This window comes from Geodermatophilus sp. SYSU D00525 (assembly GCF_054050475.1).
Genome location: NZ_JBJGZK010000030.1, coordinates 1 through 54,988 on the forward strand (window position 1 = coordinate 1; position 54,988 = coordinate 54,988).

At 76.4% G+C, this 54,988-nt stretch carries 57 protein-coding genes and 1 tRNA gene; 25 read left to right on the forward strand and 33 right to left on the reverse strand.

The window, feature by feature from the left end; translation table 11 throughout:
- Positions 1 to 147 precede the first annotated feature (147 nt).
- On the reverse strand, positions 148 to 855 hold the full coding sequence (locus ACI796_RS19725; protein ID WP_456942917.1) for a hypothetical protein: 708 nt from the start codon (positions 853 to 855) through the stop codon (positions 148 to 150).
- A gap of 185 nt (positions 856 to 1,040) precedes the next feature.
- Here ACI796_RS19725 and ACI796_RS19730 point away from each other — a divergent pair, with 185 nt between their 5' ends.
- The 8 genes from ACI796_RS19730 (at position 1,041) to mnhG (ending at position 9,242) form a co-directional block, all read left to right on the forward strand.
- A complete protein-coding gene (locus ACI796_RS19730) occupies positions 1,041 to 2,216 on the forward strand; it encodes a sensor histidine kinase (RefSeq protein ID WP_456942918.1) in 1,176 nt (391 codons plus the stop codon).
- Complete coding sequence (locus ACI796_RS19735; RefSeq protein ID WP_456942919.1) at positions 2,213 to 2,872, forward strand: response regulator; 660 nt, start codon at positions 2,213 to 2,215, stop codon at positions 2,870 to 2,872. The genes ACI796_RS19730 and ACI796_RS19735 overlap by 4 nt, the downstream gene beginning before the upstream one ends.
- A gap of 117 nt (positions 2,873 to 2,989) precedes the next feature.
- Positions 2,990 to 5,857, forward strand: coding sequence for a Na+/H+ antiporter subunit A (locus ACI796_RS19740; protein ID WP_456942920.1), 2,868 nt, complete (start codon positions 2,990 to 2,992; stop codon positions 5,855 to 5,857).
- Positions 5,854 to 6,372, forward strand: coding sequence for a Na(+)/H(+) antiporter subunit C (locus tag ACI796_RS19745; RefSeq protein WP_456942921.1), 519 nt, complete (start codon positions 5,854 to 5,856; stop codon positions 6,370 to 6,372). Before ACI796_RS19740 ends, ACI796_RS19745 begins: the two co-directional genes overlap by 4 nt.
- On the forward strand, positions 6,369 to 8,030 hold the full coding sequence (locus ACI796_RS19750; RefSeq protein WP_456942922.1) for a Na+/H+ antiporter subunit D: 1,662 nt from the start codon (positions 6,369 to 6,371) through the stop codon (positions 8,028 to 8,030). The genes ACI796_RS19745 and ACI796_RS19750 overlap by 4 nt, the downstream gene beginning before the upstream one ends.
- Positions 8,027 to 8,581, forward strand: a complete 555-nt coding sequence (locus ACI796_RS19755) for a Na+/H+ antiporter subunit E (protein WP_456942923.1) — start codon at positions 8,027 to 8,029, stop codon at positions 8,579 to 8,581. The genes ACI796_RS19750 and ACI796_RS19755 overlap by 4 nt, the downstream gene beginning before the upstream one ends.
- Positions 8,578 to 8,880, forward strand: a complete 303-nt coding sequence (locus ACI796_RS19760; RefSeq protein WP_456942924.1) for a monovalent cation/H+ antiporter complex subunit F — start codon at positions 8,578 to 8,580, stop codon at positions 8,878 to 8,880. The genes ACI796_RS19755 and ACI796_RS19760 overlap by 4 nt, the downstream gene beginning before the upstream one ends.
- Entirely contained in the window at positions 8,877 to 9,242 is a 366-nt protein-coding gene (mnhG, locus tag ACI796_RS19765; protein WP_456942925.1) for a monovalent cation/H(+) antiporter subunit G, read from the forward strand. Before ACI796_RS19760 ends, mnhG begins: the two co-directional genes overlap by 4 nt.
- Before the next feature lie 20 nt (positions 9,243 to 9,262).
- Here the strand turns inward: mnhG and leuA are convergent, their stop codons facing one another.
- From leuA to ACI796_RS19780, 3 genes are all read right to left on the reverse strand, one after another.
- The gene (gene leuA, locus ACI796_RS19770; RefSeq protein ID WP_456942926.1) at positions 9,263 to 10,999 is read right to left on the reverse strand and encodes a 2-isopropylmalate synthase; all 1,737 of its coding nucleotides are present in this window, start codon (positions 10,997 to 10,999) and stop codon (positions 9,263 to 9,265) included.
- A gap of 177 nt (positions 11,000 to 11,176) precedes the next feature.
- Positions 11,177 to 11,839 carry a helix-turn-helix domain-containing protein gene (locus ACI796_RS19775; RefSeq protein WP_456942927.1) on the reverse strand — a complete coding sequence of 221 codons (663 nt, stop codon included), beginning with the start codon at positions 11,837 to 11,839 and terminating at the stop codon, positions 11,177 to 11,179.
- 300 nt (positions 11,840 to 12,139) lie between these two features.
- Positions 12,140 to 13,732 (reverse strand): phospholipase D family protein, encoded by a 1,593-nt coding sequence (locus tag ACI796_RS19780; protein ID WP_456942928.1) that lies wholly within the window; start codon positions 13,730 to 13,732, stop codon positions 12,140 to 12,142.
- Positions 13,733 to 13,826: 94 nt separating this feature from the next.
- Between ACI796_RS19780 and ACI796_RS19785 the strand changes: the two genes are divergently transcribed.
- Genes ACI796_RS19785 through ACI796_RS19795 form a run of 3 tightly spaced genes read left to right on the forward strand, consistent with a single transcriptional unit; the run spans position 13,827 to position 17,420 of the window.
- Positions 13,827 to 15,095, forward strand: coding sequence for an aspartate kinase (locus ACI796_RS19785; protein WP_456942929.1), 1,269 nt, complete (start codon positions 13,827 to 13,829; stop codon positions 15,093 to 15,095).
- Complete coding sequence (locus ACI796_RS19790; protein ID WP_456942930.1) at positions 15,092 to 16,141, forward strand: aspartate-semialdehyde dehydrogenase; 1,050 nt, start codon at positions 15,092 to 15,094, stop codon at positions 16,139 to 16,141. Before ACI796_RS19785 ends, ACI796_RS19790 begins: the two co-directional genes overlap by 4 nt.
- A gap of 19 nt (positions 16,142 to 16,160) precedes the next feature.
- Entirely contained in the window at positions 16,161 to 17,420 is a 1,260-nt protein-coding gene (locus ACI796_RS19795) for a glycosyltransferase 87 family protein (RefSeq protein WP_456942931.1), read from the forward strand.
- 55 nt (positions 17,421 to 17,475) lie between these two features.
- Here the strand turns inward: ACI796_RS19795 and ACI796_RS19800 are convergent, their stop codons facing one another.
- The 5 genes from ACI796_RS19800 to ACI796_RS19820 all read right to left on the reverse strand — a co-directional run bounded on the left by ACI796_RS19800 (position 17,476) and on the right by ACI796_RS19820 (position 22,842).
- On the reverse strand, positions 17,476 to 19,257 hold the full coding sequence (locus tag ACI796_RS19800; protein WP_456942932.1) for a prolyl oligopeptidase family serine peptidase: 1,782 nt from the start codon (positions 19,255 to 19,257) through the stop codon (positions 17,476 to 17,478).
- A 4-nt stretch (positions 19,258 to 19,261) separates the two neighbouring features.
- Positions 19,262 to 20,380 (reverse strand): hemolysin family protein, encoded by a 1,119-nt coding sequence (locus ACI796_RS19805; RefSeq protein ID WP_456942933.1) that lies wholly within the window; start codon positions 20,378 to 20,380, stop codon positions 19,262 to 19,264.
- Positions 20,377 to 21,726 (reverse strand): hemolysin family protein, encoded by a 1,350-nt coding sequence (locus ACI796_RS19810; protein WP_456942934.1) that lies wholly within the window; start codon positions 21,724 to 21,726, stop codon positions 20,377 to 20,379. The genes ACI796_RS19805 and ACI796_RS19810 overlap by 4 nt, the downstream gene beginning before the upstream one ends.
- Before the next feature lie 83 nt (positions 21,727 to 21,809).
- A tRNA-Pro gene (locus tag ACI796_RS19815) sits at positions 21,810 to 21,883 on the reverse strand.
- A gap of 47 nt (positions 21,884 to 21,930) precedes the next feature.
- The gene (locus ACI796_RS19820; protein ID WP_456942935.1) at positions 21,931 to 22,842 is read right to left on the reverse strand and encodes a metallophosphoesterase; all 912 of its coding nucleotides are present in this window, start codon (positions 22,840 to 22,842) and stop codon (positions 21,931 to 21,933) included.
- 81 nt (positions 22,843 to 22,923) lie between these two features.
- Here ACI796_RS19820 and ACI796_RS19825 point away from each other — a divergent pair, with 81 nt between their 5' ends.
- Entirely contained in the window at positions 22,924 to 23,376 is a 453-nt protein-coding gene (locus ACI796_RS19825; RefSeq protein WP_456942936.1) for a GatB/YqeY domain-containing protein, read from the forward strand.
- Between the two features lie 17 nt (positions 23,377 to 23,393).
- Here ACI796_RS19825 and ACI796_RS19830 read toward each other — a convergent pair whose 3' ends face one another.
- Genes ACI796_RS19830 through ACI796_RS19840 form a run of 3 tightly spaced genes read right to left on the reverse strand, consistent with a single transcriptional unit; the run spans position 23,394 to position 27,887 of the window.
- A complete protein-coding gene (locus tag ACI796_RS19830) occupies positions 23,394 to 25,631 on the reverse strand; it encodes a transglycosylase domain-containing protein (RefSeq protein WP_456942937.1) in 2,238 nt (745 codons plus the stop codon).
- A gap of 40 nt (positions 25,632 to 25,671) precedes the next feature.
- Entirely contained in the window at positions 25,672 to 26,901 is a 1,230-nt protein-coding gene (locus ACI796_RS19835) for an ArsA family ATPase (RefSeq protein ID WP_456942938.1), read from the reverse strand.
- On the reverse strand, positions 26,898 to 27,887 hold the full coding sequence (locus ACI796_RS19840; protein WP_456942939.1) for an ArsA-related P-loop ATPase: 990 nt from the start codon (positions 27,885 to 27,887) through the stop codon (positions 26,898 to 26,900). The genes ACI796_RS19835 and ACI796_RS19840 overlap by 4 nt, the downstream gene beginning before the upstream one ends.
- 95 nt (positions 27,888 to 27,982) lie before the next feature.
- On the opposite strand from ACI796_RS19840, the gene ACI796_RS19845 reads away from it, so the two are divergent.
- From ACI796_RS19845 to ACI796_RS19855, 3 genes are read left to right on the forward strand one after another with little or no spacing between them, the layout of a single operon-like run.
- The gene (locus ACI796_RS19845) at positions 27,983 to 28,156 is read left to right on the forward strand and encodes a hypothetical protein (RefSeq protein ID WP_456942940.1); all 174 of its coding nucleotides are present in this window, start codon (positions 27,983 to 27,985) and stop codon (positions 28,154 to 28,156) included.
- Between the two features lie 10 nt (positions 28,157 to 28,166).
- Positions 28,167 to 28,646: a RidA family protein gene (locus ACI796_RS19850; protein ID WP_456942941.1), complete on the forward strand. Its 480-nt coding sequence runs from the start codon at positions 28,167 to 28,169 to the stop codon at positions 28,644 to 28,646.
- Complete coding sequence (locus tag ACI796_RS19855) at positions 28,643 to 29,434, forward strand: NUDIX hydrolase (RefSeq protein WP_456942942.1); 792 nt, start codon at positions 28,643 to 28,645, stop codon at positions 29,432 to 29,434. The genes ACI796_RS19850 and ACI796_RS19855 overlap by 4 nt, the downstream gene beginning before the upstream one ends.
- A 59-nt stretch (positions 29,435 to 29,493) precedes the next feature.
- On the opposite strand, the gene ACI796_RS19860 is transcribed toward ACI796_RS19855, so the two are convergent.
- On the reverse strand, positions 29,494 to 30,171 hold the full coding sequence (locus tag ACI796_RS19860; RefSeq protein ID WP_456903448.1) for a Crp/Fnr family transcriptional regulator: 678 nt from the start codon (positions 30,169 to 30,171) through the stop codon (positions 29,494 to 29,496).
- Between the two features lie 162 nt (positions 30,172 to 30,333).
- A complete protein-coding gene (locus tag ACI796_RS19865) occupies positions 30,334 to 30,573 on the reverse strand; it encodes a hypothetical protein (RefSeq protein ID WP_456942943.1) in 240 nt (79 codons plus the stop codon).
- Between the two features lie 94 nt (positions 30,574 to 30,667).
- Here ACI796_RS19865 and nth point away from each other — a divergent pair, with 94 nt between their 5' ends.
- From nth to ACI796_RS19890, 5 genes are read left to right on the forward strand one after another with little or no spacing between them, the layout of a single operon-like run.
- Complete coding sequence (nth, locus tag ACI796_RS19870) at positions 30,668 to 31,450, forward strand: endonuclease III (protein ID WP_456942944.1); 783 nt, start codon at positions 30,668 to 30,670, stop codon at positions 31,448 to 31,450.
- Positions 31,447 to 32,031: a TlpA family protein disulfide reductase gene (locus ACI796_RS19875; RefSeq protein ID WP_456942945.1), complete on the forward strand. Its 585-nt coding sequence runs from the start codon at positions 31,447 to 31,449 to the stop codon at positions 32,029 to 32,031. Before nth ends, ACI796_RS19875 begins: the two co-directional genes overlap by 4 nt.
- Entirely contained in the window at positions 32,028 to 32,792 is a 765-nt protein-coding gene (locus tag ACI796_RS19880; protein WP_456942946.1) for an NUDIX hydrolase, read from the forward strand. The genes ACI796_RS19875 and ACI796_RS19880 overlap by 4 nt, the downstream gene beginning before the upstream one ends.
- Positions 32,789 to 33,244: a cupredoxin domain-containing protein gene (locus tag ACI796_RS19885; RefSeq protein ID WP_456942947.1), complete on the forward strand. Its 456-nt coding sequence runs from the start codon at positions 32,789 to 32,791 to the stop codon at positions 33,242 to 33,244. Before ACI796_RS19880 ends, ACI796_RS19885 begins: the two co-directional genes overlap by 4 nt.
- 3 nt (positions 33,245 to 33,247) lie before the next feature.
- A complete protein-coding gene (locus tag ACI796_RS19890) occupies positions 33,248 to 34,429 on the forward strand; it encodes a MarP family serine protease (protein WP_456942948.1) in 1,182 nt (393 codons plus the stop codon).
- 72 nt (positions 34,430 to 34,501) lie between these two features.
- On the opposite strand, the gene ACI796_RS19895 is transcribed toward ACI796_RS19890, so the two are convergent.
- The 3 genes from ACI796_RS19895 to acs form a co-directional block, all read right to left on the reverse strand.
- Complete coding sequence (locus ACI796_RS19895; RefSeq protein ID WP_456942949.1) at positions 34,502 to 35,305, reverse strand: alpha/beta fold hydrolase; 804 nt, start codon at positions 35,303 to 35,305, stop codon at positions 34,502 to 34,504.
- A gap of 140 nt (positions 35,306 to 35,445) precedes the next feature.
- Positions 35,446 to 35,949 (reverse strand): phage holin family protein, encoded by a 504-nt coding sequence (locus tag ACI796_RS19900; RefSeq protein ID WP_456942950.1) that lies wholly within the window; start codon positions 35,947 to 35,949, stop codon positions 35,446 to 35,448.
- Between the two features lie 170 nt (positions 35,950 to 36,119).
- Entirely contained in the window at positions 36,120 to 38,072 is a 1,953-nt protein-coding gene (gene acs / locus ACI796_RS19905; RefSeq protein ID WP_456942951.1) for an acetate--CoA ligase, read from the reverse strand.
- A gap of 122 nt (positions 38,073 to 38,194) precedes the next feature.
- On the opposite strand from acs, the gene ACI796_RS19910 reads away from it, so the two are divergent.
- On the forward strand, positions 38,195 to 38,902 hold the full coding sequence (locus tag ACI796_RS19910; RefSeq protein WP_456942952.1) for a (2Fe-2S)-binding protein: 708 nt from the start codon (positions 38,195 to 38,197) through the stop codon (positions 38,900 to 38,902).
- 10 nt (positions 38,903 to 38,912) lie between these two features.
- Here the strand turns inward: ACI796_RS19910 and ACI796_RS19915 are convergent, their stop codons facing one another.
- The gene (locus ACI796_RS19915) at positions 38,913 to 39,938 is read right to left on the reverse strand and encodes an S-adenosylmethionine:tRNA ribosyltransferase-isomerase (RefSeq protein ID WP_456942953.1); all 1,026 of its coding nucleotides are present in this window, start codon (positions 39,936 to 39,938) and stop codon (positions 38,913 to 38,915) included.
- Positions 39,935 to 40,630 (reverse strand): SDR family NAD(P)-dependent oxidoreductase, encoded by a 696-nt coding sequence (locus tag ACI796_RS19920; RefSeq protein WP_456942954.1) that lies wholly within the window; start codon positions 40,628 to 40,630, stop codon positions 39,935 to 39,937. The genes ACI796_RS19915 and ACI796_RS19920 overlap by 4 nt, the downstream gene beginning before the upstream one ends.
- A gap of 46 nt (positions 40,631 to 40,676) precedes the next feature.
- Between ACI796_RS19920 and soxR the strand changes: the two genes are divergently transcribed.
- The 4 genes from soxR to ACI796_RS19940 all read left to right on the forward strand — a co-directional run bounded on the left by soxR (position 40,677) and on the right by ACI796_RS19940 (position 43,729).
- Positions 40,677 to 41,144 (forward strand): redox-sensitive transcriptional activator SoxR, encoded by a 468-nt coding sequence (soxR, locus tag ACI796_RS19925; RefSeq protein WP_456942955.1) that lies wholly within the window; start codon positions 40,677 to 40,679, stop codon positions 41,142 to 41,144.
- 88 nt (positions 41,145 to 41,232) lie between these two features.
- Complete coding sequence (ygiD, locus tag ACI796_RS19930) at positions 41,233 to 42,084, forward strand: 4,5-DOPA-extradiol-dioxygenase (RefSeq protein WP_456942956.1); 852 nt, start codon at positions 41,233 to 41,235, stop codon at positions 42,082 to 42,084.
- Between the two features lie 219 nt (positions 42,085 to 42,303).
- Complete coding sequence (locus tag ACI796_RS19935; RefSeq protein WP_456942957.1) at positions 42,304 to 43,065, forward strand: hypothetical protein; 762 nt, start codon at positions 42,304 to 42,306, stop codon at positions 43,063 to 43,065.
- The gene (locus ACI796_RS19940) at positions 43,049 to 43,729 is read left to right on the forward strand and encodes a class F sortase (RefSeq protein ID WP_456942958.1); all 681 of its coding nucleotides are present in this window, start codon (positions 43,049 to 43,051) and stop codon (positions 43,727 to 43,729) included. Before ACI796_RS19935 ends, ACI796_RS19940 begins: the two co-directional genes overlap by 17 nt.
- Here ACI796_RS19940 and ACI796_RS19945 read toward each other — a convergent pair.
- From ACI796_RS19945 to ACI796_RS20010, 14 genes are read right to left on the reverse strand one after another with little or no spacing between them, the layout of a single operon-like run.
- The gene (locus tag ACI796_RS19945; protein ID WP_456942959.1) at positions 43,726 to 44,007 is read right to left on the reverse strand and encodes a helix-turn-helix transcriptional regulator; all 282 of its coding nucleotides are present in this window, start codon (positions 44,005 to 44,007) and stop codon (positions 43,726 to 43,728) included. The two genes, ACI796_RS19940 and ACI796_RS19945, sit on opposite strands and share 4 nt — an antisense overlap.
- Positions 44,004 to 44,858 carry an ABC transporter permease gene (locus tag ACI796_RS19950; RefSeq protein ID WP_456942960.1) on the reverse strand — a complete coding sequence of 285 codons (855 nt, stop codon included), beginning with the start codon at positions 44,856 to 44,858 and terminating at the stop codon, positions 44,004 to 44,006. Before ACI796_RS19950 ends, ACI796_RS19945 begins: the two co-directional genes overlap by 4 nt.
- Positions 44,855 to 45,787, reverse strand: coding sequence for an ABC transporter ATP-binding protein (locus ACI796_RS19955; RefSeq protein WP_456942961.1), 933 nt, complete (start codon positions 45,785 to 45,787; stop codon positions 44,855 to 44,857). Before ACI796_RS19955 ends, ACI796_RS19950 begins: the two co-directional genes overlap by 4 nt.
- A 49-nt stretch (positions 45,788 to 45,836) precedes the next feature.
- Positions 45,837 to 46,544, reverse strand: a complete 708-nt coding sequence (locus tag ACI796_RS19960) for an SGNH/GDSL hydrolase family protein (protein ID WP_456942962.1) — start codon at positions 46,542 to 46,544, stop codon at positions 45,837 to 45,839.
- A gap of 3 nt (positions 46,545 to 46,547) precedes the next feature.
- Positions 46,548 to 47,795 (reverse strand): uroporphyrinogen-III C-methyltransferase, encoded by a 1,248-nt coding sequence (gene cobA / locus ACI796_RS19965; protein WP_456942963.1) that lies wholly within the window; start codon positions 47,793 to 47,795, stop codon positions 46,548 to 46,550.
- Positions 47,792 to 48,937 carry an Rv2231c family pyridoxal phosphate-dependent protein CobC gene (cobC, locus tag ACI796_RS19970; RefSeq protein ID WP_456942964.1) on the reverse strand — a complete coding sequence of 382 codons (1,146 nt, stop codon included), beginning with the start codon at positions 48,935 to 48,937 and terminating at the stop codon, positions 47,792 to 47,794. The genes cobA and cobC overlap by 4 nt, the downstream gene beginning before the upstream one ends.
- Positions 48,938 to 49,357 carry a cobalamin biosynthesis protein gene (locus ACI796_RS19975; protein WP_456942965.1) on the reverse strand — a complete coding sequence of 140 codons (420 nt, stop codon included), beginning with the start codon at positions 49,355 to 49,357 and terminating at the stop codon, positions 48,938 to 48,940.
- A complete protein-coding gene (locus ACI796_RS19980; RefSeq protein WP_456942966.1) occupies positions 49,348 to 50,199 on the reverse strand; it encodes an energy-coupling factor ABC transporter ATP-binding protein in 852 nt (283 codons plus the stop codon). The genes ACI796_RS19975 and ACI796_RS19980 overlap by 10 nt, the downstream gene beginning before the upstream one ends.
- Complete coding sequence (gene cbiQ / locus ACI796_RS19985; RefSeq protein WP_456942967.1) at positions 50,196 to 50,930, reverse strand: cobalt ECF transporter T component CbiQ; 735 nt, start codon at positions 50,928 to 50,930, stop codon at positions 50,196 to 50,198. The genes ACI796_RS19980 and cbiQ overlap by 4 nt, the downstream gene beginning before the upstream one ends.
- The gene (locus ACI796_RS19990) at positions 50,927 to 51,241 is read right to left on the reverse strand and encodes an energy-coupling factor ABC transporter substrate-binding protein (RefSeq protein WP_456942968.1); all 315 of its coding nucleotides are present in this window, start codon (positions 51,239 to 51,241) and stop codon (positions 50,927 to 50,929) included. The genes cbiQ and ACI796_RS19990 overlap by 4 nt, the downstream gene beginning before the upstream one ends.
- Positions 51,238 to 51,921, reverse strand: coding sequence for an energy-coupling factor ABC transporter permease (locus ACI796_RS19995; RefSeq protein ID WP_456942969.1), 684 nt, complete (start codon positions 51,919 to 51,921; stop codon positions 51,238 to 51,240). The genes ACI796_RS19990 and ACI796_RS19995 overlap by 4 nt, the downstream gene beginning before the upstream one ends.
- Positions 51,908 to 53,302 carry a cobyrinate a,c-diamide synthase gene (locus tag ACI796_RS20000; RefSeq protein WP_456942970.1) on the reverse strand — a complete coding sequence of 465 codons (1,395 nt, stop codon included), beginning with the start codon at positions 53,300 to 53,302 and terminating at the stop codon, positions 51,908 to 51,910. Before ACI796_RS20000 ends, ACI796_RS19995 begins: the two co-directional genes overlap by 14 nt.
- Entirely contained in the window at positions 53,299 to 53,913 is a 615-nt protein-coding gene (cobO, locus tag ACI796_RS20005; RefSeq protein ID WP_456942971.1) for a cob(I)yrinic acid a,c-diamide adenosyltransferase, read from the reverse strand. The genes ACI796_RS20000 and cobO overlap by 4 nt, the downstream gene beginning before the upstream one ends.
- Positions 53,914 to 53,915: 2 nt before the next feature.
- The gene (locus tag ACI796_RS20010) at positions 53,916 to 54,698 is read right to left on the reverse strand and encodes a vWA domain-containing protein (protein ID WP_456942972.1); all 783 of its coding nucleotides are present in this window, start codon (positions 54,696 to 54,698) and stop codon (positions 53,916 to 53,918) included.
- Between the last annotated feature and the right edge of the window lie 290 nt (positions 54,699 to 54,988).

The window sequence follows — 54,988 nt, forward strand, 5'->3', positions numbered from 1 at the left end:
AGGCCCTCGCGAGCGCGGCGGCCGCCCGGCCCCCCCCCCCGCCGCCGCGCCCCCCCCCCCCCCCCCCCCCCCCCCCCCCCCCCCCCCCCCCCCCCCCCCCCCCCCCCCCCCCCCCCCCCCCAGCACGATCAGCTGACCTGATCGTGCTCACGCGGCGACGGCGGCCTCGGCGCGGCGGCGCTGCACCATCCGCGCCCCGACGACGAACGCGGGGACGGCGCCGACCAGCGCGAAGCCGGCGTACAGCAGCGGGGTGAAGGTGAGCGCCGCCGACGCGACCAGGCAGGCCACGGCCGGGACCAGCAGCCACCAGCTGATCACGCCGGCCCGCGCGAGGCCGGCGTAGCCGACCAGCGGGCCGAGCAGGCCGAACAGCGTCACGGTGCCGACGACGCCCACGGCCGCCTGACCCTGCACCGACTCGAACAGCGCGAGCGCGGTGTCGGCGGGCAGCTCCTGGCCGATGCCGCCGGTCCAGAAGTCGTAGAGCACCATGCCCGTCACGGTGACCAGGCCGATCGCGGACAGCAGGGCGCCGACGATCGTCGGGATCCGGCCGCGGCGGCCGCGGACCAGCGCCGGGGCGGCCAGCCAGGCCAGTGCGAGGGCCATGTTGCCGTAGTGCAGCAGCAGCGCCGACAGCGCCGTCTGCCCCTCGTCGGCGGCCAGGGAGGCGATGTAGTCGGCGTCGGCCGGGGAGGCCTGCGGCGGGGAGGTGGCCAGGCCGGCGACGTAGAGCAGCGAGCCGCCGACCAGGGCGGCGCCGGCGATCGGCAGCATCAGCGAGCCGGCGCTGCGGGCCGGGCGCGCCTCGGAGGTGGTGGTGGTGCGGGTGGGGAGCGCGGAGGTGGTCATCGGTCCTCGTCGGTCGGGGCACCGCTCGCTGCGGTGCGTCGGCGAGGACTCTCCGGCCGCGGGGCCCTCCGGCACGTCCGTCCCGGCGGACCGACCGTCCTCCGCCGCGAGGAGGAGGGACGGCGGGTGTCCATCGGCCGCGCGGGGGATCCCGGGCGCCCCCGCGGGCCCCTACCGTGCTCGCCGTGCCCCGCTGGTCCGCCTCCCCGTCCCTCCGCCGCCTGGTCTGGCCGGCCCTCGGGCTGCTGCTCGCGGTGCTGGCGGTCGTGGAGACGGCGATCGACGAGACCCACCGCTTCCCGCTGGTCACCGCGGTGCCCGGCGTCGTCGTCGGCGCGGTGGTGGCCCTGGGCACCCGGTGGCCCGAGGCGGCCGCGGTGGCCGGCGGGCTCAGCGTGCTCGGCAACTACGCGCTCGGGACGCCCGGTCCCGGCGGCGCCCAGCTGATCGCCATGGCGGTGCTCGTCGGGCACGCCGCCGCGGTGCTGCCGGTGCGGCGGGGGCTGCGCGCGGCCGCCGTCGCGACGCTGGTCGTGGTGGTCAGCGGGATCGTGTTCGGCCCGTCGACCTGGGAGAGCGTCTTCTACCTCGTCGTCACCGGCACCGCCTGGGCCGTCGGGGTCCTCGTGCGGCAGTCGCACCAGCGCTCGCTGGCGCTGCAGGCGCTCGCCGCGCGGCTGGCCGAGCAGCAGGAGGCGGTGGCCGGCGCCGCGGTGGTGGCCGAGCGGGCGCGCATCGCCCGGGAGGTGCACGACTCGGTGGCGCACGCGGTGAGCGTGATGGTGCTGCAGATGGGCGGCCTGCGCCGGCTGCTGCCCGACCACCCCGAGGCGCAGGAGGTGCTGCTCGGCCTCGAGCGGCTCGGCCGCGAGTCGGTCGACGAGATGCGCCGGGTGGTCGGCATCCTCCGCGAGTCCGGCAGCGGGGACCCGGCGCCGCAGCCGTCGCTGTCCCGCCTCGACGCCGTGCTCGCCGAGCTGCGCGCCGGCGGGATGCCCGTGCAGCACGTCGTCACCGGTGAGCCGGCCGAGCTGCCGCCGCTGGTCGACGTCGCGGCCGTCCGCGTGGTCCAGGAGGCGCTGTCCAACGTCGTCCGGCACGCCGGTGCCGCGGCCACGCGGGTCGAGGTCGCCTGGACGCCGGGCCGGGTCACCGTGACCGTCACCGACGACGGCCGGCCGCGGGTCCCCGTGCCACCGCCGGCCCCCCGCACCGGCGGCCACGGCCAGGTGCACATGCGCGAGCGGGTGGCCGTGGCCGGCGGCGACCTCTCGGTGGGGCCGGTCCGCGGCGGCTACCGGGTCCGGGCCGGCTTCCCGGTGCCCGCGCCGGCGACCGCGCCCGCGGCGGTGGGCGCGTGACGATCCGGGTGGTGCTGGTCGACGACCAGTCGATGATCCGCACCGGCCTGCGGATGGTCCTCGCCGCCGAGCCCGACATCGAGGTGGTCGGGGAGGCCGGCGACGGCGCCGGCGGCGTCCGGGTGGTCACCGAGCTCGCGCCCGACGTGGTGCTGCTCGACGTCCGGATGCCCGGCATGGACGGGCTGGAGGCCGCGCGGCGGATCGCCGAGGCCGGCCTGCCCACGCGCGTCGTCGTCCTCACCACCTTCGACGAGGACGAGTACGTGGCCGCCGCGCTGCGCGCCGGGGTCAGCGGGTTCCTGCTCAAGGTGGCCCCGCCCGAGGACCTGGTCGCCGCGGTGCGCACCGTGGCCGCCGGGCAGGGGCTGCTCGACCCGGCAGTGACGCTGCGGGTGATCCGGTCCTTCGCCGCCGCGCCCGCGCCCGACCCCGGCCGCGCCGCCGAGCTCGCCCGGCTGACCGAGCGGGAGACCGACGTCCTGGCGCTGGTCGCGGCCGGGCTGTCCAACGCCGAGATCGCCGCGCGGCTGTACCTCGGCGAGGCGACGGTGAAGACGCACGTCAGCCGGGTGCTGCTGAAGCTGGGCCTGCGCGACCGGGTGCAGGCGGTGGCCTTCGCCTACGAGTCGGGGCTGGTGACGCCGGGTAGGTGACCCGGTCCTCCCCGCCGTCGGTTTCCCGGCGCGGGAGCGGCGGTACCCCCATGAGGGGGCGACGCCGCCGCACCGCCGTCGTCGCGTGCTCCCCTCCGCCGCCGACCCGGGAGCCCCGTGATCGCACTGCTGCTCGCGCACCTGGTGGCCGCCCTGGCGGCGCCGGTGCTGGTGCGGTGGTGGGGACGCAACGCCTTCCTCGCCCTCGCGCTGGTGCCCGCGGCCGGGCTGGCCTGGACGCTCGCGCAGCTGTCGGCGGTCGCGTCCGGCGGCGACGTCCGCGAGACCGTGCCCTGGGTGCCGGAGCTCGACCTGTCGGTCGCGCTGCGGCTGGACCCGCTCGCCCTCGTGTTCGCCGGGCTGGTCACCGGCGTCGGGGCGCTGGTGCTCCTCTACTGCAGCCGCTACGTGGAGCCGGACGACGAGGGCACCGGTCGGCTGGCCGGCTGCCTGACCGCCTTCGCCGGCTCCATGCTGGCGCTGGTCCTCGCCGACGACGTCTACCTGCTCTACGTCGCCTGGGAGCTGACGACGGTCTTCTCCTTCCTGCTCATCGGCGGGTCGGGGAGGTCGCTGGCGGCGCGGCGGGCGGCCAGCCAGGCGCTGGTGCTCACCACCGCCGGCGGCCTGGCGATGCTGGCCGGGCTGGTCGTGCTGGCGCACGCCACGGGCACGTCGCGGCTGTCGGCGATCGTCGCCGACCCCGGCGGCGGGCCGGCCGTCGTCGCCGGGGTGCTGCTCGTGCTGGCCGGCGCGGTGACCAAGTCCGCGCTGGTGCCGTTCCACTTCTGGCTGCCGGCGGCCATGGAGGCGCCGACGCCGGTGAGCGCCTACCTGCACGCGGCGGCCATGGTGAAGGCCGGCGTCTACCTGGTCGCGCGCCTGGCGCCCGGCGTCGCGGACCTGCCCGGCTGGCGGCCGCTGGTGCTCGGCCTGGGTGTGGCCACGATGCTGGTCGGCGGCTACCGGGCGCTGCGCCAGTCCGACCTCAAGCTGCTGCTCGCCTTCGGCACGGTCAGCCAGCTCGGGTTCCTCACCACGCTGGTCGGCGCCGGCAGCGCTGAGCTCGCCCGCGCCGGGCTGGCCATGGTGCTCGCCCACGGGCTGTTCAAGTCCACGCTGTTCCTCACCGTCGGCGTCGTCGACCACGCCACCGGCACCCGCGACCTGCGGGAGTTGTCCGGCCTCGGCCGCCGGATGCCGGTGGTCGCCGCCGTCGCCGGCCTGGCCGCGGCGTCGATGGCCGGGCTGCCGCCGCTGCTCGGCTTCGTCGGCAAGGAGGCGGCGTTCACCGCGCTGCTCGACGGCGGCCTGCCCGGCCGCACCGCCGCGCTGCTGGTCCTCGCCGGGCTGGTGCTCGGGTCGGTGCTCACCGTCGGCTACACGCTGCGCTTCCTGTGGGGCGCGTTCGCGGCGAAGCCCGGCCGCCCGGCCACCGAGGTGGCGCACCCGCCGGGGCCGCTGTTCCTCGCCGCCCCGGTCGTCCTCGCCGTCCTCGGCCTCGCGGGTGGCGTCCTCGCCAAGGGCCTCGAGCCGGTCGTCGGCCGCTACGCCGACGAGCTGCCCACCTACGCCCCGGAGGTGGAGGAGCTCGCGCTGTGGCACGGGCTCCAGCCGGCCCTGGCCCTGTCGGCGCTCACCCTGCTCGGCGGTGCGGCGCTGTTCGCCGGGCGCGCGGCGGTGGCCCGGGTGCAGCGGCGGCTCACGGTCCGGGCGTCGGCCGACGAGGGTTACTGGAACGTGCTGCAGGGCGTCGACCGGCTCGCCGTCCTCGTCACCGGGACGACGCAGCGCGGGTCGCTGCCGGCCTACCTCGGCACCATCCTCACCGCGGTCGTCCTGCTGCCGGGCGCGCTGCTCACCACCGTCGCGGAGCGGCCGGCGCAGTGGCGGGCCTGGGACACCCCCGTCCAGGTGCTGGTCGGCGTCGTCGTGCTGCTCGCCGCGGCGATGGCGGTGCGGGTGCGCCAGCGGCTCTCGGCGGCGCTGGTCGTCGGCGTCACCGGCTACGGGCTGGCGGTGTTCTTCGTGATCGCCGGTGCGCCGGACCTCGCGCTCACCCAGTTCCTCGTCGAGACGGTCACGATCGTGGTGTTCGTCCTGGTGCTGCGGAAGCTGCCCAAGGACGTGTCCGAGCGGCACCGCCGCCGGGAGCGCACCGGCCGCGGCCTGCTCGCCGTCGGCGTCGGCCTGCTGATGGGCGCGGTCTCCGCCGTAGCGCTGGCCGCCCGCGACGCGCCGCCGGTGTCCGACGAGTACGCCCGGCTCGCCGAGGAGGCGGAGGGGGACAACGTCGTCAACGTGACCCTGGTCGACATCCGCGCCTGGGACACCTTCGGGGAGATCTCGGTGCTCATCGTCGCCGCCACCGGCGTGGCCAGCCTGGTCTTCCTGCGGCGGCGCAGCGGGGCGATCGAGCGGGCCGAGCGCGAGGACCAGGCCGCCGGGCCGTCCCGGCGGGCGCCGGTCGGGGAGTGGCTGGCCGCCGGCGCCACGCTCGACCCGCGGCGCCGGTCGGTGGTGCTCGAGGTCGTCGTCCGGATGCTGTTCCACACCGTCCTGGTCTTCTCGCTGTACCTGCTGTTCGCCGGCCACAACCAGCCCGGCGGAGGGTTCGCCGGCGGCCTGGTCGCGGGGCTCGCGCTGGTGCTGCGCTACCTGGCCGGCGGCCGCTACGAGCTCGGCGAGGCGGCTCCCCTGGACCCCGGCCGGCTGCTCGGCGCGGGCCTGCTGCTGGCCGGCGGCACCGGCGTCGCCGCGCTCCTGCTGGGCGGGCAGGAGCTGGAGTCCACCTACTGGGAGTGGACGCTGCCCGTCCTCGGCGACGTCAAGCTCGTCTCGCCCCTGTTCTTCGACGTCGGCGTCTACCTGGTCGTCGTCGGCCTGGTGCTCGACGTGCTGCGCAGCCTCGGCGCCGAGCTCGACCGCCAGGAGGACGAGGACGACCCGGTCGAGATCGCGCCGGGGGAGGTGGTGGCCCGGTGACGCCGACCGTCGTCCTGCCTGTGGTCATCGGCGGCCTGTACGCCGCCGGGGTCTTCCTGCTGCTCGACCGCAGCCTCACCCGGGTGCTGCTCGGCTTCCTGCTGCTGGGCAACGCCACCAACCTGCTGCTGATCAGCGCCGCGGGCCCGGCCGGGAGCGCGCCGCTGCTCGGCCGCGGCGACGGCGACACCGCCGACCCGCTGCCGCAGGCGTTCGTGCTCACCTCGATCGTCATCACCTTCGGCGTCTCGGCGTTCCTGCTCGCGGTGATCCACCGCTCGTGGCGGCTGGCCCGCCAGGAGGCGGTGGAGGCCGACGAGGAGGACCGCCGGCTGGCCACCCGCGAGGGCCGCCGCTCCGGCCGCGAGGACCCCGACGAGATCGACCCGGACCGGCTCGCCGCCGAGGACCGGCGGCCCTTCCACGCCGAGCCGCCCCGGCGCCGCGGGCAGCTGCCGCCGGGCACCCCCGCGGACGACGTCGACCTGCCCCCGGCGCGACGGCGGTCGCGGTGATCCGGGTCCTCGCGCCGCTGCCGGTGGTCCTGCCGCTGCTGGGCGCCGCCGTCTCGCTGCTGCTCAGCCGCCACACGCGGACCCAGCGGACGCTCAGCGTCGCGGTGCTCGCCGCGGTCCTGGGCGTGTCCGCGACCCTGCTGGTCCTCGCCGACCGGTCGGGGGCGGTCGCGGTGGCGGTCGGCGACTGGCCGGTGCCGCAGGCGATCTCTCTGGTCGTCGACCGGCTGTCGGCGCTGATGCTGGTGGTGGCGCACACCGTGGGCCTCGGGGTGCTGCTGTTCGCCGTCGGCCAGGGCGCCGCCGACGGCGGGGAGCAGGCGCCGGTGTCGATCTTCCACCCGACGTTCCTCGTGCTCATGGCCGGCGTCGGGTTCGCGTTCCTCTCCGGCGACCTGTTCAACCTCTACGTCGGCTTCGAGGTGCTGCTGACCGCCAGCTACGTGCTCATCACCCTCGGCGGGTCGGCGCCGCGGGTGCGCGGCGGGATCACCTACGTCGTGGTCAGCCTGGTCGGGTCGCTGCTGTTCCTCGCCGCGATCGGCCTGGTGTACGCGGCCACCGGCACCGTGGACATGGCCGACCTGTCGGTGCGGCTGGCCGAGGTCCCCGAGGGCACCCGCACGCTGCTGCACGCGCTGCTGCTCATCGCCTTCGGCATCAAGGCCGCCGTCTTCCCGCTCTCGGCGTGGCTGCCCGACAGCTACCCGACCGCGCCGGCGCCGGTGACCGCGGTGTTCGCCGGGCTGCTCACCAAGGTCGGCGTCTACGCGATCATCCGCACGCAGACGCTGCTGTTCCCCGACGGCGCGCTGGACACCCTGCTGATGGCGGCGGCGCTGGCCACGCTGGTCGTCGGCATCCTCGGTGCGGTCGCGCAGACCGACCTGCGCCGGATCCTGTCCTTCACGCTGGTCAGCCACATCGGCTACCTGGTGTTCGGCATCGCGCTGGGCAGCGTCGCCGGGCTGACCGCCGCGGTCTTCTACGTCGTCCACCACATCGTCGTCCAGACCACGCTGTTCCTCGTCGCCGGGCTGGTCGAGCGCACCGGCGGGTCGACGTCGATCCGCCGGCTCGGCGGCCTGGCCGCCGCCTCCCCGCTGCTCGCGGTGCTGTACCTGCTGCCGGCGCTGAACCTGGCCGGCATCCCGCCGCTGTCGGGGTTCCTCGGCAAGCTGGGGCTGGTGCAGGCGGGGGTCGCCGACGGCCGCCCCCTGGCGCTGGTGCTGGTCGGCGCCGGGCTGGTGACCAGCCTGCTCACCCTGCTGGCGGTGGCCCGGGTGTGGACCCGCGCCTTCTGGCGGCCGCGGGCGCAGGAGCCCGGCGCCGACACCGCGGCCGCCGCGGCGGCGGACGCGGGGCCGCGCCCGGCCGGGGCCCGCCCCTCGGGGAACGGCGTCGCCCGGCCGTCGTCGGCGTGGCAGCGCCAGGTGGCCGTGGCGACGGCGTCCGAGGGGCCCGAGGAGCCCGACGAGCACCCGGGCGAGCCCGCGGAGCGGCTGCCGCGCCTGCTGGTCGGCGCGACGACGGCGCTGGTGGCGCTGACCGTCGCCCTCACCGTGCTGGCCGGCCCGCTCTACGGCCTGGCCGACCGCGCCGCCACCGACCTGCTCGACCGCGGGCCCTACCGCTCGGCCGTCGAGGGGGAGCGGTGACCGACCGCGCCCGCCACCTGCTGCGCCAGCTGCCCGCGCTGGTCTGGCTGGTCCTGGTCTGGGTGCTGCTGTGGGGCACCTGGTCGTGGGCGAACGTGCTGGGCGGCGTGCTGGTCGCCGTCCTGGTCACCCGGGTGGTGCCGCTGCCGGCGGTGGTGGAGAACGTCCGGATCCGTCCGCTCGCGCTGCTGCGCTTCCTCGCGGTGTTCGCCGTCGACCTCGCCGTCTCCAGCGCGCAGGTGGCCTGGCGCGCGCTGCGGCCGGGCCCGCCGCTGCGCAGTGCCGTCATCCGGGTGCAGCTGCGCACCGACTCCGACCTGCTGCTCGCGGTCACCAGCGAGGCGCTCAGCCTGGTGCCCGGGTCGGTGGTGCTCGACCTGGACCGCGAGCACCGGGTGCTCGCCGTCCACCTGCTCGAGGTCCGCGACCGCGACGACCTCGAGCGCCAGCGCGCGGGCGTGCTGGCCATGGAGGACCGGGTGGTGCGGGCGTTCGGCCGGTCCCGCGAGCGCGCCGCGCTGGACGCGGAGCCTGCGGAGGTGGCGCGGTGAGCTGGGTGGCCGTCGTGGCGTTCGCCTTCCTCGGGGCGGGGGCGCTGCTCGCGCTGGTGCGGCTGGTCCGCGGCCCGTCGCTGCTGGACCGGGTCGTGGCCGGCGACGCGATGCTGGTGATCGTGGCCGGCGGGCTCGGCGTGCACGTGGCGCTGTCCCGCGACGCGTCGGTGGTGCCGGTACTCGTCGTCGTGGCGCTGCTGGGCTACATCGGCGCGATCGCGGTGGTCCGCTACGTCGGCGGCATGGTGCTCGACCGGCCCCCGGGCGAGGACCCGGTGGGGGAGGAGCGGCCGTGAACGCCGTCCTCGACGTCGTCGCGACCGTCTGCCTGCTGCTCGGGTCGTTCCTCGCCTTCACCGCGGGGCTCGGGCTGCTGCACTTCCCGGACGTGCTGACCCGCCTGCACGCGGCCACGAAGCCGCAGGTCACCGGGCTGCTGCTGGTGCTGGTCGGCGGGGCGATCAGGCTGGCCGGGACGCCCGCGATGTGGGCCCTGCTGCTGGTGGCGATGCTGCAGGTGCTGACCGCGCCGCTGTCGGCGCACATGGTCAGCCGGATCGCCTACCGCCGCCGGCACGTGCGCCGGGACCTGCTGGTGGTCGACGAGGTGGCCGAGCACGCCGGCCGGGACGCGGACCCGGGGCTCCGCGGCGACTGACGCCACGGAGCCCCGGGTCCTCAGCGCAGGGCCCGGTTGACCGCCGAGACGACGGCGCGCAGCGAGGCGCTGACGATGTTCGGGTCGATGCCCACGCCCCACAGCACGCGCTCGCCGACGGCGCACTCGACGTAGGCGGCGGCGCGGGCGTCGCCACCGGCGGACAGCGCGTGCTCGGCGTAGTCCAGGACCCGGACGTCGACGTCGAGGGTCTTCAGCGCGTCGACGAACGCGGCGATCGGACCGTTGCCGCGGCCCTGCACGGTGACCGGTACGCCGTCGGCGGTCAGCTCGACCACCATCTCGTCGAGCTGCTCGCCGTGGGCGGTGTGCCGGTGGCCGGTGAGGGCGAACCGGCCCCACGGGGCGTCGGGGTCGGGCAGGTACTCGCTGGTGAACGCGGCCCACATCTGCTGGGCGGTGACCTCCCCGCCCTCGTCGTCCGTGTGCCGCTGGACGACGCCGCTGAACTCGATCTGCAGCCGCCGGGGCAGGTCGAGGTGGTTCTCGGTCTTCATGACATAGGCCACGCCGCCCTTGCCGGACTGGCTGTTGACCCGGATGACCGCCTCGTAGCTGCGGCCGACGTCCTTGGGGTCGATCGGCAGGTACGGCACCGCCCACGGCATCTGCTCGACCGGCGTCCCGGCGGCGGCCGCGTCGGCCTCGAGGGCCTTGAAGCCCTTGTTGATGGCGTCCTGGTGGGAGCCGGAGAAGGCGGTGTAGACCAGGTCGCCGCCGTAGGGGTGCCGCTCGTGCACGCCGAGCTGGTTGCAGTACTCGACGGTGCGGCGGATGTCGTCGATGTCGGAGAAGTCGATCTGCGGGTCGATGCCCTGGCTGAACAGGTTCAGGCCCAGGGTGACCAGGTCGACGTTGCCGGTGCGCTCGCCGTTGCCGAACAGGCAGCCCTCGATGCGGTCGGCGCCGGCGCGGTAGCCCAGCTCGGCGGCGGCGACGGCGGTCCCGCGGTCGTTGTGCGGGTGCAGGCTCAGCACGACGGCGTCGCGGCGGCCCAGGTTGCGGTGCATCCACTCGACCTGGTCGGCGTAGACGGTCGGCTCGGCCATCTCGACGGTCGCCGGGAGGTTGAGGATGGTCGGCCGGTCGGGGGTCGGCTCCCAGACGTCGGTGACGGCGTTGCAGATCTCGAGGGCGAAGTCCAGCTCGGTGCCGGTGAAGGACTCGGGGCTGTACTCGAAGCGGATCTCGGTGTCGCCGGCCTGCTCGGCCAGCTTGCGCACCAGCTGGGCGCCGTGGACGGCGATGTCGACGATGCCGGCGCGGTCGCTGTCGAAGACGACGCGGCGCTGCAGCGTGCTGGTCGAGTTGTAGAGGTGGACGATCGCCTGCTCGGCGCCGCGCAGCGACTCGAAGGTGCGCTCGATCAGCTCGTCCCGGGCCTGCGTGAGGACCTGGATCGTGACGTCGTCGGGTACCAGGTCGTCCTCGACGAGCTGGCGGACGAAGTCGTAGTCGGTCTGGCTGGCCGCCGGGAAGCCGACCTCGATCTCCTTGTAGCCCATCCGCACCAGCAACTCGAACATCCGGCGCTTGCGGTCGGGGCTCATCGGGTCGATCAGGGCCTGGTTGCCGTCACGCAGGTCGACGGCGCACCAGCGCGGGGCCACCGTGGTGACCTTCTCCGGCCAGGTGCGGTCGGGCAGGTCGACCGGCTGGAACGGGGCGTAGCGGGAGATCGGCATCCCCGAGGGGCGCTGGGGGTTGCGGGCGTGCGGGTGCTGCGGGCTGGTCACGGTGGGATGACTCCTCTGGCGCGGGCTGGACTGTCGCTCCTGGGGGGCGGTCAGCGGGCACCGGGACGTCATCGACCACGGCAGGATCTCCGCGGCGAGGGAGCCGACCTAGGAGGAGGCCTCGCCGCGGCGGGTAAGCAGGAGGCTGCCGCGCACGGAGCCCACGGTAGCAGCGGGTCAGCCGAGGTCGCAGCCACACGCGCAGTCCGGCGCGTGCGGTGCAGGCGGCGCCGGCCGTCCCGGTGCCGGCGGGAGCTCGTCGAGCAGCAGGTCGTCGCAGGCCGGAGGGCAGACGCAGCGGAACTCCGGCGGGGGCGGCGGGAGCAGCCCGGCGGCCCGCCGGCGTTCCAGGTCCTCCGCGCGGGCCCTCTCCGCGGCCGCCCGCCGGGCTGCGGCCCGGTCGGCCAGGCCGTCCCCGGGCCGGGGGAGCTGGTGGTCCTCCGGCGTCCCGCGTCTCCGGCGGCGTTCGTCCCTGCTCCACCGGTCGCGGGTGAACGTGTAGGTGACCGGCGTGCGGTCGTACCGGTGCGGCCCGTGCCACCAGCCGTCGTCGCCGTGCCGGGTGTCGAGGTGCGCCGGGAAGTGCCGGTCGCCCTCGTCCCGGACCGCCGCGCCGTCCATCGGCGCCACCTCCCGCCCCTCGGCGTCCAGCAGCGCCAGCCGCAGCCCCGCGACGGCCGCCAGCCGGGCCAGCACGCGGGCGTCGAGCCCGCGCGTCCCGGCCTCGATCGCCGCGATGGTCGACTTGGACAGCCCGACCGTCCCCGCCAGCTCACGCTGCGACAGGTCCGCGGTCCTGCGGATGCGTCGCAGGACGCCGGTGAGGTCGAAGTCGGCCACGCGCCGAGCTTGGGCCCGTGCGTCGGACGCGGGGGTCGGCAGGTGCACCTGGGGAAGCTCGTGCTCTGCCCACAGACGCGGGCAGAGCACGAGATCCTGTGGTGTACACGTGCCCGTCTCCCTTCGTGCTCTGCCCCGTGTGCGGGGGCAGAGCACGAGCTCGCTCGGGAGGAGGTGCTGCCCGGGTCGGCACGGGCGAGTGGGGTGCGCCGGGAGCGGCCGGTCGGACTCGTGGGGCAGGGCGTGCCGGGACCGGGCGGCTGGGCCGCTGGGGCGTCCGGGTGCTCAGGACCCGGGTGCTCAGAACTCGCGGCGGCGGCGGAGGCGGAGCGGGCGGCCGTCGGGGTCGTCGACGAGGCGGTACAGCGGCGTCGCCCACAGCCGGGTGGTCAGCGACAGCCGCTCGGGGCGGTGGTGGCGCAGCCGGCCGCGCGGGCGGGGGCCGTGGCGGCCGCCGTCGTACCAGGCGTCGAGCGCGTCGGCCGAGGCGTCGAGGGTCGCGACGAACGTGGCCGGGTCGAGCAGGTCGGCGTCCTCGCTGCCGTCCTCGGCCCGGTCGGTGTGCTCGCGGGCGAGCACCAGCCGCAGGTCGCGGGCGAAGGTCCGGGCGCCGTCGCCGGTGCCGGCCGGGTCGCGCGGCTCGCGGGGGTCGAGCGTGGTGTCGAGGACGGCCGAGGACAGCTCGCTGTCGTGGGTCCAGGAGCGGCGGTTGAAGTTGTCGCTGCCCACGCTGGCCCACACGTCGTCGACCACGCAGACCTTCGCGTGCACGTAGACCGGCGTCCCCTCGTGGTTCTCGACGTCGTACACGTGCACCCGGTCCCGGCCGGCCCGGCGGCACATCTCGATCGCCTGCCAGCGCCCCACGTACTGCGGCCGCTGGGCGATCGCGCCGTCCTGGTCGGGCACCCGCGGCACGACGACGACCAGGTGCAGGTCGGAGTGCTGGCGCAACGCGTCGGCGAACAGCTCGGCCACCTCGGCCGACCACATGTACTGGTCCTCGAGGTAGATCAGCCGCCGCGCCCGCCGGATCGCCTTCGAGTAGCCGCGGGCGACCGACCGCTCGCCGTCGGGGGCGAAGTCGTAACGCGGCCGGATCGCCGGGTAGGTCCGCAGGTTCTGCACCAGGTGCGGTCCCGTCGGCGGCGGGGCCGGCAGCTGTGGCGGCAGCGGGTCGGCGAACATGCGGCCCCGGCGGAACCGGTCGACGACGTGCGCGATCGGGTTGCCCTCGTCGGGGTCGGTGGGGTCGTCCCACCGCTCGCGGAACACCGTGTCCAGGGCCGCGACCGCCGGACCCCGGACCATCAGCTGCACGTCGTGCCAGGGTGGGGTGGGGCCGTACGCCGCGGCCATCGGCAGCGTCTGCGGGTCGCCGCGGTGGTCGGCGTCGTCGCGGCGGCTGTGGCACAGGTCGATCCCGCCGACGAAGGCGGTGTCCTTGGTCGGGTCCTGGTCGTGCCGGCAGACGACGAGCTTCTGGTGGTGGCTGCCCCCGCGGCGCACCCGCTGGTCGAGCACCACCAGGCCGCCGCCGTCCTCGACCTCGCGGTCCAGGGCCCGGTTCTCGCGGGCGCTGAACGACAGCCAGTCCACGTGCGAGCGCCAGACCAGACCGCGCACGGTCACCCCGCGGCGCACCGCCTCGGTGAACAGCTGGGCGACGGTCGGCCCACCGGGGCGCAGCTCCTCGTCGGGGTCGCCGCGCCAGTCGGTGAAGAACAGGTGGTCGCCCTCGTCGAGCCCCTCGACGCACTCGACCAGCCGGTCGAAGTAGGTGGCGCCGTGCACCAGCGGCACGGCGAGGTTGCCCTCGGTCCAGGCCGGTAGCTCCGTGGCCGTGTTACCTCGCTCCTCGGCGCTGAGCAGCCAGTCCTCGGGAGCGGTCACCCGGTGATCACATCGCCCGCGGCGGCGGGACGCAACGGGACCGCGCCGGGCTGATTCACGGGGGAGGAGGCCGGCATCGGTAGCCTGTGGACCCGTGGCCCTCGTCGTGCAGAAGTACGGTGGCTCCTCCGTGGCCTCCGCCGCCCACATCAAGCGCGTCGCGGAGCGCATCGTCGCGGAGAAGAAGGCCGGCAACGACGTCGTCGTCGTGGTCTCGGCGATGGGCGACACCACCGACGAGCTGCTCGACCAGGCCGCGCAGATCACCGACGAACCGCCCGGCCGCGAGCTGGACATGCTGCTCACCGCGGGCGAGCGCATCTCCATGGCGCTGCTGGCCATCGCGATCAGCACGCACGGCTACGAGGCCCGCTCGTTCACCGGCTCGCAGGCCGGGGTGATCACGACCTCCAGCCACGGCAAGGCGCGGATCATCGACGTCACGCCCGGCCGGCTGCGCTCCGCGCTCGACGAGGGCTCGGTCGTCATCGTCGCCGGCTTCCAGGGCGTCAGCCAGGACACCAAGGACGTCACCACGCTCGGCCGCGGCGGGTCGGACACCACCGCCGTCGCCGTCGCCGCGGCCCTGCAGGCGGACGTCTGCGAGATCTACACCGACGTCGACGGCGTGTTCACCGCCGACCCGCGGATCGTCCCCAACGCCCGCCGGCTGGAGACGGTCACCTACGAGGAGATGCTCGAGCTGGCGGCCTCCGGCGCGAAGGTGCTCATGCTCCGCTGCGTCGAGTACGCCCGCCGCTACGGCATCCCGGTGCACGTCCGCAGCTCCTACTCACAGCTCCCCGGCACCGTGGTGACCGGCTCGATGGAGGACCTCAGCGTGGAACAGGCGATCATCACCGGCGTCGCGCACGACCGCAGCGAGGGCAAGATCACCGTCTACGGCGTGCCGGACCGGCCGGGCGAGGCCGCGCAGATCTTCCGCGTGCTCGCCGACGCCGAGATCAACATCGACATGATCGTGCAGAACGTGTCGGCCGAGGCCAGCAAGCTCGCCGACATCTCCTTCACGCTGCCCAAGAGCGACGGCCCGGCCGCGATCGCCGCGCTGGAGAAGGTCAAGCACACCGTCGGCTACAGCGACGTCCGCTTCGACCAGCACATCGGCAAGGTCAGCCTGGTCGGCGCCGGCATGCGCAGCCACCCCGGCGTCTCGGCCCGCTTCTTCGGCGCCCTGGCCGACGCCGGCGTCAACCTCGAGCTCATCAGCACCTCGGAGATCCGCATCTCCGTGGTCTGCCGCGACAGCGACGTCGACCTCGCCGTCCGCGCGGTGCACGACGCCTTCGACCTCGGCTCCGACGAGGAGGAGGCCGTGGTCTACGGAGGGACCGGACGATGAGCACCTTCAAGCGCGACGGCCTGCGCGTCGGGATCGTCGGCGCCACCGGCCAGGTCGGCGCCGTCATGCGCCGGATCCTCGCCGAGCGGCAGTTCCCGCTCGCCGAGCTGCGGTACTTCGCGAGTGCCCGCAGCGCCGGCAGCACCCTGCCCTGGGGCGACGGCGAGATCACCGTCGAGGACGCCGCCACCGCCGACCCCACCGGGCTCGACGTCGCCCTGTTCTCCGCGGGCGCGAGCACCTCGCGGGCGCAGGCGCCGCGGTTCGCCGAGGCCGGCGTGACCGTCGTCGACAACAGCTCCGCGTGGCGCCGGGACCCCGACGTGCCGCTCGTCGTCGCCGAGGTCAACCCGCAGGCGCTGGCCGAGATCCCCAAGGGGATCGTCGCCAACCCGAACTGCACCACGATGGCCGCGATGCCGGTGCTCAAGCCGCTGCACGACGAGGCGCAGCTGGTCCGGCTGGTCGCGAGCACCTACCAGGCGGTCTCCGGCAGCGGCCTGGCCGGCGTCGAGGAGCTCGACGGGCAGGTGCGGGCGGTCGCCGACAAGGCCGCCGAGCTCACCCACGACGGCGCGGCGGTGGCCTTCCCCGAGCCGCAGAAGTACGTGCGCCCGATCGCGTTCAACGTGCTGCCGCTGGCGGGGAGCGTCGTCGACGACGGCTCGCTGGAGACCGACGAGGAGCAGAAGCTCCGCAACGAGAGCCGCAAGATCCTCGGCATCCCCGACCTGCGGGTCTCGGGCACCTGCGTGCGCGTGCCGGTCTTCACCGGGCACTCGCTGTCGCTCAACGTCGAGTTCGCCCGGCCGCTGCCGGTCGCCCGCGCCACCGAGCTGCTCACCGGGGCGCCCGGCGTGCAGCTCACCGACGTGCCGACGCCGCTGCAGGCCGCCGGGCAGGACCCCAGCTACGTCGGGCGCATCCGGCAGGACCGGAGCGTCGACGACGACCGCGGTCTGGTGCTGTTCGTCAGCAACGACAACCTGCGCAAGGGCGCGGCGCTCAACACCGTCCAGATCGCCGAGCTGCTGCTCCGGCGCTGAGCGGGCCGCGCTGAGGGACGTGGCACCCGTCGGCCGTCCGGGGGCCGGGTGGCGGGTCGCCGCGCAGGTCGCCGTCGTCCTCGCGCTGGCGGTGCTGGCCGGGCTGGCCTCGGCGCTGGGTCCCAACGACCCCTGGCACAACTGGTTCGACCTGCGGGTCTACGACGGCGCGGTCGAGTGGTGGCGCTCGGGCCGGCCGCTCTACGACTACGCGTTCGGCCGCACCGACTACGGCTTCACCTACCCGCCGTTCGCGGCGCTGGCGGTGCTGCCGATGACGCTGCTGTCGATCGAGGCGGTCGCGGCGGTGCACGCCGGGCTCAACCTGCTGGTGCTGGCCGGGATCACCGCGTGGCTGGTCGCACCCCTGGCCCGCCGGCACGGGTGGCCGGTCGCGTTCACCGTCGCCGCCGCCCTGCCGGTGGTGTTCGTGCTCGAACCGGTGCGGGAGACGATCGGCTTCGGCCAGGTCAACCTGCTGCTGCTCGCGCTGGTGCTGGCCGACGTCACCGCGCTGCGCCGCGGGTGGCGGTGGGCCGGCGTCGGCATCGGGCTGGCCGCGGCCTTCAAGATCACACCCGGGCTGTTCGTCGTGTACCTGCTGCTGACGCGGCGCTGGCGCGCGGCGGCGGTCGCGACCGGCACCGCGGCCGTCGCGACCGGCCTGGCGTTCGCCCTCGCCCCGGCGACCTCGTGGCGGTTCTTCACCGAGACGCTGTGGCAGACCGAGCGGGTCGGCCGGCTGGACAAGACGTCCAACCAGTCGCTGCTCGGCGCGCTGGCGCGGCTCACCGACCCGGCGCAGCCGCCGCGGCTGCTGTGGCTGGTGCTCGCGGTCGCCGTCCTCGCGCTGGTGCTCACCCGCGCGGTGCGGGCCGCCCGCGCCGGTGACGACCTGGCCGGCGTCGCCCTCACCGGCCTGGCCGCCTGCCTGGTCAGCCCGATCGCCTGGTCGCACCACTTCGTCTGGCTGGTGCCGGCGCTGCTCGTCCTCGTGGACGTCGCCGCGGGCCGCCCGGCGGCCCCGGAACAGCTGACCGGGCGCCGGGCGGCCGCGGTGCTCGCCGTCGTCACCGGGCTGGTGCTGGCGTCGTCGTCGATCTGGTTCGCGGAGGCCGACCCGGGCCACCACCACGACCTCGGCGTCCCGGGGATCCTGGTCGAGGACCTGTACCTGCTGACGACCCTCGCCGTCGTCGCCCTGCTCCCGGCCAGGGCGACGACACCGTCGGCCTACCGGCCGACACCGCGGCCACGTGCCGTCCCCGACCGCCGTTGAGCCGCTCCGTGGTCCCGGTCGGGGAGCCTCCGGCCCCCGCTCCCGAGACCACACGTCACGGTGTGACGTGCCTGAGGGCGAACGACAGCGCCGTCTCGACCTGCCGGATCGTCTCCTCGATGACCAGCGAGCCGTGCCCGGCGTCGAAGCGGTACACCTCGTGCGGGCGGCCCAGCCGGTCCAGCTCGGCGAGGTAGTTCTCGATCTGCCGGATCGGGCAGCGCGGGTCGTTGGCCCCGGCGACGACGAGCACCGGCGCCCGCACCTGCTCGACGTAGGTGATCGGCGAGGACCGCACGTACCGCTCGTGCACCTCGTCGGGGGAGCCGCCGAACAGCGCCCGGTCGTAGGCCCGCAGGCCCTCCATCTCGTCCTCGTAGGCGGCCAGGTAGTCGGCCACCGGGACCTCGGCGATGCCGGCGGCCCAGCGCTCGGGCTGCGTGCCCAGGCCCAGCAGGGTGAGGAAGCCGCCCCACGAGCCGCCGGTCAGCACCGCGCGCGCCGGGTCGAGGAAGCCCTCGGCGACCAGCGCGTCGTAGACGGCGGCGACGTCCTCGAGCTCGGTGAGCCCGGGCCGGCCGGTGAGCGCGTCCCGCCAGGCGCTGCCGTAGCCGGTGGAGCCGCGGTAGTTGACGTGCACGACCGCGTAGCCGGCGTCGACGTAGGCGGCGCGGCGGGCGCGGTAGGAGTCGTCGTCGGCGGACTCGGGGCCGCCGTGCACCAGGAACGCGGTCGCGTACGGCGGCTCCCCGGCCGGCCGGACGACGAGCGCGTGCACGTCCCCGCCCGGGCCGGGCACCCAGCGGTCCTCGACCGGGTGCGCCGCCGGCGGTTCCTCGCCGGGGGCGGCGAGCACCACCGGCCCGTCGGCGCGGCGGATCACCGGCGGGCGCTCCGAGGACGACCAGGCCAGCTCCACGGTGCCGTCCGGGCGCGCGGTGGCCCCGCGGACGACGCCGGACGGGGTGTCCAGCCGCTCCAGCGCGCCCGTGGCCAGGTCGTAGCGGTACAGCTCGCTGCGGGCGGCGTGGTCGTGGCCGACCAGCAGCGCCGACCCGTCCGCGTACCAGCCGGCGGTCACGTCGCCGGGCAGGTCGAGCACGATCTCGGTCTCGGTGTCGGCCACGACGTCCCAGACCAGCAGCTCCTCCCGGCCGCGCCGCTCGTGGCCGACCAGCAGCCGCCGGTCGCCGGGCAGCGGGGCGAACTCCAGCGCGTGCAGGCCGCGGCCCTCGCCGTCCCACTTCTCGGCCACGACGGAGTCGTCGGCGGTCCGCAGCACCCGCAGCGCGGGGTAGCGCGGGTCGCCGTGCTCGGAGTGCGAGATGACCAGCAGCTCGTCGTCGAGGGTGAGGGCGTCGACCGAGGCGGGGTCCTCGTGCCGGTAGACCACCCGCGGCGTCCCGCCGGCGGGCGCCAGCCACAGCTCGCTGCCGTCGTCGGTGGAGCGGCCGATCGCCACGAGCGAGGAGCCGATCTCCAGGCCGGCGGGGTAGGCCGGCCCGACCTCCGGGACGGCGACCCGGTCCTCGCCGCCCGCGAACGGCTGCACCATCCAGACGCCGAACTCGTCGCCGTCGGTGTCGGCGAACCACCAGATCGTCTCGCCGTCGGGGGACAGCGTGCCGATCAGCGTGCCGTTGGGCCGGTCGGTGGCCTGGCGGTGCGCGTCGGTGGTGCGATCCCAGGCGTACTGCTCGACGACGCCGCTGACGTCCGAGGCGTACAGGCAGCGCTGCGGCGCGCGCAGCGCCCAGTCGGGCAGGCTGACGCGGGGCGCGCGGAAGCGGGCCTGCCAGCGGGCGGTGACCTCCGGGGACAGGACGGGGGCGCTCACCCGCTCATCTTCCCCCGGCGCCCGCCCCGGCCCACCGGCCGCCCCGGGCGGCGATCGCCCGGGCCCGTTCGGCCGCGGCGTCGGCGGCGGCGTCGCGGACGTCGCCGATGAGCAGCTCGAGCACGTCCTCCAGCGCCACCAGGCCGACGGTGCGCCGCTCCGCGCCGCGGGTGTCCACCACGCCGCCGAGGTGGGCGCCCTGCGCGCGCATCTCCGACAGCACCTCGGGCAGCCCCGTGCCGGGCGCGATCGGCACCAGCCGGTTGACGTGCTCCTCCGGGATCGGCCGGTCCCGGCCCTCGGCCCCGATGCCCAGCACGTCCTTGACGTGCACGAAGCCGGTCAGCGACCCGTCCTCGTCCTGCAGCGGGTAGCGGCTGAAGCCGTGCTCGGCGACGACGGCCTCCAGCTGCCGGGGCGTCGTCCCGCGCGGCACCGTGACGACGGTGTCCATCGGCAGCAGCACGTCCTCGACGGTGTGCTGCTCGAAGGTGAGCGCGCCCGCCGCCAGCTCGCTGACCTCGGTGCCCAGCAGCCCCTCGCGGCGCGACTGGGTGATCATCGAGCGGATCTCGGTCTCGTCGAAGCTGGCCGCCACCTCGTCGGTGGGCGTGGCGCCGAACGCCCGCACGAACGCGTTGGCCGTGGTGTTGAAGAACCAGATGACCGGCTTGAGCAGCCGGGTGAAGGTGGCCAGCGGCGGGCCGAGCACGATCGCCGCGCGGTCCGGCCCGGCGATGGTGATGTTCTTGGGCACCATCTCGCCGAGCACCATGTGCAGCACGGTCACCAGTGCCAGCGCGATGACCAGGGCGATCGGGTGCAGCAGCCCGTCGGGGACGCCGACGGCGTGCAGCGGCGCCTCGATGAGGTGGGCGACGGCGGGCTCGCCCACGGCGCCCAGGCCCAGCGAGCACAGCGTGATCCCCAGCTGGGCGCCCGCCATGTTCTGCGACACGTTGCGCATCGCGGCCAGCGTCCTGGCCGCCCGCGCGGAGCCCTCCGCGACACGCGGCTCGATCTGGTCGACCCGCGCGGACACCAGCGCGAACTCGGCGGCCACGAAGAAGGCGTTGCCCAGCAGCAGGGCGACCAGGACCAGCAGGCTGACGACGTCGCTCACGCCGCCGCCTCCTGCCGCGCCCGTGCCCGCGAGGCCGTGGCGCCCGGCGGCAGCACCACCGTCCGCTCGGCCAGGATCCGCGCGACCCGGCGGCCGTCGAGGCCCTGCACGGTCAGCCGCGCGCCGTCGAACTCGACGCAGTCGCCGACCTCGGGCAGCCGCTGCAGCCGCTCGGCGAGGAACCCGGCCAGCGTCTCGTACCGCCCCTCGGGCACCGCGATGCCGGTCCGCTCCAGCACCTCGTCGGGGCGCAGCAGCCCGGACAGCGCCCAACGCACGTCGTCGACCCGGCGCATGGTGCGCAGCGGCCGGTCGGTCTCGTCGGTGATCTCCCCGACCAGCTCCTCCACGATGTCCTCCAGCGTCACCACGCCGTGCGTGGCGCCCCACTCGTCGACCACCAGCGCGATCTGCAGGCCCTGCTCGCGCAGCAGGTCCAGCAGCCGCTCCAGCCGCAGGGACGAGGGGACGGCGAGCACCGGGTCGGCCAGCTCGCCGGCGGTGCGGCGGCCCCGCTCGGCCTCCGGGACGGCGACCGCGCGCTTGACGTGCACGACCCCGGTGACCTCGTCGAGGTCGGAGCCGTAGACGGGGAAGCGGGAGTTGCCCGACTCGGTGGCCGCGGTGATGACGTCGGCGGCGGTGGCGCTGGCCCGCAGCGTCCACAGCCGGGTCCGCGGCGTCATGACGTCGGTGGCGTACTTGGCGCGCAGGCCCAGCGAGCGCTCGAGCAGGCGGGCGGCGACGGGGGAGAGGTCGCCCTCGGCCGCCGACCGGCGGGCCACCGCGGCCAGTTCCTCGGCGCCGCGGGCGGAGTCCAGCTCCTCGCGGGGCTCGAAGCCCAGCCGGCGCACGATCGCGTTGGCCAGCCGCTGCAGCGCGTTGACGACGACGCCCGCGACCGCGGTGAACGCGCGCATCCCCGGCGCGACGACCTTCGCGATGCCCAGCGGGTCGGCGATGGCCAGGTTCTTCGGCCCGAGCTCGCCGAGGAGCATCTGCAGCGTCGTCGCCAGGGCCAGCGCGAGGCCGTAGGAGACGCCCGTGGCCACGGCCCGGGACAGGCCGAGCGCCTCGAGCGGGCCGTGCAGCAGCTGGCCGATCGCGGGCTCGGCCAGGTAGCCGACCACCAGCGTCGTCAGCGTGATCCCGAGCTGGGCCGCCGACAGCTGGGTCGACAGGGTCCGCAGCGCGGTCACCACGCCGCCGGCCCGGGAGTCCCCGGCGCGGGCGGCCTCCTCGACGCGGCCGCGGTCGACCGTGGTGAGGGAGAACTCGGCCGCGACGAAGAAGCCGGTCAGTGCCGTGAGCAGCACGGCGGCGAGGAGGAGCAGCCACTCGGTCATCGGGTCCCCGGTGCCCGCATCGGCGCCCGGCCAACCCCCGGGAACGACTCAGGGGCCGCCCGCAGGCGGCCCCTGAGCTGGAGTCGGGGTGACAGGATTTGAACCTGCGGCCTCGTCGTCCCGAACGACGCGCGCTACCAAGCTGCGCCACACCCCGGTGCCTCGACCACTGTAGCCGAGCGGTGCCAGCCGCCCGGCGGCGGGTCAGGCGGGCCGCGCCGTCAGCGTGAGCAGCGTCGCCTCGGGCGGGCAGGCGAACCGGACGGGCGCGTAGGGGCTGGTGCCCAGGCCCGCCGAGACGTGCAGCCAGGTGCCGTTCGGCCGCCCCGGCGCGGGCTCGGCCCAGCGGTGCAGCCAGCGGACCCGGTCCCGGTCGATGCCGCAGTTGGTGACCAGCGCGCCGTAGAACGGCACCCGCAGCTGCCCGCCGTGGGTGTGGCCGCACAGCAGCAGGTCGTAGCCGTCGGCGGCGAAGCGGTCGAGCACCCGCGGCTCGGGGGAGTGGACGACGCCGATGCGCAGGTCCGCCGTCGGGTCGGCCGGGCCGGCGACGGCGTCGTGGTCGTCCCGGCCGATGTGCGGGTCGTCGCACCCGGCGAACACGATCCGCCGGCCGGCGACGGTCAGTTCCCCGCGGGCGTTGGTGAGGTCCAGCCAGCCGCGGCCGGTCAGCCCGTCGCGCAGGTCGCGCCAGGGCAGCTCGGTGCCGTGCACCCGCTTGTCGGGCCGGGTGAGGTAGCTGAACGGGTTCTTCGGCCGCGGCGCGAAGTAGTCGTTGGACGAGGTGACGAAGGCCCCGGGCCGGTCCAGCAGCGGGTCCAGCGCCTGCAGCACCGTCGGGACGGCGTCGGTCCCGGCCAGGTTGTCCCCGGTGTCGACGACGAGGTCGGGCTCGAGGCCGTCCAGCGCCGCCACCCAGTCGCGCTTGGACCGCTGCCCGGCGGTCATGTGCAGGTCCGACAGGTGCAGCACGGTCAGCGGCGCCGAGCCGGGGGCCAGCACGGGGACGTCGAAGCGGCGCAGCGTCCAGCGGTTGCGCTCGTACAGCGACGCGTAGGCGACGGTGGAGGCGCCCGCGGCGACGGTGGCCGTGGGCAGGGCGGTGTACCAGCGCACGGGCCCGAGCGTACGGGCCGCCCCCGGACCCGGGACGAGCCGACGGGGACCCTCCGCCGGCGTCGTGCCAGGCTGGACGGCGTGTCTGACCTCAAGGACCGGCTGCGCGCCGACCTCACCACCGCCATGAAGGCCCGCGACGAGCTGCGTACCGCGACGCTGCGGATGGTGCTCGCGGCGGTCAGCGCGGAGGAGGTCGCCGGCAAGGAGGCCCGGGAGCTGTCCGACGACGAGGTGCTCGCCGTGCTGCGGCGCGAGGCCAAGCGGCGCCGGGAGGCGGCCGAGGCGTTCGACACGGCCGGCCGCGCCGAGCAGGCCGGCCGCGAGCGCGCGGAGGGCGAGGTGGTGGCCGCCTACCTGCCCGCCCAGCTCGACGACGCCGACCTCGCCGCGATCGTGGCCGACGCGATCACCCGCACCGGCGCGAGCGGCATGAAGGACATGGGCCGGGTCATGGGCGCCGCCAACGCGGCCGTCGCCGGCCGGGCCGAGGGTGCCCGGGTGGCCGCGGAGGTCCGCCGCCAGCTGGGCTGACCGGGGCCGCGGCCGGGTCAGTTGTCGCCCCGGCCCCCGTCGCCGCCGCCCCAGTTCCCGTTGCCGGGCCGGCCGTTCGCGTCGCCCTGGCCGCCGTCGCCCTGGCCGCCGTCGCCCTGGCCGGCGCCGCCCTGGTCCGGCGTCGCGGTCCCCTGGTCCGGCGTGGGCACGGGGGCGCTCGGCGCCGGCGGGGCGGGCTGCCCCTGCAGCAGGACCGGGTCGGCCGGCGGGAACGCCGAGGTGGGCTTGTCGGCGAGGAAGGGCGCGAAGGCGTTGTGCCAGATGGTGGCCGGCATGTTGCCGCCGTAGCCGCCGACGTCCTGCTGCTCCTTGGGGTTGAACACCATGACGCTGGCCGCGTACTCGGGCATGACCCCGACGAAGGCCACCGAGTCCCGGCCCTGCGCGGTACCGGTCTTGCCGGCGATCGCGTGACCCGGGATGGCGGCCCGGGTGCCCGTGCCCTCGGGGAGGGCGGTGTCGCCGACCAGGATGTTGGCCAGCGTGTTGGCGATGTTCGGCGGGATCGCGTTCGGGGTGCACTGGTTGCCGCGGGCCACGGGCTGCCCGTCGTCGCCGGTGAGCGGCCGGCCGTCGCGGTCCAGCACCTGGGTGACCGGGATCGGGTCGCACTGGGTGCCCTGGGCGCCGAGCGTGGCGTACGCGTTGGCCAGGTCCAGCGGGCTGGTGGCCTCGGCGCCGAGCGTGAACGAGCCGAAGTTGCCGTCGATGATCTCGTCGGCGGAGTTCTGGGTGGGCTGGTCGAAGCCCATGCCCATCCGCTCGGCCATCCGCACCGGGCCCTCGACGCTGCCCAGCCGGTCCTCCAGCGCGAGGAAGTAGGTGTTCGACGAGCGGACCAGCGCGCCGACCATGTCGAGGGTGTCGGGGTAGTTGCCGGCGTTCTCGACGCAGTACATGCCGGTCGACTGGGACCGGTCGCCGCCGCAGGAGGGGCCGCGGAACACCCGCGAGGTGTACTGGTTGCCCGGCGTGCTGATCACGGTGCTGGCCGGGATGCCCGCCTCCAGCGCCGCGGCGGCGGTGAACACCTTGTAGGTCGAGCCGGAGCCCTTGCTGGCCGCCGTGTGCAGGACGACGGACTCGCACTGCGGGTCGGCGCAGCCGTACTGCCGGTTGACGCTCATCGCCAGGACGGCGCCGGTGCCCGGCTGCACGGCGGTGAACATGCCGGCGAGCCGGTCGCCCATCGGCAGGGTGGTGAGGACGGCCTGGTCGCCGAGGGTCTGCAACTGCGGGTTCAGCGTCGTCTGGATGGTCAGGCCGCCGTTGTCCAGCAGTTCCTGGCTGATGCCGAGGGTCTGGGTCAGGTACTGCTGCATGAAGGCGCAGAAGAACCCGCCGACGGCGGCGTCGATGCAGCCGTTGGGCGGGCTGATGCCCGGCGCCACCTGCACCGGCTCGGCCATGAGCGCGGCGAGCTGCTCCTCGGTCGTCCCCTCGAGGTGGCCGAGGTCGAACATCCGCTGCAGCACCTGGTTGCGGCGGGTCTGGCCGTTCCCCGGCTGGGTGATCGGGTCGTCGTTGGTCGGGCTCTGCACCAGCCCGGCGAGCATCGCCGCCTGCGGGAGGGTGAGGTCGGCGGCGTTGACGCTGAAGTACTTCTGGGCGGCGGCCTGGATGCCGTAGGCGCCCTGCCCGAAGTACACGATGTTGAGGTAGCGGGTGAGGATCTCGTCCTTGGAGTAGGTCTCCTCCAGCGCCAGGGCCAGCCGGGCCTCGCGCAGCTTGCGGGACAGGCCCTCGACGCCGTCCTGCTCGATGGCCTCCTGCCGCTCCTCGGCGCTGTCGGCGGTCTCCAGCAGGGTCTGCTTGACCAGCTGCTGGGTGACCGTCGAGCCGCCCTCCTGCACCGAGCCCGCGGCCACGTTGGTCACCGCGGCGCGCAGCGTGCCCTGCACGTCCAGGCCGTTGTGCTCGTAGAAGCGCGAGTCCTCGATGTCGACCAGCGCCTGCTTCATCACGTCGGCGATCTGGTCGGACGCCACCACCGTGCGGTTGTGGGAGTAGAAGTTCGTGATCAGCGAGCCGTCGGCGGCGAGCACGCGGGAGTTGCCCGCGGGCGTGGCGTCGGTGAGCTCGACCGGCAGCGCGTCGAGCAGGGACGCCGAGTTGCGCGCCACCAGCCCGCTCCCGCCGACGAGGGGGAAGAGCATGCCGGCGACGAGCGCGCCGGCCACGACGATCATCGCGAGGAGCTTGCCCAGGACTCGGGCGCGGGAGGCAGCAGACATCACCGCCAATGTACGGGGCCGGGGTGGCCCGGACGGGTGATCAGGCGCGGCGCGCGGGCAGCACCCGGGTGCGCGGCACGCCCGTCGGCGTGTCGGCGTCGGGACCGGTCAGCGCGTCGGCCATGGTGCGCAGCCCGTCGAGGTCGTGGACGTCGCCGGCGGCCGCCGGGACCGTCCGCATCGCCACCTCCGGGTGGGCGCTGGTGAACCGGTCGGCCAGCCGCTGCTCGCGGGCGGCCACGGTCATCCGCTCGGCGTGCACCCGCAGGGCGCCGGCGGCCAGCGCCGCGGCGGGGTCGCCGTCCCCGTTCTCGGCGGCGGCCTCGGCGGCCGCCTCGGCGCGGGTGGCCGACAGCCGGGTGCTCGCCGGCGGGTGGGTGCGGTTGAGCACCAGCCCGGCCAGCGGCATGCCCTCGGCCGAGAGCCGGTCGACGAAGTAGGAGGCCTCGCGCAGCGCGTCCGGCTCCGGCGTCGCGACGACGACGAACCAGGTGCCCGGGCGCCGCAGCAGCTCGTAGGTGGCGGTGGCCCGCTCGCGGAAGCCGCCGAACATCGTGTCCAGCGCGGTGACGAACGCGGAGATGTCGCGCAGCAGCTGGCCGCCGAGGACCTTGCTGATGATCCGGCTGAAGAACATCAGCCCCGCGCCGGCGACGCGCAACCCGGCCCGGCCGCCGGCGCGGGCCGGCGCGGTGAGCAGCCGGATCATCGTGCCGTCGAGGAACCGGCTCATCCTGTTGGGCGCGTCGAGGAAGTCCAGCGCCGACCGGGACGGGGGCGTGTCGACGACGATCAGGTCCCAGGTGTCGGCCGCCCGCAGCTGGCCCAGCTTCTCCATCGCCATGTACTCCTGCGTCCCGGAGAACGACGAGGACAGGGTCTGGTAGAAGGGGTTGGCCAGGATCTGCTCGGCGCGCTCGGGCGTCGAGTGAGCGGACACGATGTCGTCGAACGTCCGCTTCATGTCCAGCATCATCGCGTGGAGCTCGCCCGCCGCCCCCGGGACGTCGACCCGCCGCGGCTCGTTGTCCAGCTCCCGCAGGCCCAGCGACTGCGCCAGCCGGCGGGCCGGGTCGATGGTCAGCACGACGACGCGGCGGCCGGCCTCCGCGGCGGCGAGGGCGAGCGCGGCCGACGTCGTCGTCTTGCCGACCCCGCCCGAGCCGCAGCAGACGACGATCCGGGTGCCGCGGTCCTCGATCAGGGAGGCGAGGTCCATCGGCGGGGCGTGCCGGTCGGCCGCCGGGGAGGCGGCGCGGGCCGCGCTCACGCCGGCACCTCCGCGCCGAGGTGCTCCTCGAGCCGGTCGGCCAGCTCGAACAGGCAGCCGAGGTCCACGGGGCCGGGCAGCAGCGGCAGCTCCACCGTCGGCCGGTCGAAGGACTCCACCCGGGCGCGCAGCGCGTCCTGCGCCGCCCACCGCTGCGCGTGCTCGACCGCCTCCGCGGCCAGCGCGTCGGCCAGCGCCGGGTCGGCCGGCAGGCCCGCGGCGGTCAGCCCGGGCACGAGGTCGGCCCCGGTCACCTCGCCCTCGGCGGCCCGCACCAGCGCCGGCTCGGGCAGCACCGGCTCGGTGGCCATGTTCACGATCACCGAGCCGACGGGCAGCTTGGCCTCGGTGAGCTCGGCGATGGCGTCGGCGGTCTCCTGCACCGGCATGTCCTCGAGGAGGGTGACCAGGTGCACCGCCGTCTGGGGGGAGCGCAGCACCGCCATCACGCCGTCGCTCTGCGTCTTGATCGGGCCGGAGCGTGCCAGGCCGGCCATCTCGCTGGTGACGTTGAGGAACCTGGTGATCCGCCCGGTCGGCGGGGCGTCGACGACGACCGCGTCGTAGACCCGGTGGCCGTCCTTGCGCCGGGTCACCGCCTCCTTGATCTTCCCGGTGATCAGGACGTCGCGCAGGCCCGGGGCGATCGTCGTCGCGAAGTCGACGGCGCCCATCCTGCGCAGCGCCCGGCCGGCGCGGCGGAGGTTGTAGAACATCTCGAGGTACTCGAGCAGGGCCTCCTCGACGTCGATCGCCAGCGCCCGCACCTCCCCGCCGTGGCGGGTGACCGCGACCCGGCGCTCCTCGTAGGGCAGCGGCGGGGTGTCGAAGAGCTGGGCGATGCCCTGCCGGCCCTCGCACTCGACGAGCAGGACGGTGCGGCCCTCCGACGCCAGGGCCAGGGCCAGGGCGGCGGCGACCGTGGTCTTGCCGGTCCCGCCCTTCCCGGTGACGACGTGGCAGCGCACGGGGAAGTCGGGGCTCACCCTGACCAGCCTAGGAGCACTCCGGGGACCACGGCCCGTCGCGGCCGCAGCGCACCCCCGGCTGGGCTCCCGGCGCTGCGCTAGCGTCGTCCCCCATGAGCGATCCGGCCCGCCGCAGGTGGGAGTACGCCACCATCCCGCTGCTGATCCACAACACCAAGGCGATCCTCGACTCGTGGGGGACCGACGGGTGGGAGCTGGTGACGGTGCTGCCCGGCCCGACCGGCCCCGAGCAGCCGGTCGCCTACCTCAAGCGCCCGCTGGACTGAGGCGGCGGCGATGACGCAGGGGATGCAGGCCCCGAGCTGGCACGCGCGGCTGGCCGAACTCGGCATCCGGCTGCCCCCGGTGGCCGCGCCGGTCGCCTCCTACGTGCCGGCCGTGCGCACCGGGACCCTGGTGTTCACCTCCGGCCAGCTGCCGTTCGTCGACGGCGGGCTGCGGCGCACCGGCAAGGTGGGCGGCTCCGTCGACCCCGAGGACGCCGCCGCCGACGCCAAGCTGTGCGCCCTCAACGCGCTGGCCGCCGTGGACGACCTGGTCGGCCTGGACCAGGTGGCCCGGATCGTGCGCGTCGTCGGCTACGTGGCCAGCGCGGAGGGCTTCAGCGGCCAGCCGCGGGTGGTCAACGGCGCCAGCGAGCTGCTCGGCAAGGTCTTCGGCGACGCCGGCCGGCACGCCCGCAGCGCGATCGGCGTGGCCGAGCTGCCGCTGGGCGCGCCGGTGGAGATCGAGCTCACCGTCGAACTGCGCGCATGACGGAGATCCGCCCGGCGGCGACGGTCCTGCTGCTCCGCGACGGCGCGGGAGGGCTGGAGGTGCACCTGCTGCGCCGCACGCGCGGCATGCCCTTCGCCGGGGGGATGACCGCCTACCCCGGCGGCGGGGTGGACCCGCGCGACGGGGACACCGCGGTCGCCTGGGCCGGGCCGCCGCCCGCCGAGTGGGCGCAGGCGCTGGGCTGCGACGAGCGGGTGGCCCGGGAGCTGGTGTGCGCCGCCGTCCGCGAGACCTTCGAGGAGGCCGGCGTCCTGCTGGCCGGCTCGCCCGACGGCGGCGACGTCGTGCCGGACGTGTCCGGGGACGACTGGGAGGCGCAGCGGCAGGCGCTGCTCACCCGCGAGCTGTCGCTGGCCGAGCTGCTGGCCGCCCGCGGCCTGGCGCTGCGGGCGGACCTGCTGCGGCCGTTCGCGCACTGGATCACGCCGCCGCAGGAGACCCGCCGCTACGACACCCGCTTCTTCGTCGCGGCGCTGCCGGTGGGGCAGGAGGCCCGCGACGTCTCCGGGGAGGCCGACGAGGCCAGCTGGCTGACGCCGGAGGCCGCGCTGACCGAGATGTCGGCCGGCGCCCGGCCGATGCTGCCGCCCACGATCCACACGCTGCGCCAGCTGTCGGCCTTCCCCGACGCGGCGGCCGCGCTGGCGGGATCCCCGCCGGAGCCGCTGCACCCGATCGTGCCGGAGCTGCGGACCACGCCCGAGGGACGCTTCGCCGAGCTCCCCGACGGCACCCGCATCGGCCTCGTGGTGCCCCTTCCTTCCTGAGGGGGTGGACACGAGAGGCCCAGGACCCGGCGGGTCCTGGGCCTCTCGTGTCCAGACGATCAGCGCGCGCGGCGGCGGAGGCGGTCCTCGTCGAGGACGACGACCGACTTGCCCTGCAGCTGGATCCAGCCGCGGTGCACGAAGTCGGCCAGCGCCTTGTTGACCGTCTCGCGGGAGGCGCCGACCAGCTGGGCCAGCTCCTCCTGCGTGAGGTCGTGCTTGACCCGCAGGCCGTCGGCCTCGCGGCTGCCGAACCGGTCGGCCATCTGCAGCAGCGCCTTGGCCACCCGGCCGGGGACGTCGGTGAAGATCAGGTCGGCCACCGAGTCGTTGGTGCGCCGCAGCCGGCGGGCGAGCACGTGCAGCAGCCGCTCGCCGACCTCGGGGTGCGCCTCGATCCACGGGCGCAGCACCGACTGCGGCATCTTGGCCAGCTTGACGTCGGTGACCGCGGTGGCCGTGGCCGTGCGCGGGCCGGGGTCGAACACCGACAGCTCACCGAACTGGTCGGAGGGGCCCATGACGGCCAGCACGTTCTCGCGGCCGTCGGGGGAGCGCCGCGACAGCTTGATCTTGCCGCTCAGCACGATGTAGAGGCTGTCGCCCGGCTCGCCCTCGTTGAACACGACCCGACCGCGGGGCAGGGTGATCGTCTCCAGACGGCTGGCGACCGGGTCGACGGCGTCCTCCGAGAGTCCCTGGAAGAGCCCCGACTGGGCCAGCACCTCGTCCACCACGATTTCTCTCCACCCCACCGTTCCGCGTTCGACCTGCGGGGCGTCGGCCCCGCATCCAGACGGGAGTCTAGGCGGCTGTGCGCACGGTCACCCGTTCGGAGACACGCGGGGTGACCCGCGGGGGTGAGGACCGGCCCCCGGGGAGCGACGCGGTGTGAGGGACTAGACCAGCGGTTCGGCGCCCTGGCGGACCCGCGACCGGCGACGGCGGCGCCAGCGGGCCATCGCCCGGCGGATGCCCGAGGCGGCGAGGGTGTCCACGTCGCCCGGGGTCGCCGACTCGAGGAACTCGGCCACCTCGCGCGGCGACGTCGGACGGCGCAGGGGCTCCTCGACGCGCTCCATGACCAGCAGGAACGCGATGACCATCGGGGGGAAGAGGATGACGATGAGCGCGACCACGTCACCTCCATGGTCCGGTCGCTGCTGAGCGGGCCTGTACCGCCATGGTGGCACGGCCCGGAGGGTGTCGCCGGTGACGCCTACCCTCGACCGCGTGTCCACGCCGGCCTACGCGCGCCCCGCTGCGCGCCGTGCTCCCGACCGCCGTCCGGCCGCCGTGCCCTTCGACCCGGACGAGACGCCGCTGGCCCGCACCCGCCGCGCCCGCCGGATGGCCCGTGAGCTGGCCGTCATCCACCCCGACGCGCACTGCGAGCTCGACTTCACCGACGCCTTCGAGCTCCTCGTGGCCACCGTGCTCTCGGCGCAGACCACCGACAAGACGGTGAACAAGGTCACGCCGGCGCTGTTCGCGAGGTACCCCGACCCGGTGGCGCTCGCCGGGGCCGACCGGGCCGACCTCGAGGAGATCCTCAAGCCCACCGGCTTCTTCCGCGCCAAGGCCACCTCGGTGCTGGGCCTGGCGCAGGCGCTGGTCGAGCGCTTCGACGGCGAGGTGCCGGGCCGGATGGCCGACCTGGTCACGCTGCCCGGGGTCGGCCGCAAGACGGCGAACGTCGTCCTCGGCAACGCCTTCGGCGTCCCGGGGCTGACCGTCGACACCCACTTCGGCCGGCTGGTCCGCCGCTTCGGCTGGACCGCCGAGGAGGACCCGGTCAAGGTCGAGGCCGAGGTCGCCGGGCTGGTCCCCAAGCGCGACTGGACCATGTTCAGCCACCGCGTGATCTTCCACGGCCGCCGCGTCTGCCACGCCAAGAAGGCGGCCTGCGGGGCGTGCGGGCTGGCCCGCTGGTGCCCGTCCTACGGCATCGGGCCCACCGACCCCGAGGCCGCCACGAAGCTGGTCAAGACGCCCGCGGCGTCGGACACCGAGTGAGCGCCCGGCGCGCGGCGGCGCTGCTGCTCGGCCTCGGGCTGCTGGTGTCGTCCTGCACCGCCGAGGCCGACGAGCCCGAGGCGCCCGAGCGGGCCACCGTCGCCTCCACCCGGACGGACCTGGCGGCCTGTCCGGAGCAGCCGGACGCGCCGGCCGCCGGCAGCGACCTGTCGGGCGTCGCGCCGATCGAGTGCTTCAGCGGCGGCACGCTCGACCTCGGCCGCGCCCCGGGCGTGCCCACCGTGCTCAACCTGTGGGCCAGCTGGTGCGGCCCGTGCCGCGAGGAGCTGCCGCTGGTGCAGCAGCTCGCCGACGCCGCCGGCGACCGGGTCCGCGTCGTGGGCGTGATCAGCCAGGACGGCGTCCCGCAGGCGGCGTCCTTCGCGGCGGACGCCGGGGTGACGGTCCCCGGCGCGTTCGACGGGCACGGCGACGTCGCCGCGGCGCTGGGGCTGCGCGGCCTCCCGCACACGGTCCTCCTGGCCGCCGACGGCTCGGTGGCCTTCGTGCGGACCGGCGCGGTCGAGTCGCTCGACGAGCTGCGCGCCCTGGTCGCCGAGCACCTCGGGGTGCAGCTGTGACCGGGCTCCTGCCCGGCGCCGACACCACCGGCCTGCCGGGCTACCTGCTGCGGCTGGTGGCCGCCGCAGCCGACCTCCCGCTGCGGCACCGGGTGCAGGCGGCCACCGACACCGCACGCCGCTCGGCGGTGCTCGTCCTCTTCGGTGAGGGTCCGCGCGGCGCCGACGTCCTGCTCATCGAGAAGTCCGCGCGGCTGCGCACGCACGCCGGGCAGCCGGCCTTCCCCGGCGGCGGCGCCGACCCGGGGGAGGACTACCCGGTGGGCACCGCGCTGCGCGAGGCGCAGGAGGAGGCCGGCGTCGACCCGGCGGGGGTCCGGGTGCTGGCCACGCTGCCCGAGCTGTTCCTCGGGCCGTCGGACAACCTCGTCGTCCCGGTGGTGGCCTGGTGGGACGACCCGGGCGACGTCGCGGTCGGCGACCCGGCGGAGGTGGCGCGGGTGGCCCGGGTGCCGCTGGCCGACCTCACCGACCCGGTCAACCGGTTCCGCGTGCGCCACCCGGCGGGGTACGTCGGGCCGGCGTTCGGCGTCGCCGGGATGGTCGTGTGGGGCTTCACCGCGGCGCTGCTCGACGCCGTCCTCGAGGCCGCGGGCCTGGCGCGGCCCTGGGACGCCCGGGACGTGCGCCCGCTGGCGCCGGTGCGGCCCGCGACCGCCCCGGGTTCGCTAGGGGAGGGCGGCACCGAGGACGCCGCCGCGCCGACGGTGGCCGACGGCGCGACCGGGGACGCCGCGGCCAGTACGGTTCCGCGGCGATGAGCGGGATCTGGACGCGCCGCCTCCCCGCGGCGCTGGCCGGCGCGGTGCTGGCGGCCGGGGTGCTGGCCGGTTGTGGCTCCGGCGGCGACGACGGCGGTACCGCGGCGCAGCCGAGCGCCGGTGCGGCGCCCGGCACGGTCACCACGGCCGAGGACGGCGTCCAGGAGGTCACCATCCAGACGCCGGACGACTACGTGTTCGTCCCCGACACCTTCACCGTGGCGCCCGGCCGGGTCCGGCTGACCGTGCAGAGCACCGCCACGCAGGCCACCCACAACTTCCGCTTCACGCCCGGCGCCGGCGTGGAGGAGATCCCCGAGGAGATCCCGCTGCTGGCCGCCGGTGCGACGGAGACGATCGAGTTCGAGGTCACCGCGCCCGGGGACCACCCGTTCGAGTGCAGCTTCCACGTCCAGCTCGGCCAGACCGGCGTCATGACGGTGCGCGGCTGACCCATGTCGCTGGTCGACCTCGTCCTCATCGCGCTGGCCCTGGGCTTCGCCTTCTCCGGCTTCCGGCAGGGGCTGGTGGTGTCGGCGACCTCGTTCCTCGGCTTCCTCGGCGGCGCGGTGCTCGGCGCCCAGCTGTCCGGGCCCGTCGCCGACCGGCTCGACGGCTCCCCGGTCACCCGGGTGTTCGCCGCGCTCGTCGTCGTCCTGGCGGGGGCGCTGCTCGGGCAGCTGCTGGCCGGCGCGATCGGGCGGGCGGTGCGTCGCCGGGTCACCTGGGAGCCGGCCGAGGTGCTCGACTCGGTCGCCGGCGCCGTGGTGTCGGCGATCGCGGTGCTGCTCGTGGCGTGGATGGTCGCCACCCCGCTGGCCACCGCGCCGTTCCCCGGGCTCGCCGGGCAGGTGCGCACGTCGGCGCTGGTGCAGGCGGTGGACCGGGCCGTGCCCGACAGCGTCCGGGCGGTGTACGACTCGCTGCGCGAGGCGATCGACCGGCGCGGGCTGCCCGACGTCCTGGACCCGCTCACGCCCACCCAGGCCCGCGAGGTCGAGGCGCCGGACGCGGCGCTGGCCGCCAGCCCGGTCGTCGGGCAGGTGCAGGGGTCGGTCGTGAAGATCAGCGGCATCGCGCCGTCGTGCTCGCGGCAGATCGACGGCTCCGGGTTCGTCTACGCGCCCGGCCGGGTCATGACCAACGCGCACGTGCTCGCCGGCGTGGACGACCCGGTCGTGGAGGCCGAGGGCGGGGAGTACGAGGCGACGCCGGTGTACGTCGACGAGGAGGTCGACGTCGCGGTGCTCGCCGTCCCGGACCTCCCGCAGGTGCCGCTGGCCTTCGCCCCCGAGGTCGCCGGCACCGGCGACGACGCGATCATCATGGGCTACCCCGGCGGCGGCGGGCTGTTCATCGGCCCGGCCCGCGTCCGCGACGAGGGCCCGATCAGCGGGCCGGACTTCCGCAACACCCGCACCGTCCAGCGCGACGTCTACGCGCTCTACGGCGAGGTGCGGGCCGGCAACTCCGGCGGGCCGCTGTTCGACCCGGCCGGGCAGGTCCTCGGCGTCGTGTTCGCCTCGGCGATCGACGACCCCACCACCGGCTACGCGCTCACCGCCCAGCAGGTCGCGCCCGCCGCCCAGGCCGGCGCCACCGCCACCGCCGAGGTCGACACCGGCCCGTGTGAGTAGAAGGACCCCCTTGCCCCCACGGCTCGCAGGCTCGCCGCGGGACCCTGCAAGGGGGCCGTTCCAGGACATCACCTATCCCGCGGCCCAGTCGGCGACGGCGCTGCCGACCGCGGCGGCGGCCTCCTCGGGCGGGAAGTGGCCGATGCCGGGGAGCTCGCGCCACTCGTAGGCGCCGGCCACGTAGCGGCCCGAGCCGCGGGCGGTCCGCGGCAGCACCAGCGGGTCGCCGTCGCCGTGCAGCTGCAGGGTCGGCGCGGTGACCGGCGCGGCCATCCGGCGGGCGTAGCGCAGCCCGTCGGGCCGCAGCTGGGAGCGCCCGGCCCAGCGGAAGTACTCCATCGAGCCGTAGGCCGCCTGCGGGATCCGCGCGGCGGACCGGTAGCGCTCGACGGCCTCGGCGAAGTCGGCGGTGTGCGTCCAGTCCCGCCCGGCCCAGTTGCGCAGGAACTCGGCGACCGGGTCGTCGTCGGTGCGGGTCAGCCGCCGCTCGGGCAGCCGGGGGACCTGGAAGCCCAGGACGTGCCGCAACGCCCGCCGCTGCGCCGGGTCGCGCAGACCGGCGCGCAGCAGCCGCGGGTGGGCCATCGAGACGACGACCAGGCGGCGCACGCTGCGCGGGTGCAGCGCGGCCATCGTCCAGGCGACCAGCCCGCCCCAGTCGTGCCCGACGACGACGGCGTCCCGCTCGCCGAGGGCGCGGACCAGCGCCGCGACGTCGCCGGCCGCCGTCGGCAGGTCGTAGCCGCGCGGGGGCTTGTCGCTGGCGCCGTAGCCGCGCAGGTCCGGCGCGACCGCCCGGAAGCCCGCCGCGGCGAGCACCGGCAGCTGGGCGCGCCAGGTCCACCAGAACTGCGGGAAGCCGTGCAGCAGGAGCACCAGCGGGCCCTCGCCGGCCTCGGCCAGGTGCAGCCGGACGCCGTTGGCCGAGGCGTCGCGGTGGAGCCAGGGACCGGGCAGCAGGACGCTGGTGGCGTCGGGGCGCTCGTCGGCGGGAGCGCCCCCGGTCTTCGCGGCGCTCAGACCAGGTAGCTGTCGGGGGAGCGCCGCTCGACGCGCCCGTTGCTCACCGTCGGCAGCGCGCGGCGCCGCTGGCCCGGCTGCTCGCGGTGCATGACCTCGGGCAGCTCGCGCAGCGACTCCAGGGTCCGCTCCGGCTTGTCGATCCGCTTGATCATGCGCACGCCCACCAGCGCGGCGAGGCCGGCGATCAGCAGCAGGCCCGCGGTGACGATGAGGTAGGAGACCCAGCGGGGCAGGCCCAGCCAGGTGAAGAGCTCGGCGAGCATGATGAACAGGAAGATGCCGGCGAAGGCCACGAGCACGCCGGCGGCGGCGAACAGCCCGCCGCTGATGCCGGCCTTCTTCGCCGAGCGGCCGATCTCGGACTTGGCCAGCTCGATCTCCCCGCGGATCAGCGTGGAGACGTCGGCCATGGCGCTCTGCACCAGCACGCCCACGGAGGGGTCGGCGCTGACGGCATGCCGCCCGGCGGGCTGGGTGGTCGACGCGCTGTGGGCCACGGGGGCTCCTCCCTGGTCGGACTGCTCGGACGGCCGCGGACGGCCTGGGGAGGATCTTGCCCCGTGACCGCCCGGATCACGCACCCGGAACCCGATCGGGCGGCCGGCGCAGGCACAGGAGGCTCTCCGCACGTCCCGGGCGTCAGGACGTGCGGAGAGCTTCCAGTACCTCAGTCCTCGGAGCCGCTGCTGGCGGGCAGCTTGTCCTTGATCAGGTTCATGACCGAGGAGTCGGTCAGCGTGGTGACGTCGCCGAGCTCGCGGTTCTCGGCCACGTCGCGCAGCAGCCGCCGCATGATCTTGCCCGAGCGGGTCTTGGGCAGCTCCTGGACGACCATGATCTGGCGCGGCTTGGCGATCGGGCCGATGTCCTTGGACACGTGGGTGCGCAGCTGCTGCACCAGGTCCTCGCCGGAGTCCTCGGCCGACCCGCGCAGGATCACGAACGCGACGATGCCCTGGCCGGTGGTCGGGTCCGACGCGCCGACGACCGCGGCCTCGGCGACGGCGGGGTGGGCGACCAGCGAGGACTCGACCTCGGTGGTCGAGATCCGGTGGCCCGACACGTTCATGACGTCGTCGACCCGGCCCAGCAGCCAGATGTCGCCGTCGGCGTCCTTCTTGGCCCCGTCGCCGGCGAAGTAGACCTCCTTGCCGAACCGCGACCAGTAGGTGTCGACGTAGCGGTCGTCGTCGCCCCAGATGGTGCGCAGCATCGACGGCCAGGGCTGCGTGAGGACCAGCAGGCCGGTGGTGTCGTCGCCGAGCTCGTTGCCCTCGTCGTCGACGACCTTGGCCGAGATGCCGGGGAACGGCGTCTGCGCCGAGCCGGGCTTCAGGTCGGTGACGCCGGGCAGCGGCGTGATCATGTGCGCGCCGGTCTCGGTCTGCCACCAGGTGTCGACGATCGGGCACCGGCCACCGCCGATGTTCTGGTGGTACCAGAGCCACGCCTCGGGGTTGATCGGCTCGCCGACCGAGCCGAGCACCCGCAGCGAGGTGAGGTCGAAGCCGGCGGGGATGTCCTCGCCCCACTTCATGAACGTCCGGATCACCGTCGGGGCGGTGTAGAGGATCGAGACGCGGTACTTCTCGATCAGCTCGAACCAGCGGCCGCGGTGCGGGGTCTCCGGGGTGCCCTCGTACACCACCGACGTCGCCCGGTTGGCCAGCGGCCCGTAGACGATGTAGCTGTGGCCGGTGACCCAACCGACGTCGGCGGCGGTCCAGTAGACGTCGGTGTCCGGCTTGAGGTCGAACGTCGCCCAGTGCGTGTAGGCGACCTGGGTGAGGTAGCCGCCGGAGGTGTGCAGGATCCCCTTCGGCTTCGCCGTCGTCCCGGACGTGTACATGATGTAGAGCGGGTGCTCGGCGTCGAAGGCCTCGGGCGTGTGCTCGGGCGACTGCCGGTCGACGACGTCGTGCCACCACAGGTCGCGGCCCTCGGTCCACTCGACGTCCTGCTCGGTCCGCTTCACCACCAGCACGTTGCGGACGCCCTCGGTGCGGCTCACGGCGTCGTCGACGGCGGGCTTGAGCGCGCTGGGCGCCCCCCGCCGGTAGCCGCCGTCGGCGGTGATCACCAGGACGGCGCCGGCGTCGGTGATCCGGCTGGCCAGCGCGTCGGCGGAGAAGCCGCCGAAGACGACCATGTGGACCGCGCCGATGCGGGCGCAGGCGAGCATCGCGACGATCGTCTCGGGGATCATCGGCATGTAGATCGCGACCCGGTCGCCGGCCTGCACGCCGAGCTCGAGCAGCGCGTTGGCCGCGCGGCAGACGTCCTCGGTGAGCTGGGCGTAGGTGATCGTGCGGGTGTCGCCCGGCTCGCCCTCCCAGTGGTAGGCGACCCGGTCGCCGTGGCCGGCCTCGACGTGCCGGTCCAGGCAGTTGTAGGCGACGTTGAGCTTCCCGCCGACGAACCACTTCGCGAACGGCGGGTTCGTCCAGTCGAGGACCTCGTCCCACTCCTGGGCCCAGGTCAGCCGGCGGGCGGCCTCCTCCCAGAACGCCAGCCGGTCGCGCTCGGCCTGCTCGTACACGTCCGGGCCCACGTTGGCGGACGCGGCCAGCTGCTCCGGCGCCGGGAACCGGCGGCCCTCCGACCCGGTCGACTCGCTCACGTGTGCTCCCTCCGTCTCGTCGCTGCGCACGCCGGGCTGGCGGCGTGTCCCAGCACACACCGTAGGGGCCCCGGCGGCCCGCGGGGCCGGGGACCGCAACGTCGTTGCAGCAGACTGGGGCCGTGGACGGCGGGCCGCAGGCGGTCGTGGCGGCCCGGGTGCCCGGGGCCGCCGGCCTCGGCCTGCTCGCCCCGCCGTCGGCGCGCCCGTTCCCGGCCACCCTGCTGGCCGACCCGGACTGGACGGCGGAGCGGGTCACCGCGCTGGGCCACCGCTACCGCAGCACCGACCGGCGGGCGCTGGCGACCGTGTGGTGGTACTCGGCCTCGGCGGTGCTGCTGACGCCGGTCGCCGCCGGGCTGGCCGCCGGCCGGCCGCTGTCGGCGCGGCTGGCCGACACCACGCTGTACGAGATCGCCGGCGGCACGGTGCTGGCCGGGGTCTCGCGGGCGCCCGCGGGCCCGGACCCGGTGGGGGAGCTGCGGGAGGCCCTGGGGTCGGCGGTCGCGGCTGTCGCCGCGGCCGGCGGGGTCCGCGAGCGGCCGCTGTGGGCCGTGGCCACCGACTCGCTGGCCGGCCGGCTGCTCGCCGTCGGCCGGGCGCTCGGCGACGTGGGGACGGTCACCGCGCTGGCCGCGCCGCTCGCCGCGGCCGTCGGCGAGCCGATGCCCGTCCCCCGGTACACCGACGTCGGCGGCGTCCGGTTCGTCCGCCGCGCCTCCTGCTGCCTGCTGGTCCGCGTGCCGGGCCAGCCGATGTGCACCGCCTGCCCGGCGCGCCCGCCGGCGGACCGGCAGGTGCTGCTGGAGGCCGCCGCCGGGCTCTGGTGAGGAGCCCGGGTCAGGGGAGGAAGAGCATCGAGTCGCCGAACTCGTGCCACAGGTAGGCGCCGGCCGCGGCCGCCTCGTAGGCGCGCGCGACCAGGTCCCGGCCGGCCACCGCCTCGAGCAGCAGCAGGTGGCTGGCCTCGGGCTCGTGCAGGCCGGTGACCAGCCCGGTCACCGCGCGGGCCGGGCGCTCCGGCCCCAGCACCAGGTCGGTCCAGCCCTCGCCGGGCCGGGTGACGCCGTCCTCGCCGGTCACCGTCTCCAGCGCCCGGGTGACGGTGGTGCCGACCGCGACCACCCGCCGCCCGGCCGCCCGCGTCGCGGTGACCAGCCGCGCGGTGACCTCCGGCACCCGGTAGCGCTCCGGCGCCGGTGGCTCGTGCAGCTCGGGGCTGGAGACGCCGGCGTGCAGCACGAGCGGCACCACCGGGACGCCGCGGGCCATCAGGCGGACCAGCAGGCGGTCGGTGAACGGCCGGCCGGCGCTGGCGTTCTCGGCGCTGCCCGGCTCGGTGGCGTAGACGTTCCGGACGTCGTCGAGGGCGGGCGGCCCGTGCAGGTGGCGGTAGCGGACCGGCTCGCCGTGCCGGGCCAGGTAGGCGGGGACGGCGACGGCCGGCTCGGCGACCGCCCGCCACAGCCGGCCGGGGCGCGCGGGGTCGGGGAAGCCGGCGCGCAGGACCAACCGCACGCCGCCGGGCAGGGCGAGCGCGGCACCCGGCTCCAGCCCGGTCTCGGGGCCGTCGTCGGCCGGACGCCGGACCTCGACCACCCAGGTCCCGTCGTCGAGCGTGGTCGAGACGTGCACCGGCGTGCGGGAGCCGTCGGCCCGGCGGGCGGTCAGGCGGGCCGGCAGCGTCGCCGAGGTGTTGACCACGACGAGGTCGCCGGGCTCCAGCAGGCCGGGCAGGTCGCGGAACCGGGCGTGGGTGAGGCTGCCCGGGCGGACGGCCATCAGCCGCACGCCGTCGCGGGTCAGGCCGCGGTGCTCCGGCGGCTCGGCGGCCTCCGCCCCCATCGGTACGGCGACGGCGGTCACCGGCGCACCGCCGCCGTCAGGTCGGCCACGCGCACCCGCGGGCCGGGCAGGTCGCCCTCGAGCAGCGTCAGCAGCGCCGGGGCGACGTCGGCGGGGTCGGCCAGGTCGGCCGGGTCGGCGCCGGGGTCGGCGGCGGCGTGCATGTCGGTGGCCATGTCGCCGGGGTCGACGGCGACCACGCGCAGCGCCGGGTGCTCGACGGCCAGCACCGCGGTGAGCAGGTCGAGCGCCGCCTTGCCCGCCCCGTAGCCGCCCCAGCCGGGGTAGGGCTCGACGGCGGCGTCGCTGCTGATCGACACGACCGTCCCGCCGGCGCGCCCGAGGGCCGGCAGCACGGCCTGCACCAGCGCGAGCGGGGCGACGGCGTTGGTCCGCAGCAGGTCCTCCAGCACCGCCGGCGGGAGGTCGGCCAGCCGGGGCAGCGGGGTGGGGCCGAGCGCGGAGGCGTTGTTGACCAGCAGGTCGAGGCGGTCGCCGGCGGCGGCGGCCAGCGCGGCGCGGTGGGCGGGGTCGGCGACGTCGCCCGGCACGGCGGTGACCAGGTCGGGGCGGGGGAGCCCGGCGACGGCGGCGGCCAGCCGGCCGGCGTCCCGGGCGTCGACGACGAGCCGCCAGCCGCGGCGGGACAGCTCGGTGGCGAGGGCCAGCCCGAGGCCGCGGGAGGCGCCGGTGACCACTGCGGTGGATGTCATGCGGCTACCGTGGGACCTCAAGTCGACTTGAGGTCAAGGGGGCGCCGTGGAGCTGCTCGCGATCGGGGAGGTCGCCGCCCGGTCCGGCCTCGCGCCGTCGGCCCTGCGCCACTACGAGGCCGAGGGGCTCATCGCGGCGAGCCGCACCCCCGGCGGCGCGCGGCGCTACCCCCGCTCGGTGCTGCGCCGGCTGGCGTTCGTCCGCGCGGCGCAGAACGTGGGGCTGTCGCTGCCGGAGATCCGCGAGGCGCTGGCCACGCTGCCCGACGGCCGCACCCCCTCGGCGCGCGACTGGGCGCGGCTGTCCCGCGGCTGGCGCGACCGGCTCGACGCGCAGATCGCCGCGCTCGAGCAGCTGCGCGACGGCCTCACCTCCTGCATCGGCTGCGGGTGCCTGTCGCTGACGGCGTGCGCGCTGTCCAACCCGGGCGACGCCGCGGCGGCCGAGGGGCCCGGCGCCCGGCGGCTGTCCCCGCTGCTGCGCCGGGTGCCGCCGGCCGGCCGCGCGGGCTGAGCGCACCTCGCGGGGCCGGTCGGAGGCGGGCATGATCCGGACGGGACCGGGCCGCCGGACGCCGTCACCCCCGGGGGAGGACAGTCGCATGACCCTCATGCCCGCCGCCTTCATCGGCCACGGCAACCCGCTGAACGCGCTGGAGCGCAACCGCTACACCGACGCCTGGCGCGCCTTCGGCCGCGCGGTGCCCCGGCCGCGGGCGATCCTCGTCGTCTCCGCGCACTGGTACGTGCACGCCACCGCGGTGACGGCGATGCCGCGCCCGCGCACCATCCACGACTTCTTCGGTTTCCCCGACCAGCTGTTCGACGTCTCCTACGAGGCGCCGGGGCTGCCCGAGCTGCACGAGCAGGTGTCCGACGTCGTGTCCCCGACCTGGGTGGGGGCCGACCTCGACAGCTGGGGGATCGACCACGGCGCCTGGTCGGTGCTGGTGCACGCCTTCCCCGACGCGGACGTCCCGGTGGTGCAGCTGTCGATCAACGCGCTCAAGGGCCCGGACTACCACCTGCAGATGGGCGCGGCCCTGGCGCCGCTGCGCGAGGACGGCGTCCTGGTGATCGGCAGCGGCAACGTGGTGCACAACCTCGGCGGGGTCAGCCGCGCGATGCCCGACGCCGGCTTCGACTGGGCGCAGCGCTTCGACCAGGCCGCGCGCGAGGCCATGCTCACCGACCCCGGCGCGGTGGGCCGCCTCGACGGGCACCGGGACTTCGACCTCGCCGTCCCCACGCCCGACCACTTCCTGCCGCTGCTGTACGTCGCCGGCATGGCCGGGGCCACCGGGACGACGGCGGAGGTGCTGGTCGACGGCTACGCCTACGGGTCGCTGTCGATGACCTCCTACACGGTCGGCATGCCCGCGCCCGGCAACGAGGGCGGCGGCTTCGCCGCCCCGCTGCCCGAGGGACCCCCACCGGACGGCGCCAACATCTAGCCGCTGCCGCAACGGTGACCGGTCCACTCCGGAGCGTGACGGCGGACCGCCCGGGCGGAGGGGTCCGTCACCGATCACTGTCACGGTCGTTCCCCCCGGACAGTGACGCAGCTCGCGTCCTGACATCCCCGGGGGGTCCCGTTGTCGTCCGCTCGCCGTTCCCCGTCCCGCAGGCCACGCGGCCGCCGGGCGCTCCTCGTCGCCGGCCTGGTCGCCGCGGTGGTCGCGACGCCCGGCGTCGCCGCGGCCGCGCCGGGCGACGCCCCCGCCGATCCGCTGGGCGAGGTCGTCACGACGCTCGGGCAGACCGTGACCGGGCAGGGCGACGCCCCCGCCGATCCCCCGGTGCTGCCCGGCACCGATGCGGTCCCGCCACCGGGCGTCGACCAGGAGGGCCCCTCCGAGCCTGCCTCCGCGGAGGAGGGCCCGGTCCCGCCGCTGCCGGAGGCGCTCGTGCAGGGCCTGCAGTCCGCGCTCACCCCGCTCGGCGTGCCGGAGCACTGCGTCCAGGGGGTGGCCGACCGCGTGCAGGACCTGCTCGACGGCGTGCTGGCCCAGGACCCCGCGGCGGCCGTGCAGGAGCTGGCCACCGGGCTGCAGCGGGCACTGACCGGCCTGGCCGCCGGGCAGCCGCCGGCACTGGACCCGGCCGTGCTCGGGGCCGGCGCCGCTGACGTGGCGGCCGACGTCGAGGCGCTGATCGCGGCGTTCGAGGCCTGCCTGCCCGCCCCGCCGGAGGCCCCCGAGCCGCCGGCGCCGGGGCCCGCTCCGGAGGCCCCGCACGCCGCGCCGGCCGCCGCGCCCGCGGCCCAGCAGCCCGTGCAGTACCTCGGCTACGCGCCGACCGGCGGGGACGAGGGCGTCGAGACCGAGGGGCCCGGCGCGGCGGTCCCGCTGGCCGCGCTGGGCGGTGCCCTCCTGGTCGCGGGCGGCGCCGGTGCCGCCGTCTCCCGGGCGCGGTCCCGTGCGGTCGGTCGCTAGGGAGCTCTCGGGCCAGCGCCTGCCGCTGCTGGTCTTCCTCGTCGTCCTCCTCGCCGGGGCCGGCGTGTTCGTCTGGACGGGGCGCCCGGCGGCCGACGCCGCCGCGGCGCCCCCGGCCGCCTCGCTGGTGGCGGTGCCGGCGACCGGGGAGGTGCCCGCCCTGCCGGCCGCCGCCACCCCGGCCGGGGGCCCGGTCGTGCCGGCGCGGATCGCGGTCCCGGCCCTCGGCGTCGACACCGCGGTCGAGTCCCGCGGGACGGTGCGGTACGAGAACCCGTTCACCGGCGAGCCCGTCGACGGCTACGGCGTGCCGCAGTCGATGCGCACGACGTCGTGGTGGTCCGACGGGCCGGCGCCCGGGTCCGGGCAGATGGCCGTCGTGCTCGGCCACGCCGGGGCCGCGGGCGGCGCGGTGTTCGACCGGCTGCCGGAGCTGTCCCCGGGCGACGAGGTGGTCCTGGTCGACGCCGGCGGCGCCTGGCTGCGGCTCGAGGTGCTGGGTGACCCCGTGACCGGGCTGGACAAGGCGACCTCCGCGCTGGCCGACACGCTCAACGGGCACCCGGCCGGCGCCGACCTCGCGCTGGTCACCTGCGGCGGCGAGTTCGACGAGTCCGCCGGCGCCAGCGAGGACAACACCGTCGTCTTCGCCCGGGTCGTCTAGCCGGCCGCCGCAGGCGGGTCGCCGGGCGCCGGGCGGGCGACGTCGCTGATCCGCGGGAACGGCCGGGTGGAGAAGACCACCTCGACCGGGAGCCCGAAGAACTCCGCGATGCGCAGCGCCAGGTGCAGGCTGGGGTTGTACTCGCCGCGCTCCAGGTAGCCGACCGTCTGGTAGTGGACGCCGAGGGCGTCGGCCAGCTCCCGCCGGGTCACGCCCTGCTCGGCCCGCAGCAGGGCGATCCGGTTGTAGACCGCGTCCTGGCCCCGGTCCGTGGTCACCGCACCCACTGCAGCGAGGCCTCGCGGGCCGCCTCGACCTGCGACCCCGACTGCCGGCGGGCCATCCGGCGCAACACCCGCGGGGTGACCAGCGCCCCGGACACCGCCCAGGCGGCGAGCACCAGCACCGTCGTGCCGGTGCGCCAGGAGTCGCCCACCTCGAGGGTCACCGCGGCGTCGGGCAGGAAGGCCGACCGGAGGCCGAGGCCGATCCAGTACACGGGGAACACCTGGGCGACCCCCTGCACCCAGCCCCACAGCGACTGCAGCGGGAAGAAGATCCCCGAGATCGCGGTGAGGACGAGGACGGGCAGCATCCCCCAGGTGCCCACCTTCTGGGTGCTGGGGACGACCGAGCCCAGCAGCATCCCGAGCGGCAGCGTCGCCAGCAGGCCGAGGACGACGACCCAGGCCACCGTGAGCCAGCCTGCGCCGCCGCCGTGCATGAGCCCGTCGAAGAGCAGGAAGCTCGGCACCAGGATCGTGAGCAGCGACGGCACCAGGTTCAGCGACTGGTAGGTGAGCTGCCCGGTGACGTAGCCCTGCATGCCGTGGGGCAGCGCCTTGTGCCGCAGGAGCGTGCCGTCCTCCCGCTGCATGGCCAGGTCGAACGCGGGGCCGATCACCAGACCGAAGGCCAGCAGCCCGCCGAGGATGCTCGGCAGCGCGTACGTCGGGTACGTCAGCCCGCTGTCCCCGATCTCGTTGTCCCGGTTGAACCACAGCAGGAGCAGCGTGCCCACGGCGGTGAACAGGTAGAACCCCTGGTCCTGCGGGCTGCGCACGCTCTGCAGGAACTCCCGCCAGCCCCGGCGCAGGCCCAGGGCGATCGCGTTCCGGGTCGGGTTCACCGCGCGGCCTCCTCCAGCACCGGCTCGGTCCGGGCGCCGGACTCGAGCCGCTGCACCATCGCCAGGTAGGTGTCCTCGAGGCTCGCCCGCCGGACCTCCAGGTCGGTCAGCTCGTCGCCGTGCTGCTCGAACAGGCGGCGGACGAAGGCGACGACGTCGGTGGTGGGGTGCACGAACCGCTCGGGGCCGCACGCCCAGCGCACCTCCGCGGTGCCGGCGACCTGGCGGCCGAGCTCCTCCGCGCTGCCGTCGGCGACGATCCGGCCGCCGGCCAGGATCAGGATGCGGTCGGCCAGCTTCTCCGCCTCCGCGAGGTCGTGCGTCGTCAGCAAGATGCTGGTGCCCTCGAGGTCGGACAGCCGGTGCACCAGCTCGTGGAAGTCGCGGCGGGCCTGCGGGTCGAACCCGGCGGTCGGCTCGTCGAGGAAGAGCAGCTCGGGACGGCCGATGATGCCGACCGCGACGTCCAGCCGCCGCCGCTGCCCGCCGGAGAGGGTGACGATCTTGCGGTCGGCGTGCTCGGTCAGCCCGACGGTGTCCAGGAGCCGGTCGACGTCGTACGGGCGCGGGCGGTCGGGCGTCGAGTACGGCGCGTAGTAGCCGCCGAGCTGGGTCAGCAGGCGGCGGGGCGTCCACCGGGCGTGGTCGCGCCAGGACTGCAGGACCACGCCCACCCGCGCCCGCCACGCGTCGCCGGCGCGCGCCGGGTCCTCCCCGAGCACCCGGACCTCCCCGGCCGAGCGGACCCGGAAGCCCTCCAGGATCTCGATCGTCGTCGTCTTCCCGGCGCCGTTGGGGCCGAGCAGGCAGACCACCTCGCCGGCCGAGACGGTGAGGTCGACGCCGGTCAGCACCTCGTGGGTGCCGTAGGTCATGCGCAGGCCGCGCACCTCGACGACGGGGTCGGGCACCGGAGGGGACACGGGCATCAGGGCCTCCGCGCAGGGGAGCCGGTGGTGTCCCGCGATAGTAGGACTGCTACATCGGCAGCGGAAGTGCTGCGGCGGCCAGCGCCTCGGCCCAGAGCGCGCAGGCCGCGGCGCCCGGGTGGAAGCCGTCCGCGGCGAACAGCCCGGGCCCGTCCAGCGGCGGCGCCGGCGCGTGCCGGACGCCCGGGCGGGCCAGGCGCCCCAGCTCGGCGTCGAGCGCCCGGGCCTGGCGGCCGAGCACCCCGCGCAGCGGCTGCGGCAGGGTGGGGAAGCGGCCGAGGTCCGGCAGCCCGGCCAGCACGACGACGCCGCCGGGTGCGGTCAGCGGCGCCAGGGCGGCGAGCAGCGCGGTCACGTCGCGGCGCCAGGCACCCGGCGAGCGCAGCCGCAGCGTGTCGTTGACGCCGAACGCGACCAGGACGACGTCGGCGGGCGGGCCGGCCAGCCCGGGGACCAGCAGCCCGAGGGCCCGAGCGACCGTGGTCCCGGTGCGCGCCGCCAGCCGCCAGTGCACCTCCCGGCCGCTGCGCCCGGCCAGCGCGGCGGCGAACCGGGCGGCGAGCCCGTCCTCCTGCGTGGCGACCCCGACGCCCGCGGCCGGCGACTCCCCGACGACCGCCACGGTCAGCGGCGGCCCGCCCCCGGGGACGACGCCGGCGCGCGGCCCGGGCGCCTCCGGCAGCACCGGCGTGCGGCGGCGGACACCCGCGCCCTGGACCAGCAGCACCGGGGCCAGGGCGACCGCGAGCGCGCGCACGGGTTACAGCCGCGTCCCCAGGGCGACGACCTCGCCCACGACCCAGACGGCCGGCGGGCGGATGCCCTCGTCGGCCAGCGTCCCCGCCAGGCCGGCCAGCGTGGTCCGGACCGCGCGCTGGGTGGCCGTGGACCCGTCGGCGACGACGGCGACCGGCGTGTCCGGCGCCCGGCCGTGCTCGACCAGCGCCGCGGCGATCGCCCCGGCGGTGTCCACGCCCATGAGCACGACGACCGTCCCGCGCAGCCGCCCGAGCGCCGCCCAGTCCACCAGCGACTGCGGGTGCCCGGGCGGCACGTGCCCGGAGACGACGACGAACTCGTGGGTCAGCCCGCGGTGGGTGACCGGGATGCCGGCGAGCGCCGGCACCGCGATGGCGCTGGTCACGCCGGGCACCACCTCGACCGGCACGCCCGCGGCGACGCACGCCTCGAGCTCCTCCATGCCGCGGCCGAAGACGAACGGGTCGCCGCCCTTGAGCCGCACCACCCGCCGGCCGGCCAGCGCGTGCTCGACCAGCAGCGCGTTGATCTGCTCCTGCGCCATCGACCGGCCGCGCGGCAGCTTCGAGGCGTCGATGACCTCGACCTCCGGCGGCAGCGAGGCCAGCAGCGACTGCGGTGCCAGGTGGTCGGCCAGCACCACGTCGGCCTGCGCGACCGCCTGCTGCCCGCGCACGGTGATCAGCCCGGGATCGCCCGGCCCGCCGCCGACGAGCACCACGCTGCCGGCCCGGCCGCCCTGCGGCTCGCGGGCGGCGCGGTCGCGGATGCTGCCGTCGGCCAGCCCCGCGACGACGGCGTCGCGCACGCCGACCGCCCGCTGCGGGTCCCCGCCGCCGTGCACGCCGATCACCAGGTCGCCCTGCCGGCCGACGGCGGGGGTCCAGACGGTGGAGGCCGACCGGTCGTCGGCGCGGGCGCAGAACACCCGCAGCCGCTCGGCCTCCTCGGCGACCGCGGCGTTGACGGCGGGGTCGTCGGTGGCGGCCACCGCGTACCAGGCGCCGTCGAGGTCGCCGGGCTGCCAGCCGCGGCGCACCCAGGTCAGCGAGCCGGGCACGACCAGCGCCTCCAGCGCCGGGGTGACCTCCGGGCTGACGACGGTCACCCGCGCGCGGGCCTCGAGCAGCCCGGCCACCCGGCGGTGCGCGACCTGCCCGCCGCCGACCACCACGACGCGGCGGTCGAGCAGGCGCAGGCCGACGGGGTAGACGACCCCGGACCCGGGGTCGACGGGCGTCGCGTTCACGGGACCGGTCCGCGGCCCGCGGACGGGGTCGGGTGGGTGTTCAGCGGTGCTCCTCCGGGACGGCGGCCGGTCGCGACGACGTCGTCGGCGTCGGGGATCTCGGTTCCAAGGATCGCAGCGAGGTCCGCGGCGAACGCACGCGAGGTGGCGGGGTCGCGGACGGCGACGCGGAGGTGGTCGCCGTCCAGCCCGGGGAAGGTGTCGCCGCGGCGCACCGCCCACCCGCGCTCGCGCAGCGCCGCGCGCACCCGCCCACCGCCGGGCACCCGCAGCAGCACGAACGACGACCGCGGCTCCCCGAGGACGGTCACGCCGGCCGGCAGCGCGGCCAGCAGGGCGGCGCGGTGACCGGCCAGCGCGCGGGCGGCGGCGTCGGCCTCGGCCCGGGCGGCCGGCGTGGTGCAGGCGACCGCCGCGGCCAGCGCGGGCGTGGACAGCGGCCAGTGCGGCTGGGCGGCGGCCATCGCGGCGACCAGGTCCGCGGGGCCGAGCGCGTAGCCGACCCGCAACCCGGCCAGCCCCCAGGTCTTGGTCAGGCTGCGCACGACGAGCAGGCCGGGCAGGTCGGGACGGCCGGCCAGGGACGCCGGCTCGCCGGGCACGGTGTCGGCGAAGGCCTCGTCGACCAGCAGCACCCGCCCGGGGCGGGCGAGCGCGGCGACGGCGGCGGCCGGGTGCAGCACCGACGTCGGGTTGGTCGGGTTGCCCAGGACCACGAGGTCGGCGTCGTCGGGCACGTCCCGCAGGCGGTAGGACGGCGGCTCCAGCAGCAGCCGTTCGACCGGGTGCCCGGCCGCGCGCAGCGCCGCCTCCGGCTCGGTGAACGACGGGTGCACCACCACCGCCCGCCGCGGCCGGACCGCGCGGGCGAGCAGCACGAACGCCTCGGCGGCGCCGGCGGTGAGCAGCACCTCGGCGGGGTCGCGGCCGTGCGCGGCGGCCACCGCGGCGCGGGCCGGGCGGGCGTCGGGGTAGGCGGCGACGTCGTCGAGGGCCCGCCGCAGCACCGCCCGCAGCCACGGCGGAGGCGTGCCGGCGCGCACGTTGACCGCGAGGTCGGTGAGGCCGGGGGCCAGCTCGAGGTCGCCGTGGTGGTCCAGGTCGATGCCGTCTGCCGCCCTCCGGGCTCCGACCGCGGCCACCTACCGTCCCCCGGTCGCGTGGAGCCGGTCCGTCTCCGCCGTCCGGAGGGCCTCCCGCCCCCCACCCGGCGAGGACACCGCCACCGCGGCGGTCACGCGGCCGTGCACCGTCTTGCCCACCACCAGCCGGGCGCCGCCGAGCAGGGCCGCGGCCTCGGCCACCGACGCGGTGCCCACCGCCGCGGCCACCCGCGCCGAGGGCGAGGGCACGGCGACCCGGGCGAGCTCCGCGGCGGGGTGGCCGGTGAGCGGCCAGCCACGGGCGGCCGCGGCGGCGACCAGGCCGGGCTCGGCGGCGCGCGCGTCGAGGGTGGCCAGCCGGGCCACCCGGGCGCCCGGCGGCAGGACGGCGTCGACGGCGGCGAGCACCTCGTGCGCGGCCACCCCGGGGACCGCGCCGACGCCGACGGTCACGTCCACCGGGTCACGCCCGGCCGGTCGGGGAGGGCGGCGAGCAGCGCGGCGGCGTCGCGGGGGAGCGGGCCGGCGGGCAGCAGGCCGAGCTCGCGCAGCCGGGCGCCGACGGTGAGCGCCCAGGGCCGGTCGAGGCGGGCGCGGGCGAGCAGGCCGTCGTCGGCGAGGAGCTCCTCGGGCGGGCCCTGCACGACCCGCCGGTCGACGACGACGGCGACCTCGTCGGCCCAGGCGAGTGCGAGGTCGACGTCGTGCGTGCTCATCACGACGGTGGAGCCGGAGGCCTGCAGCCGGTCGAGCGCGGCCAGCGCCTCGACGACGGCGGAGGGGTCGAGGCCGGCGGTGGGCTCGTCGAGCAGCAGCACGCAGGGGCGCATGGCCACCGCGCCGGCGATCGCCACCCGCTTGCGCTCGCCGTAGGACAGCTGGTGGGTGGGCCGCCCGGCCAGGCCGTCGACGGCGAGCAGCGCCAGCGCCTCGGCCACCCGGGTGCGCACCTCGTCCTCGGGCAGGCCGAGGTTGAGCGGGCCGAAGGAGACGTCCTGGGCCACCGAGGCGCTGAACAGCTGGTCGTCGGGGTCCTGCAGGACCAGCTGGACCTCCTGCCGGTGCGCGCGCAGGCCGCGGCGGGTGTGGTGCAGCAGCGCGCCGTCGACGGCTACCCCGCCGGCGTCCGGGCGCAGCGCGCCGGACAGGCAGCGCAGCAGCGTCGTCTTGCCCGAGCCGTTGGCGCCCAGCACCGCCAGCCGGCGCCCGGCCGGAACGGTGAGCGAGGCGCCCTCCAGCACCCGGCGGCCGCGCCCGTAGCCGACGACGAGGCCCTCGGCGGTCAGCGTCCGGTGGCTCACGCCAGCACGCCGACGGCGACGAGCGCGGCGAGCCCCGCGGCGGTGGCGGCGAGGAAGCCGCGGGACGAGGGCCGGGACTCCGGCAGCACCCGCAGCCCGGTCTCCATCCCGCGGCCGGCCAGGCCCTCCTGCAGCCGGCGGGCGCGGTCGAAGGACCGGGTGAGCACCGCGGCCGCCAGCGCACCGGAGGAGCGGTACGAGCGGCGCCAGGTCGAGTGGCCCATCCGCGCGGTCTGCGCCTCGCGGATCGTGCGCAGGCTCTCCAGCAGCACGAACAGCAGCCGGTAGGTCACCCCGGCCACCTCGACGACGGCCGCCGGGACGCGCAGCCGGCGCAGCGCGGCCAGCAGGTCGGTCATCGGCGTGGTGGTGGCCAGCAGCAGCACCGCGGCGCCGCCGGCGACCGAGTGCCCGACCAGCGCGCCGGCCCGCTCCGCGGCGTCCGGCGCCCAGCCGGGGTCGCCGTCGCCCACGGAGACGACGGCGGTCAGCGCACCGATGGCGACGAAGGCCAGCGGCCAGCGCACCGCGCGGCCGAAGGTGCGCGCCGGCACCCGCGCCGGGCCCAGCGCGAGGACCACGGCGGTGGCCGCGACCAGCACGCTGCCCGGCCACACCGGCAGCACCAGCGCGCAGACGACCAGGCCGCCGGTGAGCAGCAGCTTGTCCACCGGCGAGCGGGTCCGCCAGGCGCTGGCCCAGGCGGCGTCGTCGACCGCCAGCCCCGTCACGGCGCCTCGCGGGGCGGGGCGGCCTGCTGCTCCCGCGCCTGCCGCCGGCCGCGCAGCCGGCCCAGCACGTAGCCGAGCACGCCGCCGCCGAGGGCGGCCTGCAGCGCGAACAGCCCCGACTCGACCTCGGCCGACGACGGCGAGAACACCGACTCGAACCACGGCGTGTAGCCGGACTCCTCGATCGCCTCGGTGGCCCGGCTGTCGGAGCCGGCGTAGTCGGAGGCGCCGCCGTCGAGGGCGAGCGGGAGGGCGAACAGGGCCACCACCGCGAGCACCAGCAGGGCGGTGACCAGGCGGCGGCGGGTCACCGGACCTCCTCCGCGGCGGCCGGGCGCAGCAGGCCCAGGCGCTCGAGCTCCGGCCGGGCGTTGACGGTGAGCACCCGGAACAGCAGCACGCCCAGCAGGCCCTCGCCGACCGCCAGCGGGACCTGGGTGACCGCGAAGACGCCGAGGAACTTCACCGCCGCGGCGAGGAAGCCGCCGTCGGCGTCGGGGAAGGCCAGCGCGAGCTGCAGCGACGTCGTCACGTAGGTGGCGAGGTCGGCCAGCGCGAGGGCGACGAAGACGCCGGGCAGCAGCCCGGCACCCAGCGCCCGCGCCAGCCGGTAGGCGCCGTAGCCCGCCCACGGCCCGACGACGGCGAAGGAGAAGGCGTTGGCGCCGAGCGTGGTGAGCCCGCCGTGGGCCAGCAGCAGCGCCTGGAACAGCAGGACGACCGTGCCGAGCAGCGCCATCACCGGCGGCCGGAACAGCACCGCCCCGGCGCCGGTGCCGGTCGGGTGGCTCGAGCTGCCGGTGACCGAGGGCAGCTTGATCGCGCTGAGCACGAAGGTGAACGCCCCGGCCGCGCCGAGCAGCAGCGTGGACTCGGGGTGCTCGCGCACCTCGCGCACCACCGCCCGGGCCCCGTGCACGACGAACGGCGCGGCGGCGACGGTCCAGCCGAGCGCGTGCGGCACCGGCAGGAAGCCCTCAGCGACGTGCATGGCGCGCCCCCTCCGGGACGGCCGCCGCGCAGGCGGCCACGAACCGTTCGGCCAGGGCCGGCGAGCCGGCCCAGTGCAGGTGCAGGTAGGAGGCGTGCACGGAGCCGGCGACGAACCCCTCGGGCCCGCCCCCGGGCCACCGCCAGGCCGGGGTGCGGCCGGCGCCGGGGAGCGCGTGCGTGCGGTGGAACTCGTGCCCGCGCACCCGGGTGCCGGCCGGCGCCAGGACGCTGTCGGACAGGGCCACCGCGGCGCGGTAGCCGAGGGTCAGCCGCGGCGTCATCGCCGTCGCGACGTCGAGGACGCCGCACATCGGCGCGCCGTCGAGCTCGCGGGAGAGGTAGAGCAGCCCGGCGCACTCGGCGGCCACCGGGCCGCCGCGGGCGGCCAGGGCCGCGATGGCGTCCCGCAGCGGCGTGTTGGCCGACAGCTGGTCGGCGTAGACCTCGGGGAACCCGCCGCCCACGACCAGCCCCGCGGTCCCGGCGGGCAGCGCCTCGTCGCGCAGCGGGTCGACGGTCACCACCTCGGCGCCGGCCGCGGCGAGCAGCTCGGCGTTCTCCGCGTAGCCGAAGGTGAACGCCGGCCCGCCCGCGACGGCGATCCGCGGCCGCCCGGCGACGGGGGCGACCTCGGCAGCCGGGTCCCACGGGGTGTCCGCGAGGTCGGGTGCGGACCGGGCCAGCCGCAGGACGGCGTCGAGGTCGACCCCGGCGCCGACCACCTCGCCGAGGCGGCGGACCGTGGCCAGCGCCTCGGCCGAGCGCTCGGCGGCCGGCACCAGCCCGAGGTGCCGGGACGGCGTGCCGAGGGCGTCCAGCCGGCGGACCGCGCCGAGCACCGGCACCCCGGCCGCGTCCAGCGCCTCGCGCAGGATCGCCTCGTGCCGGTCGCTGCCCACGCGGTTGAGCACCACGCCGCCCAGGCGGACCCGCGGGTCGAAGGTGGCGAACCCGTGCACCAGCGCGGCCACGCTCTGCGCCTGCGCGCTCGCGTCGACGACCAGCACCACCGGCGCCCGCAGCAGCCGCGCGACGTGCGCCGTCGAGGCGAAGCCGGGCTCGACGTCGGGGGAGGTGGCGCCGTCGAACAGGCCCATCACGCCCTCGACGACGGCGACGTCGGCTCCGCGCGCGCCGTGCAGGAACAGCGGGACGACGCGCTCCCCGCCCTGCAGCACCGGGTCGAGGTTGCGGCCCGGGCGGCCGGCGGCCAGGCCGGTGTAGCCGGGGTCGATGTAGTCGGGGCCGACCTTGTGCGGGGACACGGCCAGCCCCCGGCCGGTCAGCGCGGCGACCAGCCCGGTGGCGATCGACGTCTTGCCCGCGTTGCTGCTCGGAGCGGCGACCACGAGCCTCGGGACCCGGCCCACCCCGCTCACCACTCGATCCCCCGCTGGCCCTTCTGGCCGGCGTCCATCGGGTGCTTGACCTTGGTCATCTCGACCACCAGGTCGGCGGCGTCGACCAGCGCCTGCGGCGCGTCCCGCCCGGTGACCACCACGTGCTGGGTGCCGGGCCGGTGCGTGAGGGTCCCGACGACGTCGTCGACGTCCACCCAGCCCCACTTCAGCGGGTAGGTGAACTCGTCGAGGACGTAGAAGCGGTGCGCCTCGGCGGCGAGGTCGCGCTTGATCTGCGCCCAGCCCTCGGCGGCGTCGGCGGCGTGGTCGACCTCGGTGCCCTGCCGGCGCGACCAGCTCCAGCCCGAGCCCATCTTGTGCCAGACCACCGGCCCGCCCTCGCCGGTCTGCTCGTGCAGCCGGCCCAGCGCGGTCAGCGCGTTCTCCTCGCCGACCCGCCACTTCGCGCTCTTGACGAACTGGTAGACCGCGACGGACCAGCCCTGGTTCCACGCCCGCATCGCCATGCCGAAGGCGGCGGTGGACTTGCCCTTCATCTCGCCGGTGTGCACGACGAGCAGCGGCCGGTTGCGGCGCTGCCGCGTCGTCAGCCCGTCCTGCGGGACGACGGCGACCTGTCCCTTCGGCACGGTCAGGCCGCCTCTCGCACGGAGCGGACGGTGGCCGCGAGCGACTCGGCGGCGAGCTCCTCCAGCCGGAGGGTCTGCGCGCCGAGGTGGGTGCCGAGGACGCCGGCGAGGCCCAGCCGCACCGGCCCGGACTCGCAGTCGACGACGACCGCCGCCGTGCCCGCCTCGCCCAGCCGCCGGGCGGCCGTGTGCGCGGCGCCGAGCGCGTCGGAGCCGCGAGCGCCGGTGGCCCGCCCGTCGGTGACGACGACCAGCAGCGGACGTCGCCGGGGGTCGCGGACCCGCTCCACCCGCAGCGTCTCCTCCGCGCGCAGCAGCCCCGCGGCCAGCGGCGTGCGCCCGCCGGTGGGCAGCTCGCGCAGCCGGGCCGCGGCGGCCTCGACCGACCAGGTGGGCGGCAGCGCGAGCTCGGCGTCGGCGCCGCGGAAGGTGACCAGGCCGACCTTGTCGCGGCGCTGGTAGGCGTCGAGCAGCAGGGACAGCACCGCACCCTTGACCGCGCCCATCCGCGCCCGCGAGCCCATCGAGCCGCTGGCGTCGACGACGAACAGCACGAGGTTGCCCTCGCGGCCCTCGAGCGTGGCCTGGCGCAGGTCCTCGCGCGCCACCCGCAGCCCCGGGCCGGTGCGCCCGCGGGTCCGCTGGTGCGGCGCGGCGGCGAGCACGGTGTCGACCAGGTGCAGCCGGGTCACCGGCCCGGACGGGCGGGTGGAGCCGACGACCCGCCCGCGCTCGGCGCGCGCCTTGGACCGCCGCCCGGCCGCGCCCGCGCCGACGCCGGGCACCTCGAGCCGCCGGGTGCGGAACGGGTCCGCCGGCGCGACCGCGGCCCGCTCGCGCGCGGGCGCGTCGCCCGCTTCCCCGTGGGGGTGGGGGGGGGGGGGGGGGGCGTGGGGGGGGGGGGGGGGGGGGGTGGGGGGGGGGGGGGGGGGGGGGGGGGGGCGCGGGGCCGCGGCCCCCCCCCCCCGCCCCCCCCCCCCCCCCCCCCCCCCCCCCCCACGAAGCTGGTCAAGACGCCCGCGGCGTCTGACACCGAGTGAGCGCCCGGCGCGCGGCGGCGCTGCTGCTCGGCCTC

What these genes read in the sequence shown, in the direction of transcription:
- ACI796_RS19725 (WP_456942917.1), bottom strand. Translation starts at nt 855, where the DNA reads ATGACCACCTCCGCGCTCCCCACCCGCACCACCACCACCTCCGAGGCG.
- ACI796_RS19790 (WP_456942930.1), top strand. Translation starts at nt 15,092, where the DNA reads ATGAGCACCTTCAAGCGCGACGGCCTGCGCGTCGGGATCGTCGGCGCC.
- ACI796_RS19810 (WP_456942934.1), bottom strand. Translation starts at nt 21,726, where the DNA reads ATGACCGAGTGGCTGCTCCTCCTCGCCGCCGTGCTGCTCACGGCACTG.
- ACI796_RS19830 (WP_456942937.1), bottom strand. Translation starts at nt 25,631, where the DNA reads ATGTCTGCTGCCTCCCGCGCCCGAGTCCTGGGCAAGCTCCTCGCGATG.
- ACI796_RS19845 (WP_456942940.1), top strand. Translation starts at nt 27,983, where the DNA reads ATGAGCGATCCGGCCCGCCGCAGGTGGGAGTACGCCACCATCCCGCTG.
- ACI796_RS19850 (WP_456942941.1), top strand. Translation starts at nt 28,167, where the DNA reads ATGACGCAGGGGATGCAGGCCCCGAGCTGGCACGCGCGGCTGGCCGAA.
- ACI796_RS19855 (WP_456942942.1), top strand. Translation starts at nt 28,643, where the DNA reads ATGACGGAGATCCGCCCGGCGGCGACGGTCCTGCTGCTCCGCGACGGC.
- ACI796_RS19885 (WP_456942947.1), top strand. Translation starts at nt 32,789, where the DNA reads ATGAGCGGGATCTGGACGCGCCGCCTCCCCGCGGCGCTGGCCGGCGCG.
- ACI796_RS19890 (WP_456942948.1), top strand. Translation starts at nt 33,248, where the DNA reads ATGTCGCTGGTCGACCTCGTCCTCATCGCGCTGGCCCTGGGCTTCGCC.
- ACI796_RS19920 (WP_456942954.1), bottom strand. Translation starts at nt 40,630, where the DNA reads ATGACATCCACCGCAGTGGTCACCGGCGCCTCCCGCGGCCTCGGGCTG.
- ygiD (WP_456942956.1), top strand. Translation starts at nt 41,233, where the DNA reads ATGACCCTCATGCCCGCCGCCTTCATCGGCCACGGCAACCCGCTGAAC.
- ACI796_RS19955 (WP_456942961.1), bottom strand. Translation starts at nt 45,787, where the DNA reads ATGCCCGTGTCCCCTCCGGTGCCCGACCCCGTCGTCGAGGTGCGCGGC.
- ACI796_RS19995 (WP_456942969.1), bottom strand. Translation starts at nt 51,921, where the DNA reads ATGCACGTCGCTGAGGGCTTCCTGCCGGTGCCGCACGCGCTCGGCTGG.